Genomic DNA, 57,671 nt, shown 5'->3' with positions numbered 1-57,671 from the left:
GTAAATTCCTGTAACTTACCGTCGACTACTACCAAAAACTGCTTCCCACCCGCGTCCTACCCTTAATTCATCGTCCCATGTTCGGTTTTTTCGAAAATGAGCAGGCCAAAAAAATCAAAGGCCACCTCTGCAACCTCGCGGCCCTAGCCAAAGCCGACGGCCACATCGACGACCGCGAAATGAATTTTATCATCACGGTAGGCAAAAAGAATGGAATGGGAGCTGCTGAGGTACGCAAAATTGTGGCCGGCAACACCAACTGCCTTTCCGACTTGCCCACCACTGACTCGGATCGGTTCGACCAGATTTTTGACCTCGTCGACATGATGCTGTCCGATGGCATTGTAGATGAGAGCGAGATGGATTTCTGCATCATGATGGCTGAGAAGCTGGGCTTCCGCAAAGCCATTGTGGGCGTACTGGTTCGCAAAATCTCGCAGGGTGTGAAGGACGGCCTACCCGAAGACCGAATCAAAGAAGAGAGCTTGAGCTTTTTAAATTACAACGACCTGCCCGCCCGTTAAGTACGCGCCGCGACTAAACGAAAAGCCCGGTTTGCGCTGGCCATCAATTGGCAGGCGCAAACCGGGCTTTTTTGTGGCGTAAGATGGCCATGTCAAACGATAAATGCCCTGTCCTACCGGGGCCCCAGAAGAAGGCAAGCCGCTTGGTGAACAGCGGTTATCCCAAGCCTAGCTGAGGACCGCGACCAAGCTGCTTGGCTTGGTATGGCTCTCAAAGTATTGTATGGCTGGGGAACTGGCGGCGTATCCGCTCTTCCTGCTGGCCAACCACTAATTGTTGCGGGGAACGAGTAGACGATCATCAACTGGCCGGCCGATTTCTTGGCCGGTCCGCCGTGCTGTGCACCAACCCAAGAACTGCTAATCTAGCGGCGGGCCCCAGCGAGACGTTGTAAAAGCAACAAAAACCAAGCTTGCCCCGTGGCACTCGCTTGGTTCCTGAACTGGGGTGGCCAACGAGGACGCAACTACTCATTCCCATTTGCCAGCTAAGACATGTACCGCCTCAAGCAACATGGTTGAGGACCGCCTTAGGACTTGGGTTGAATGAAGCTCTCCACAAAAGTTCTTCCCCGAAGTGCCTCAGGGCGTTCTTTTTTCAAGCGCTCCCCAGTGCTTCACGCGTTTTTAATGTAGTGGGGCTTGTTTTGCTTCACCTTCCGTGTCCACATAAGCTATCTGGTGTTGGCATATTCCCGCAGGTTAGCTCTCACAGATTTTGATTGAGACCAGCATTTTGGCTGGCATTCAGCGGCTCACGGCCGATTGCAAAAACCTGATTGCGAAGCATGTAAAACTTTTATTTGGGTAATTTCATCAAGCAGATGGAATGCGTTTTTTAGCAGTGACCTCTGTCGCTGCCAAAAGACCAGCGCGCATCAACCGAGCCATTGCATAGGCAATAGTTCTTGGCGCAATGGCTGGTTTTCAACGTGCCGCACACCTCTCCACACCCACACCTTTCGGGATTATCAGCCGCCCATTGCGGTATTTAGTGATTTTATGAAAAGACTATTCATGCTTATGAGTTTGGGCGCCTTGTATTGCAACACAAGCTGCTCCAGCAAGCCAGAAGAAAAAGAAGAGCAAATCAAACTGTTGACTACTAGCCCGCTGGCCACGGACACGACCGTTACCAAAGAGTACGTGGCCCAGATTCACGCTTACCAGCATATTGAGCTGCGGGCCCTGGAAAAAGGCTATTTGCAAAAAATATTTGTCGACGAGGGCCAAGCCGTGACCAAGGGGCAGCCCATGTTCCAGATTACGCCGCTGGTTTACCAAGCCGACTTGCAGAAGTCGCAGGCCGAAGCCAACTACGTGAACATTGAGTATAAAAACACAAAGAGTTTGGCCGACAGCAACATCGTGTCGAAGAATGAGTTAGCGCTATCCAAGGCTAAGCTCAACAAGGCAATAGCCGACGTTTCCCTGGCCCAAACTCACCTCCAGTTTACGTCTATTAAAGCGCCTTTTAGCGGCATCATGGACCACTTCCAAGGCCGGTTGGGCAGCGTGGTGAACGAGGGTGACCTGCTGACGACGCTCTCCGACAACAGCAAGATGTGGGTTTACTTCAACGTGCCCGAGGCCGAATACCTGGCTTATAAGGAGCAGGCCAAGGCCGATAATGTGGTGAACGTGAAGCTGCTGATGGCCAACAACGAGGTGTTCAAATACCCCGGCGTAGTGAAGACCATCGAAGCCGACTTTAACAATGAAACCGGCAACATCGCCTTCCGGGCCACCTTTCCCAACCCAGGCGGGCTGCTGCGCAACGGTGAAACCGGCAGCATCCTCATGACGGTGCCACTCAAGCACGCGCTGCTCATTCCGCAGAAAGCCACGTTTGAGATTCTGGAAAAGAAATACGTGTACGTGGTCGACAAAAACAACGCGGTACACCAGCGGGAAGTGGTTATTGCGTCTGAAATGCCCGACTTGTACGTCATCAAATCCGGCATATCCAGCCAGGATAAGATCCTGCTGGAGGGCCTGCGCAAGGTGAAGGATGGCGACAAGATAAGCTACACTTACAAGGACCCGAAGACGGTTATCTCGCACCTGAAGGTGTACAGCGAGTAAGCTTCCCCCACTAAAATAGCTATTCTATGTTTAGTAAATTCATTCGCAGGCCAGTATTTGCCATTGTCATCTCGGTGGTCATCGTCCTGATGGGCGTGCTGGCCATTATGAAGCTGCCCACCTCGCAGTTCCCGGAAATTTCGCCGCCCCTGGTGATGGTGAGTGCGGCCTACCCCGGCGCCAGCGCCAAGGTGCTCACTGAATCGGTACTGATTCCGCTGGAGCAGGCCGTGAACGGCGTGCCGGGTATGAAGTACATGACCTCTGACGCCGTGAGCGCCGGCGAGGCCAACATCCAGATTGTATTCAACCTGGGTACCGACCCCGACCAGGCCGTGGTGAACGTGAACACCCGCATCGCGCAGGTGCTCAACCGCTTGCCGGTGCTGGTACAGCGCGAGGGCGTGATTGTGAACCGGGTAGTTCCCAACATGCTGATGTACGTGAATTTGTACAGCAAGGACAAGAACACGGACATGAAATACCTGTTCAACTTCGCCGGCGTGAACATGATACCGGAATTGCAACGGCTGAGCGGCATTGGCCGGGCCAGCATTCTGGGTAGCCGGCAGTATGCCATGCGCATCTGGTTGAAGCCCGACCGCATGCGGGCCTACAAGATATCGGTCGACGACGTGATGAAGTCGCTGGATGAGCAGAGCGTGATTGGCTCGCCGGGCCGTATCGGCCGTTCCGACGGCGGGCAGGCGCAGTCGCTGGAATATGTGCTCTCGTACCAGGGCCGCTTCAACGACGTTGAACAATATAAAAACGTTATCCTGCGGGCCAACGCCAACGGCGAGAACCTCCACCTGAAAGACGTGGCCAACGTGGAACTGGGCTCGGAGTTCTACGACATCTACTCCAACCTGAACCAGTACCCGTCGGCGGCCATCGTGCTGAAGCAAACCTACGGCTCGAACGCCAGCGACGTAATTAAGGAGGTGAAAGCCAAGCTGGAAGAGCTGAAAAAAAGCAGCTTTCCGCCTGGCATGGACTACAAAATCACCTACGACGTGTCGAACTTCCTCGATGCGTCGATTGAGAACGTAATCCATACCCTGCGCGACGCCTTCATTCTGGTGGCGCTGGTGGTGTTCCTGTTTCTGGGCGATTGGCGCTCGACGCTGATTCCGGCCATCGCTGTGCCGGTGTCGCTTATTGGCTCGTTCATGGCCATGCAGGCGTTTGGGCTGACCATCAACATGATTACGCTGTTTGCGCTGGTGCTCTCGATTGGCATTGTGGTCGACAACGCCATTGTGGTGATTGAGGCCGTGCACGCCAAGATGGAGGAAGAACACCTCTCGCCCTTCAACGCGGTGCGCAAGGTGGTGGGCGAAATCAGCGGGGCCATTATCGCCATTACCGTCATGATGACGGCCGTGTTTATCCCAGTATCGTTCATGAGCGGCCCGGTGGGCATTTTCTACCGCCAGTTCTCGATTACAATGGCCACGGCCATTGTGATTTCGGGCCTTGTGGCCCTCACGCTGACGCCGGTGCTCTGTGCCATGATTCTGAAAAACCACCACGGCCAGCCCAAAAAGAAAACGCCCATTCAGCGCTTTTTCGACGCCTTCAACCGCGGGTTTGAGCGGCTGACCAACGCCTACACCGGCCTGCTGGCGAAGATTGTGGCCAACCGCCTCGTCACGTTTGCCATGCTGGGGGCCTTCGGGCTGGGCATCTGGGCCATCACGGCCAAGCTGCCGGCCGGCTTTATTCCGAGCGAAGACCAGGGCCTGATTTATGCCATTGTGCAGACGCCGCCCGGCACCACGCTGGAGCAAACCAACGCCGTATCGCAGCGACTGGCCGGCTTGGCTAAGGACATTCCCGGCATTGCCAATATCTCCTCGCTGGCCGGCTACGAGGTGCTCACCGAGGGCCGCGGCTCCAACGCCGGTACTTTGTTGCTTGACTTGAAGCCGTGGTCGGAGCGTAAGGAATCCATTGCCGACATCGTGGGCAACCTGGAGAAAAAGGCCAAGCAGATTCCGGGGGCGACCATCGAATTCTTCGAGCCGCCGGCCGTGCCGGGCTACGGCGCAGCGGGCGGTTTTCAATTGCAATTGCTCGACAAAACCAACTCCGGCGACTACAAGGCGCTGGAAAAGGTGAACGAGGAGTTCATGGGCAAGCTGAAAAAACGCAAGGAGCTGGCGGGCTTGTTCACCTTCTTCTCGGCCGATTATCCGCAGTACGAGCTGAAGATTGACAACGAGCTGGCCATGCAGAAAGGCGTGAGCATCGGCAATGCCATGAACACGCTTTCCATTATGGTGGGCTCGACTTATGAGCTAGGCTTCATCAAATACCAGCGCTTTTTCAAGGTGTACGTGCAGGCTTCGCCCGAATACCGGCGGCTGCCCAAAGACATCCTGAACATGTGGGCGAAAAACGACAAGGGGGAAATGGTGCCCTTCTCGGCCTTCATGAAAATCGTGAAGTCGCAGGGTGCCAACGAAATCAACCGCTACAACATGTACACCACCGCGTCCATTCGCGGCGGGGCGGCCGAGGGCTTTAGCAGCGGCGAGGCCATCAAAGCCGTGCAGGAAGTAGCCAAGGAGTTGCCCCACGGCTACGACATCGATTGGGGTGGCCTGTCGAAAGACGAAGTGAGCCGCGGCAACGAATCGACCGTTATTTTCCTGGTGGTGCTGGTGTTCGTGTACCTGGTACTCGCTGCCCAATACGAGAGCTTCCTGCTGCCGCTGGCGGTAATATTCTCCCTGGTAGCGGGCGTATTCGGGTCGTTCCTGTTCATTAAGATGTTTGGCCTGGCCAACGATATTTATGCACAGGTGGGCCTTGTGATGCTGGTCGGCTTGCTCGGTAAGAACGCCGTGCTGATTGTCGAGTTTGCGGCCCTGAAGCACGAAGAAGGCATGTCGGTGCGCGACGCGGCCATCGAAGGGGCCCGGGTACGTTTCCGCCCGATTTTGATGACCTCGTTTGCCTTTATTGCCGGCTTGGTGCCGCTGGTAGTGGCTACGGGGGCCGGGGCCATCGGCAACCGCACCATCGGCAGCTCGGCCTTGGGCGGCATGCTGTTCGGCACCGTGTTCGGGGTAATCATTATCCCCGGCTTGTACTACTTCTTCGGCACCTTGGCCGGCGACAGCAAGCTCATTCGGGACGAGAACGAATCCCCCATGTTCGAGGGGGTTGAGCCTCGCGTATTAATTGAAGAAACAGAGCCTTATGCTTAAGCGACGCATCTACCAAGGCCTGAGCGCCGCTTGCCTGGCCTTGGCGGTGGCGGGCTGCAAAATGCCCCAGTTGGTGGGGCGCGACGTGCGCCGCAGTGTGCCGTCCACCTACAATAACAGCGCCCAGGATACCCTCAGCACGGCCAAAGTGCAGTGGCAGGAGTTCTTCACCGATCCCAACCTGAAAGCACTGATTGACAGTGCCCTGCAACGCAACCAGGAGCTGAACATCACGCAGCAGGAGCTGCAGATAGCCCGCAACGAGATTCAGGTCCGCAAGGGCGAGTACTTGCCCTCGGTGACGCTGGGGGGCCAGGCAGCCCTCGACCGCGTGAGCCGCTACACCATCCAGGGCGCCACGGAGGACCAGATCAACATCCAGCCCGACCGCCGCACGCCCGACCCGCTGGCCAATTTCCAGCTGGGGGCCTATGCGAGCTGGGAAGTGGACATCTGGCACAAGCTGCGCAACGCCCGCAAGTCGGCCGCCACCCGCTACCTGGCGTCGGTGGAAGGCCGGAACTTCATGGTGACGAACCTGATTGCCGAGATTGCCACGTCGTATTACGAGCTCCTGGCGCTGGATAATCAGCTGCTTATTTTGCAGCAAAATATTGATATTCAGGACAATGCCTTGCGCGTGGTGCGGCAGCAAAAAGAATCTGCCCGGGTAACCGAGCTGGCTGTCAAGCGCTTCGAGGCCCAGATCCAGAATACCATCAGCCTGCAATTCGCTACCCGGCAGCGCATTACCGAAACCGAGAACCGCATCAACTTCCTGCTGGGCCGATTTCCGCAGCCCATTGTGCGCGACGACGAAGAGTTCAACAGCCTGGTACCAAAGACCATCCAGGCCGGCATCCCGGCGCAATTGCTGAGCAACCGGCCCGACATCCGCCAGGCCGAGCAGCAGCTAGTGGCCGCCAAGCTCGACGTGCAGGTGGCACGCGCCAACTTCTACCCGTCGTTGGGCATTTCCGGTGGGGTGGGCTTCGGGGCGTTCAAACCCGGCTTGCTGTTCACCACGCCGGGGGCCCTGCTGTACTCGATAGCCGGCGATTTGTCGGCCCCGCTCATCAACCGCAACGGCATCAAGGCCCTGTATTCCACGGCCAATGCTTTGCAGCTGCAAGCCGTGTACAACTACGAGCGCACGGTACTGAATGCGTATATTGAGGTGGCCAACCAGCTCTCGAACATCAACAACCTGGAGCAGGGCTACGAGGCCAAGCTGAAGGAAGTGCAGGCCCTGAGCCTGTCCATCCGCATCTCCAACAGCCTGTTCAAATCGGTGCGGGCCGACTACACCGAGGTGCTCTTCACCCAGCGCGACGCCCTGAACGCCCGTTTCGACCTGACCGAAACCAAGATGAAGCAGCTCAACGCCACGGTGAACGTGTACCGGGCCCTGGGCGGCGGCTGGGAGTAAAGATTTGGCAGCCAGCTAAGACGCCGGTGTTCCGGCTCTTTGCTGGTGCTCAGGTACAACTTTTTTCAACGGCTGCGGCTGTCCGGCATTACGCTGGGCAGCCGCAGTTGCTGTTGGGGCAGCAGGTGGCAGCCCACTTTGCTGCCTGGGTAGCATGAGCCAGGCTGGGGGCATTGATTGGGACGGGAGCTGGGGACGTGGGTGCTAGGCACGGCGTTGCAACCATTGGCCGGAACCGTTGAGTACGTCTACAGCCCGCGCTATCTGGTCGAAAAAATTTCGGCCCGGCCCCGGGGCCCCGGTACTTCGCTGCGAACCAACCCAGCGACGCTATGCGGCTCCGAATCTTTACGCTCCTCTTTTTTATCCTGTGGCAAACCACTGCCGGGGCCCAGGGCGTGGACGTGCGCGGCACCGTGCTAAACGCTGCCCAGCAGCCCGTGGAATTTGCTACCGTGGTGCTGCTCAGCGCCCAGGATTCGAGCGGCGTGCAGGCTACCGTGGCCGATGCCAGCGGCGCTTTTGTGCTGCGCGGTGTGGCGCCGGGGCCCTACCGGCTGCGGGCCTCGTTTGTGGGCTGGCTGCCCAGTACGCGGCGGCTGGTGGTGGCCGCCGGGGCCCCGCCGGCGCCCGTGCAGCTGCTGCTGCGCCCGGCGCCCCAGCAGCTGGGCGAGGTGCAGGTGACGACCCTGCGGCCGCGCATCACCCAACTGCCTGACCGCCTGGTGATGGACGTGGCCAGCACGCCGCTCGCCACCGGCTACACCGCCCTGGAGGTGCTGGCCCGCGCGCCCGGCGTGTACGTGGACCCGCGCACGGAAACCGTGTCGCTCAACGGCAAGGGCACGCTGGTAATCGTGGACGGCAAGCGCACCTACCTGGCGGCCGCCGATCTGGCCGTGTTCCTCAAGGGCTTGCCCAGCCAGGAGCTGCAAAAGATTGAGCTGATTACCAGCCCGGGCGCCAAGTACGACGCCGAGGGCCCCGGCGGCATCGTCAACATCGTCACCAAAAAAAGCCTGCAAAACGGCACCAAGGGCAGCCTCACGCTGGGCGCGGGCGGCACCACCAACAGCCGCCAAACCGCCGGCCTGTCCCTCAACCACAAGGCTGGGGCCCTGGCCCTGTACGGCGGCTACAACCTGGCGGGCCGCCAAACCCGCGTGTCCGACGAGGCGCAGATTGACTACCTCGGGGGCCCCAGTGGGGACGTGACGGCCACCCATTTGCTCACCTCGGCCACGCCCACCCGCCAGCTGGCCCACAACGCCAAGGCCGGCCTCGACTGGCAGCTGGGGCCCCGCACCAGCCTCAACCTGTACCTGCGCGGCCTGCGCACCGACCGCACCAGCGTCGCCAACGCCGCCACGCAGCTGCTGCGCGGCCCCGGGGCCCCCGTCGATTCGACGCTCGACAGCCAGACCAACACCGCTTACCACTCCACCCAGTACTCGGGCAATCTGGGGCTGAAGCACGCCCTCGACTCGGCCAGCACGCTCACCGCCGACCTGGACTACTCGCGCTACTAGTCGGCGAGCGAAAACCGGATTGCCAACACCTTTTTCACCGCCCAGAGCCCCATGCCCGGCCGGGGCGTGCAGCTGCGCAACTACCTGCCCACGGGCATCTGCATCGTGGCCGGGCAGGTGGACTACGAACGGCGGCTGGGCGGCGGCACCCTCGGGCTGGGGGCCAAGCACAGCTACGTAACGTCGGAAAACGACGCCCGCTACGAGCTGCTGCAAGCCGGCGACTGGCAGAACGACGCCCTGCGTACCAACTTCTTCACGTACCGCGAAAACGTGTCGGCGGCCTACGCCACCTTCGCCGGCAAGCGCTTCGGGCTGGCCTACCGCCTCGGGCTGCGGCTCGAAAACACGAACTCGCTGGGCGAGCTGCGCACCACCGGCCAGCAAAACGCGCGGCACTACACCAGCCTCTTCCCATCGGCGCTGCTGAGCCGGGCGGTGGGCAAAAGCGACTTCGTGAGCCTGGCCTACGGCCGGCGCATTCGTCGGCCCAATTACCAGAGCCACGGTGCCATTGAATAACCGCAGCTATGTGATAAGCTGCCAGAATTCTAGTTACAATGGCTGACACAAGATCAGTGTCGCTTTCGCGCAAATTTCTTGGCTTTGTAGTTGGAGATTATGAATGAACTATTTTTCAAAATCTATTGGCACATTACTTAAACAGTCCCAATTTGTGTCCTCTGGGAATGTCAAAATTTTAGGTGGTTCTTTTATTGAAATTATACGCCCACTCTCCTTTTCGATAATTACAATTACAATTCTGAATTCAGCATCTTCTTTATAAGATTCTCTTTTTCTAAATTGACTATTTATAAACCAACTGAATGAACCAAGACTAATTTCTTCTGAATAATCCATGAGATAAGCATCTTGATATTTTATTAAACCAAAGTAGGGTCTAGTTTCAAAGAAAGGTTTACGACCCAAATTGTTTAAAAATTCCTGAGATCCTTCAGTAAAGTCTTGGTAAGTTACTTGACTTCCCATCTGATTGAAAATCATGCTTATAAACTTAGATAGGTCTTTGATATAATAGCGAGAATCTTTGTCTTCTCCGAAGCGTAATTTAGCTTCCTCTATGGGTAAGTCTTCAGTAGACATAGAGAAAATGTAGAGATTTTCACCAATATTACCTGAAATTACTGCTCCCAAACCAAAGCCATTTGCATAATTAGTCCCCAAGTAAGTTATATGGCCCTCTTGAGTATCAGCTATGGGTCGCGATGCATCCATATTTCGGTAGAATTCTGCCGTGCCGAGCTGTAAAGTTCGGCATCCATCCAATGGATTATGATCTGAATTACAGTATTTGACTAGCTTCATGAGTGTAAATTCTTGCTTTTGAAATTATTTATTAAGCTCCCCTTTACTCATTGGCAGTGACTCTATACCCTCCCAAGTGTACTTTAACTTGATGCTTGTCGAACCGTTACTTAGCAAGATATAGCAAAAGCAGCATCAGTATGTGTGAAAGATCGCCGCAATGCCAAGAGCCAGTTTAAAATGATGTTTAGGTAAATTGATATTTTTAAATATTTGCTTAATTATACGTATGAGCTTTAATTATTAAAATGTTTGATCAATAAAATGTTTGATTTTAATATTATGATGATTATATAGCTTAAGAAGCTGTTCAAGTTAATGAAAAGGTCATGCTGAGCTTGTCGAAGCATCTCTACCGCTCAGTAAACCATGATTCACTGAGCGGTAGAGATGCTTCGACAAGTTCAGCATGACCGCCTATGATATTTTTTAGCTAACTAAAATATCTTATAAGTGTTTTAGCCTTTGATCTGTTAAATAGGTTATAATGGGTTGTTTTAGTGATGGATATTAGTGCTTCCATCTCAAAAAAGATAACCTGAAGCTGGAGCTGGAATTTCTGCGGGCGCAAATCAACCCGCACTTTCTGTTTAATACCCTGAACAGCGTGTATTCGCTGATTGAGGACAAGGACAAAACCGCCGCGTTCATCGTCGTGTCGCTCTCCGACATGATGCGCTACGCGCTGTACGACGCCGCCACCACCGAAGTGGACGTAGCCAAGGAGCTGGCGTTCATCCAGAACTACATCGAAATTCAGCAGATTCGGCACCGGCGGCGGCTGGAAGTAGCACTGGAAATTGCGCCCGATTTGGGGCCCCAGCGCATCCCACCGCTGCTGCTCATCAACTTCGTGGAGAACGCCGTGAAGCACGGCGTCGATAAATTGCGCCACGACGCCTGGGTGCGCATCCGCGCCTACCGCGACGAGCTGGGCACGTTCAGCTTCGCGGTGGCCAACGCCCGGCCGGCGCAGGCGGGCGCGGAAATCCGCGAAGGCATCGGCACCCGCAACACCCGCCGCCGGCTCGACATCCTGTACCCCGGCGCCTACTCGCTGCAAACCAGCCACACCGCCACCCAATTCGACATCCTGCTCCGCCTATGGCCCCCGCACAACGGCTGACCTGCGTCCTCATCGACGACGAGCCCCTGGCCCAGGAGCTGCTCCAGAAGTACCTCGGCCGCCTCGGCTCCGTGGCGCTGCTGGCCACGTTCGACAACGCCGTGGAGGCCCTGGTCCGGGTGGAAAAGCTGCGGCCCGACCTCATTCTGCTCGACGTGAACATGCCGGAAATGAACGGCTTGGAGTTCCTGAACACGTTTACGCGCTGGCGGCCGGCCATAATTTTCACCACCGCCTACTCCGAGTACGCCGTGCAGGGCTTCGAGCACGACGCGGTGGATTTCCTGCTCAAGCCCATCACCTTCGAGCGGTTCGCCCGGGCCATCGGCAAGGCGCGCCAGCAGCTGGCGCCCGCCGGGGCCCCCGAGCCGCCGCTGGGGCCCCCCGAGCGCCAGCGCCTGCTGCTCATCAAGGAAAACAAGAAGTTCCGGCGCGTGTCCGTCGACGACGTGCTGTTCGTGGAGGGGATGAAGGACTACCTTAAAATCTACACGAAAGCGGAGGTCGTCGTCGCGCACATGACGATGACCAAAATGGCCACCCTGCTCGACCCCGCTGATTTCCTGCGCGTCAACCGCTCCTACCTCGTGCAGAAAACCGCCATCAAGGCCATCCACGGCAACACCATCGAAATCGTAAACGGCATGGAAGTCCCCGTCGGCATCAATTACCGCGAAACTATTAGGCAGATGACGGAAAAGGGCGTGCTGTAATTAATTTGTACGCTGTTACCATTAACAATTAGGCCGTCATGCAGAGCGCAGCGAAGCAACTTTCCCGCAGCAGTAATTAATTAGTTACGCGGAAAAGATGCTTCGCTGCGCTCTGCATGACGGCCTTTTTCTGCGCGTTGGCCCAGTAATTAATTACCTGCCCGCCACAAAATCAATGGCCCGCAGTAAGCCCGCGCAGGCAGCGTCAATTTCCTCATCGGTGATGATTAGGGGCGGGGCCAGGCGCAGCGAGTTGTCGCAGAACAGGAACCAGTCGGTGAGGATACTTTCGTGTTCCAGGGCCCTATCGATGATGGGCTTGAGGACCTCGAACGAGTCGAATTCCACCGCCATTAGCAGGCCGCTGCCGCGCACCGCCCGGATGGCCGGGTGCCGCAGCTGCGCCCGGAACCGCGCCGCTTTTTCGGCCACGCCGGCGGCCAGGTTTTCGTCCTGCATAACGTGCAGCGTGGCCAGGGCCGCCGCGCAGCTCACCGGGTGGCCGCCGAAGGTGGTGCAGTGCCCCAGGATGGGGTTGGTCTTGAAGCCGCTCATGATTTCCGTGGTGGAAATGAAGGCCCCGATGGGCATGCCACCGCCCATGCCCTTGGCGCAGACCAGGATGTCGGGCTCGATGCCGTACTGCTCGAAGGCCCACATGGTGCCCGTGCGCCCGTAGCCGCACTGGATTTCGTCGAGGATGAGCAGGGCCCCCACCTCGCGGCAGCGGCGGCGCAGGGCCGGCAGGTAGTAAGGCGTGGGCAGGCGCACGCCGGCCTCGCCCTGCACCGTTTCGATGACGACGGCCGCCGTGCGCTCGGTGATCAGGGCCAAATCGGCGAAATCGTTGTGGCGGATGTGGCGCACGTCGGGCAGCAGCGGCCGGTAGCTGTTCTTGAAACTTTCGGAGCCGGTGATGGACAGGGCCCCGTGCGTGGAGCCGTGGTAGGCGTTCAGGCAGGAAATCAATTCCGTGCGGCCGGTGTGGCGCTTGGCCAGCTTCAGTGCCCCCTCGATGGCCTCGGTGCCGGAGTTGGTGAAATAGACCGAATCGAGGTGCGGGGGCAGGGTGTGGTGCAGGGCCTCGGCCAGTTGGGCGGGCACGGCCTGCACCAGCTCGCCGTACACCATCAGGTGCAGGTACTTGCCGAGCTGGGCGTGGATGGCGGCCAGCACCCGCGGGTGGCGGTGGCCCACGTTGCTCACCCCGATGCCCGAAATCAGGTCGAGGATGGGGCGGCCCTCCGGCGTGTACATGTACACGCTCTCGGCCCGCTCAATTTCCAGCAGCAACGGAAAATCGGAGGTTTGGGCCTGGTGTTTAAGAAAAAGCTGGCGGTGACTGACCACAGATTTAACGGATTTTAACGGATGGGGACGAATTTTTTGGGGTTCCGCGCCGGGTAGCCGTGGGGCGGCGGCGCGGCCACGGCTGTTGTGGCGGAAACGTTGCAACCACTGCCGGCCCGTTTAGATTCTTCCGCACCCGCTCCGCAAAAATAAAGAGGCCGCTGCGGGGGGCAGCGGCCTCAATAAAAGGCGAAGCGGGGAGGATGTTACTCCGGGCCCACGGGTGCGGGGCTCGGGGCGGCCGCTACGCGCCGGATAACTTCTTTAGTGAAGTCGCGCTCGGCGGCCAGCAGCTGGGCCACCTGCCGCAGCGAGAGCACCTTCTGGAACTTGTCGAAGTAGTCCTTTTCCAGGTTCAGCTCCTGCTGGCGGGTGTTATAGGTTTGGGTAATGTTGTCGCGGATTTGCTGGTCGGTGAGCACGTCAATCTGCTCGCGCTTCAGCGGCCGGCCGGTGCGGTTCAACTCACGGCGGCGCACGATGAACTCGTTATAGATCGGCCAGAAGCGCTGGGCCTGGTCCTGGCTGAGGGCGAGGCGGCTGGTGAAAAAAGCAATGCGGGCGTTGTCGAGCTGGGAGAGGCGCTCGGCCTTGGCCGCCTGCATCCGCTGGCGCAACGGCCCCTGGGCCTGGGCGGTGGTGGCGGCCAGCAGCAGGGCCCCGGCCAGGACCAGCCGGCGCGGCACGGGGGCAAAAAAGCAAGCAAACATGGTCATTGGGCAGGGCAAAAAACTACAAATACTGCGTTTCTTCGGCAGCCTGGGAGTCCAGGGCCTCGTTTAGTTCGGTGGGCGAGGGGCGGAGGAAGGTTTCGGCCATGCCGGGCCGGGCGTCCACCAGGCGGGCCAGGTCGCTGGCGTCGAGGTGGGCACTGGGGCGCAACAGGTAGGCCACCAGCTCGGTCTGGGGCACCGCGTCGAGGGCCGCCGTGGCGGCTCTGGCGCTCACCGTGGGGGCCGCCGGGCCGCCCAGGCCAAGCCAGAACGAAGCTATGAAGGTCCCCAGCACGGCCACCGAAGCCAGGCTGGTGCGCAGGGCCCCGGGCAGCAGGGCCCACCAGGCCGCGCCGCCGGCTAACGCGCGGGGCGCGGGGCGGCGGGCCATGACGCGCGCCGGCAGTTGGTCAAAATACGTAGTCGGCGGATCGCTGAGCGGCGGGTAAGGCCGCCGGGGGTACGCGTCCAGCTTAAAGGCAGTTTTCATGGCGGTTGGATGAACGGAACGCGGCAACGTTTAACCCGGTCCCAAAAAAATCTCACCCGCTGGCGCGGGTCACGTAGTCCTCTACTTTTTTTACGGCGTGGTGGTAGCTCGCCTTTAGGGCCCCCACGCTGGTACCGGTCACCTCGGCCATCTGCTCGTAGGGCATTTCGTCGTAGTAGCGAAGGTTGAACACCAGGCGCTGCTTGTCAGGAAGTTGCAGAATGGCTTTTTGCAGCGTTAGTTCTATTTCGTCGCCGGCCAGGGTGGGGTCAGCCTCCAGCTTTTCGGCCAGCTCGGCGCCCACGTCGTTCAGCGGCAGCAGGAACTTGCGGCGTTTGCTGCCCAAAAACCCCAGGCACTCGTTGGTGGCGATGCGGTAAATCCAGGTGAAAAGCTGGGCGTCCTGGCGGAAGTTTTCCAGGTGCTTCCACACCTTCACGAACACGTCCTGGGTGAGGTCGTCGGCGTCGTCGTGGTCCACCACCATCTTGCGCACGTGCCAATACACCTTCCGCTGGTACTTGCGCACCAGCTGGTTGAACGCCAGGTTGCGACTGGCGGGGTTCTGGAACAGGCGGAGGATTTCGTGGTCTTCCAAACGGGGAGGCCGGGGGCTGAGCGGGAAAGTGACGGTTGGACGCCGGACGGGCCCAGAAGTTTAATGGCCCCCTGAACTCCTTACCGGGGGCCCGGTTTCTGCCGCAAATACTGTTGCACGGCTTCCGCGGCGGCGCGGTCGCGGGGATGGTGCAGCTGATACACCAGCCGTTCCACCAGCCCCGGGTCGTCGCGGTGAAACGTCTGGATCATGGTTTCGGAAGGCACGTACAGTGCCAGGGCCCCCAGTGCCGCCAGGGCTACGGCAAGCCACGACCAGCGCCCGGAAAGGGCGGACCCCACCACTACCAGCGCCATCGTGGCCACGCCCACCACCAGCAGGGTGTTGCCGCTGCCCCAGTTCATCAGCTTGAATAAGGTGCCCACCAGCGTAACCGCCGCGCTGATGCCCGTGACCTTGCGCAGGTAGTCGCCTAGAAACGAGGCGGGCGCCGCAGCACTGGGCCCCCCGCCGCCCGCCATGGCAGCCGCCGGCCAGTACGACCTCAGAAAATATACCGCGGCCAGGGCCCCCAGCGCCAAAATCAGCAGGTAGCTGCCGGCGGGCACCAGGGCCCACTTGGCCGCCAGGCCCAGAACGGCCACGGGCCAGGCAATTTTCTCAACGGTGTTCAGGTGCTTTTCCAAGGGCGGTGATTCAGTAAGTTATTTCCCAAAAATGCCTACCGAAGTCGTCTGGCCCGAGCGGATGGTGAAGTTGCGCACGTCGGTGAACTTGCTGCCAAGAGCGGTTTTGGTGCGGAAGACGAGGCGATAGGCCCCCGGCTGCATCGGCAGGTTGAGCTTGGTGCTGCCGGCGTCGGGCAGGTTATAAATCCAGGTCTGCGACTCGTCGTTGTTGAGTTGGTAAACGGAGCCGTAGCCCTTCAAATCGGCGGTGATGTTGAGCGTGCCGGGCGCCGGGTACGTCACGGCCACCTCCTGGCCCTGGCGGATGCTGACGCGGCGCACGAGGCGTGGCAGCGTCAGCACTTCCACGTCGTAGTTGCCGGCCAGCAGCTTTTGGCGGGTGCCGAAGGGCAGGGCCGCCACCGTGCCGGGGGCCCCGGCGGCCCGCACCACGGCCGCCACCGTACCGTAGGGGTTGGGCGTGAGCGGCGGCGGTTGCAGAAACAGCGTGCCCTGGGGTGTTTTGAAGGCCAGTACGTTAGCCTTGCCGGCCTTGATGGGCACGTTGGCCTGGCGCACGGCCGGCACGGTGTTAATCACCAAGTCGTAGCTCTGCAGCGCGTCGATGGCCAGCACGTCGGCCCTGCCCTGGGCGTCGCGGTAGTGCACGTAGTTGTACTCGGGCTGGCCGGTCACGTTGTTGACGAACGTGAGGTTGACGTTGCTTTCCACGGGGCGGCCGTCGGCATCGGTCAGGTTCACGGCCACGGTGGTTTTGGCCAGCGTTTGCGCAATCACGTCGTTCATCACTGTGCGGAAGGTTTTCACCTCGGCCGCGTTGTAGTACTGGCCCAGGCATTCGAGCTGCTTGCCAAACTCCTTTTCGGCCCCGATGCCAATGACAAACGGCTTCAGAAATACGCGCTTGCGCTGCAAATCGAGCGAGGCGGCGCACGGGTCGGCGTTGCACGATTCCAGCCCGTCGGTAATGAGCAGCAGCACATTGCGCGCCGTTTTGTCGGTCGGGAAGTCGCCCGCCGACTGCCGCAGCGCATACGTGATGGGCGTATTGCCCTGGGCTTTAAGGGTGGTGAGCTTGGCCTTGATGGCCGCGGCGTTGCGCGGCGCAAACGGCACTTCGAGGCGCGAATCCTCGCAGTTTTTGGCGCTGTTTGGAAATTGGTGGCCGTACACGCGCAGGCCCAGCTCCAGGTTGGGGTAGGCGTTGAGCGAGTCGACCATTTTGCCCAGCATGCGCTTGGCCACGTCCCAGCGCGACTGCCCTTCCCAGGGTGCTAACATCGAGCCCGAGGCGTCGAGCAGAAAGAGGATGCGGGTGGTTTTGGGTTTCTCTGGCGGGGCGTTTTGGGCCCCGGCCCCCGGGCTGGCCAGTAGCAACATTCCCAGCCCCAGAGGCCCTAAACCGCTGATTCTGCGAAGGAAAAGAAACAGGTTCTTAAACAACATCGAGACAAGCCGCGGGGAAACTGAAGCCATGGGCCCCGTGAATGTAGCGCGGACGTTGTAGTCCGCGGCTCTCGCTTCGTCCTGCCGATTATCGGGCAGCGACCAAGCAGCGCCGCGGGCTACAAAATCCACGCTACAGTATTTTACGCCAGTAGTTGCGCGGCGTGGTCCTGGGTATCTACTTTTTTGATGACTTTCTCGATAATGCCTTCGGCATCAATTAGAAACGTGGTGCGGACAGTGCCCATGTAGGTTTTGCCGTAGTTCTTTTTTTCCTGCCACACGCCGTAGGCTTCCACGATTTTCTTGTCGGCATCCACCAGCAGCGGGAAGGGCAGGTCGTACTTCACGGCAAACTTCTTGTGGGCCATTTCGCCGTCGATGCTCACGCCGATGACCTTGATGTTGTGCGTGTTCAGCTCTTCCTGGTGGTCGCGCAGGTTGCAGGCCTGGGCGGTGCAGCCGGGCGTATCGTCTTTGGGGTAGAAGTACAGCGCCACGCGCTGGCCGCGCAAAGCAGCGAGCGAAACGGTGTTGCCGTCTTGGTCGAGGGCGGAGAAATCGGGAGCAGCTTGGCCGGGGGCGAGGGACATGGGAGGAAGGGTTGAATGAAAGAATGGAGGAATGAGAAAATGGGTAAATGGAGGAATAAATGGAGGAATAAATGGAGGAATAAATGGAGTATCAAATGGATGATTACCAGGTCGTCATGCCTCGGCTGCGCGGACGCCAGATGGGCATGATGGCCTGGGGCCCCCATTCCGTCATTCTCCCATTCCTCCATTCAACCGTTTCAGAGCTTCAGCGGAATCACCCGCTCGTTGCCGGCTTGGTCGGTGAGGTGCAGCTCGGCGGGGCCGCGCAGCCGGGGCCCCAGGGTATCGGTGGACACGCTGAACAGGGTGGCGTTTTTGTATTCGTAGCGCAGTAGCCGGAACCGCCCACCCACCAGCAGCTTGTAGCTGGCCAGGCCCGAAAGGTCGTCGCCGACGCGGAACAGCACCTGGCCGCCCGGCCGGCCCACTAGGCTGCCGGTGGGGGCCTTTTCGTCGGTGAGGATGCGGTAGAAGGCGAACTGCTTCACGACGGCCGAAATCTGGCCCTGCTCGTCCCACTGCCCGCCCACGTAGGCGCGGCCGCCCTTCAGCGTGGCCGAGTAGATGGCTGAGCGGCGCAAATCGGCGGGCGGGGCGGTAGGTTTCAGGGTGAGGCGCAGCGGGTAGTAGAGCGGCGCGATGGGGTTGCCCACCGTCCAGAAGCCGCTGCCGGTGGCCTCGGCCCGGAAGCTGGTGCCGAGGTACAGGTTCGTGAACAGCGTCTGGGGCCCAAATAGCAGGTTGACGTGGGCCGTTGAGTAGCTCATTTCCTTGCCCGCGGGAATCATCGCCTGGCGGTCGAACACCTTCGTCACGCCGCCGAATTGCAGCGAGTCGGGCAAGCCGGCGCGCAGGTCGTAGAGGTACACGTTTTCGCTGGCCACGGTGTAGCTGGGCTTCACTTCGAGCTGGCGGTTGCCTTTAAAAAGCAAGAGGTTGCCACCCACGGCGGCCGTATCGGGGTCGGCGGCCACGGCCTTCAGCAGGTTGCGGTCGATTTCGTAGCGCAGGGCGGGGCGCCGCACGACTGCGGCGCGGGTTTTGAAGTAGGCCGGGGCCTGGCCGCGCAGCACGAAGTGCAAGGGCGTCTGGTTGTTATACGAGTCGGCCAGCACCACGTCCACGGAGTACAGCTGGCCGGCTTCCACGTTCAGGCGGCCGCGCTGGGGCCCCGGGGCGGTGTACAGGGCCAGGTCGTTGCCCTCGTCCACCCACAGCTTTTGTAGCAGGCGGCCCTGGGTGTGCTGGTACTGGAAGTCGATGAAATTGGCCACCTGCCGGGTACCCGTGGGGAAGGGCACGGCGTCGATGTTGTGCTCGTAATAGGGCTGGCCGTTCACGCGCACGGCCACCCGCTGGATGCCATTTTTGTTCCACGCGCCGTCGAATCGGTCGAAGCCCTGCACCAGCAACCCAATGGTGCCGAAGCAGTTGATGGTGTCGGGCCAGGTGGTGGCCACGCCCGGGCCGGGCTGCACGCGGGGCACAAACACCTTCTTATCGTAGCGGTTGGCCACGCGCGCCTCAATGCCCAGCGGCTCCACGGCAAACGCCTGAAGGGTGGGAGCCACGTGGTCTTGCAGCTCCGGGAAGCCGCCCCACTGCAAGGGGTTGTACTGGCGGTCCTGGGCGTCGCGCACTTCCCAGTGCAGGTGGGGCCCCGCCGAGCCGCCGGTGTTGCCCGAAAGGGCCACCACCTCGCCGCGCCGCACGGGGTACTGGTCCTTGGCAAAAAACAGCTCCGTTTCGTAGGACTGCCGCTCGTACTGGCGGCGCAGCAGCTCGGCCGCCACGGGGCCCCGGAACTCGTTGAGGTGGCCGTACACCGTCGTCAGCCCGTTGGGATGGGTGATGTAGAGCACGTTGCCGTAGCCGAACGACGACTGCTTAAGCCGCGACACGTAGCCGTCGGCCGCCGCGTACACGGGCCGATTCACCCCGCCGGCCGTCTTGATGTCGACGCCGCCGTGGAAGTGGTTGGGCCGTAGCTCGCCCATGCTGCCCGCCAAAAAGCTCTGCGTGCCCGGCGCGATGGGAAACAAAAAGTAGCCCGGCGCCACGTCGGGCCGGGGGCCCCCCGGCAGTGGCCGGGGGGCCTTGCGCTCCTCGGCTGTGTCGGCTTCCTGGCCGCCGGCCGGCCCGGGCCGCAGGCCCAAGGCCAGGGCCCCCATCATCACCAAGCTCCAGGCCCGCCACCGCCGGAAAGCTATTTTCTTAATCTTCAATGCCCTCAAAACCAACTTGTTTATGACGCTTATTTTTCTTGAATACTCAGCTAGCGCGCTATAGCGCGGACTTTGGCTACGCTGACCTTCGGTTGTAGTCCGCGTCACTCGCTTCATCCCGCCGATTACCGTGCAGCGACGCGGACTCGCAGCGTCCACGCCGCAGCGCGCTACGGCCTTATTTCACCGCTACTTCCAGCAGCTTTTCGCCTTCCAAATACCCCATCAGCTGGTCGCCAACCTGTACGGGCCCCACGCCGGCGGGCGTGCCGGTGAAGAGCAAATCGCCCTGCTTGAGGGTGATGTAGCGCGATACGAAGCTGATGATCTGAGCGAACGGGTGCAGCATCAGGCTGGAATTGCCGGTCTGGCGGGTCTCGCCGTTCACTTCGAGGTGGAAGTTGATGTTGGCCAAGTTCGCGAACTCGGCCACCGGCCGAAAGGTGGGGGAGACGGGCGCCGACCCGTCGAAGGCCTTGGCCAGTTCCCAGGGCAAGCCTTTCTTTTTTAGGTCATTTTGCAGGTCGCGGGCCGTGAAGTCGAGGCCCAGGCCGATGGCGTCGAAGTAAGTGTGGGCGAAGGCCGCGTCGATGTGCCGGCCGTTTTTGCTGATGCGCAGCACCAGCTCCAGCTCGTAGTGGATGTCGGTAGAGAAGTCGGGGTAGAAGAACGGCTGGCCGCGCTGCACCAGCGCGGTTTCGGGCTTGAGGAAGATGACGGGCGCGGCCGGCGTTTCGTTGTGCAGCTCGGCGATGTGGTCGGCGTAGTTGCGGCCAATGCAGATAATTTTCATAGACGCGGACGGGGATGGCGAAAACCCAAAACTACGGCCCCCGGCGGCACCCAGTGAACACTTGGCCGGCCGGTTTGCGTATGTTGGGGGCCCCGGGCCCGCCCCTGTCCTAAAAAATGCCCCGGCCTATGGGCCCGTTCTACTTTTTCCAACCATTCTTTCCGTATGATCCGCAAAACCATTCTCCTCGCCAGCCTCGTTCTGCTAGCCTCGTGCGCTACAGTGCCCATCACCGGCCGCCGCCAGCTTAGCCTGGTGAGCGGCAGCGAGATGAACTCGCTGGCCACCACGCAGTACCGCACGTTCATCACCGAAAATAAGCTCTCCACCGACGCCGCCAACGCGGCCATGGTAAAGCGCGTGGGCCAGCGCATCCAGCACGCCGTGGAGCAGTACGTGGCCCAAAATAACATGCAGGGACAGCTCGACGGCTACCAGTGGGAGTTCAACTTGGTGGACAACAAGGAGGTGAACGCCTGGTGCATGCCCGGTGGCAAAGTGGTGGTGTACACCGGCATCCTGCCCCTCACACGCGACGAAAATGGGCTGGCCGTGGTCCTGGGCCACGAAATTTCGCACGCCGTAGCCCGCCACGGCGCCGAGCGCATGAGCGACCAGCTCGTGACCCAAGGCTTGAGCACGGCCCTGAGCACGGCCCTCTCACAAAACCCAACCCAAACCAAAAGCCTGTTCATGCAGGCCGTGGGCGTGGGCAGCCAGGTGGGTATGCTCAAATTCAGCCGCACCCAGGAAAGCGAGGCCGACCACCTGGGCTTGATTTTTATGGCAATGGCGGGATACGACCCGCGCGGGGCCTTACCTTTCTGGCAGCGCATGGCCGCTCAGAGCCAGAATAATACCCCCGAATTCCTTTCCGATCACCCCGCCGATGCTACCCGAATTGCCGACATCGAACGCCTGCTGCCCGAGGCCCAGAAATACTACAAACCCCGCTAGACTACCGCTCTGGCCCCCTTCCGTACTTCGCGTTATGGCATTTCTTCCCCGTTCGGTAAGCCTAGGCCTGCTGACACTTTTGGTGAGCCTGCTACTGGGGGCTTGTGAAACCTCGCGCCGTGGCACCAACGAGCTGACCATGCCCGAATACAACACCAAGCCTACAATCCCCAACAAGCAAATCGCGCAAACGTCGGGCGAGAAAGTGGACTTCAAGGTGTCGCAGTCGGAGCTGGCCACGGCATTCATCCGCGAGTTCGGCGACGGCACCGTGATTGACCGCGTGTTGGTGCACAAGGCGCCCCCCGAGCCCAACGAGCCCGTTGTTTACTACTTAGTGGCCATGGGCTTGCGCAACGGGATGTTCCGGGCCATGGCCCTGCCGCTGCTCGGCGGCGGCGACAACACGGTGTTCCTCAGCCCCACGGCCAACCGCTACATCATCACCGGCGTAGGCTGCTCGTCGTGTTTCTTTAACTTCGAGGGCGACCGCATCGTGGGCACGCTCTGCGAAGGCAACCCCGGCGGCGGCCGCTGCGACCTGCGCCGCGAGCCGGGCAACACGCTCTTCCCCAAATAACCACGGCCATGAAACCGGCTCAAAAATGGCTGCTCCGCGCCGCCCTCACGGCCCTGGCCGTGCTGCTGACCACCGACCGCCGCCGGGGCCCTATTTCAGCTATCAATGCAAAAAAGCCCGCCGAATAAGCGGGCTTTTTTTGGACTGCACGTTAACCCAGTGCCCAGCTTTTACCAGCACTACCTGCTTGTACTGGAGAGGCGGGCTACGTGTTTTATGTTGCCGATCTATGCTTTAACTTATTATGCAGCCATTGGTAAAGGAATTGCCAGTCAATGAAAAGAAAGCAGATCAACTGGTACTCCGTGAATGGCAACCTCATTAATTGGCCAATCACTTTATGCATACCAATGGCACCTATCAAATATAATATTCTGGGCCAGCCGCTGATTAAAATCATAAATCCGCACAGCTCAAATAGCAGGGTAGCTGTTGATATAGCCGTCATCACTACACTATTCGACGCGATTCTTTTGCCCACTGCGCGCCAACGCTCACTGCTCTGCCAATTGCCATACGTGTAGCTGTAGATGCCGTAACCATCCTTCCATTTATCCACTTCCGGCACCACTCTTGGGCCAATAAACATCGGCCTGTTTTCCCCTTCATTGTACTGGGCCCGACCGCCCAAATAATGCGTAAGCGTTTGGCCATCAACCCATTTTATGCCGCTGTAGCGTAGCTTAGAAAGACCGGCGGTGCAGTACGTGCAGGCTAATAAAATAAGAATGGTCTTCATTCCCCATACGGGTGCCGGCGAACCAATCATTGCCTGATAAAAGGATCTTATGTCTTTACCTGGCCCTTTTAGTGCCCAGCGCAGTACCCGGTCCAATGAAAACCGGGTGCTGCCCGGGGCGAAAGCTAAAATTATAAACACCTGGGTAACCAAGCTGCCCCCGTGGTCAAAAAGTCCTCTCGATTCGGTAATGTCAAAAATATAAATATTTAAAAAAGCAAATAATAATAAAGCTGGCCGGGTTAATAAACCAATAAACGCACAAAAGGCAGTTGCATAATAAACACCGGCAAACGCACCAGCGTATGCCTTGGCAAGTGGAAACGGAACGGAAAGTAATTTTATTAATAAGCTAGGCTTTTGTATGTAAGCGGCCTCAGTACTTGCAAATGTAAAACTATCCATCAAGTAATAGTAGCGATGGATATTAACAAATAGCAATACCAAAGTCACTCGCAAAATACCTAATACAGGTGATTGGTTTTCGGCGAAGAAAAAATTATTTAACGATGTCAAACTTTTTTGCATCAAGGATTTCTCTTCCACGTGTGCTTGAATTTTTTGAGTGGAACATCGTAATATCCAATCGTATGCGAAGACAGTAAGTGCCACTCGTTGTTGTACTGACTAACTTCACATCTCACTTTTAGGTTGGCTGATTTTCCTGTAAACAAGTGTTTAAAATAGGCTTGGAAAAAAGCATCCATTCGTAATTCAAATGCTTCACTTGTATTAGGTTCGGAGTATCCAAAAGGCGATTTTTTCTCTGCTGAACCGTATATGTTATTGAAAAAGAAACGCTGGCCTATATAGTCAATGCTTTGCTTTTCGCCATCGTAGTAAGGAAAAATCCTTTTCGTTGTGCTGCCACTATCAATAAGAAATTTTATGTCATAAAAATAAGTGGACGCGCCGATGTAATGCCCAAACATAGGCGCATTTGTGTACGGAAAGGATTCGCGGCCCAAATAGATTGAATATAGATTGGGTAATAAAATTATTAGCATAATCAGCGTTGCTAAAATCTTATTGTATACAGTCATGGTAAAGAAAATGAAATAATATTTGCGGCAACGTACGCAGAGGTGGAAGAAAAGAAGGTAATGGTCTAAACCAAGGTGCTAAAATCGACGTTATATATAAAATTATTATATATATATTATTAATCAATATTTTTTGCATGAAATAAAAATAATTCTTCAATTTAATTAATGATCTCGCAAAGCACTATGAATTATACGACTACCGAAAAAAGGAGTATTTGCGCATTGCTTGCCAGCCCTGGGAGGCAACCCTGGCAGTAGCTACTGCGACCTGCGCCGCGAGCTCGGCAATACGCTTTCCTCCAAATAGCTACGGCCATGAAACCGGTCCAAAAATGGCCGCGCCGCGCCGCCCTCACGGCCCTGGCCGTGCTGCTAACCACCGACCGCCGCCGGGGCCCTAAACCGGGGCTTCCGCCCACCAAAAAGCCCGCCGAATAGGCAGGCTTTTTTGCATTGGTGAATGTGCCGGGGCAGTATGCCGCCGCGGCGCTACGGAATCTTGGTAACGGGTACCTTGCTGGTCATCACGCCGTCGGGCAGGGTTTGGGCCGCGGCGACGTGGTCGAACCGGGCGGGTTTGTCAGCCTCGCTGCGGCCGGCGGCTAGCAGCAGTTGGCCGTGGCGGGCATACTCGTTCCAGTGCCGGCGAAAGGCTGGCTGGGCGTCGGTGGCCTTGGGAAAATACGCCCACTCGTCCACAAGGCCGGTGGCGCGGTTCACCAGCACTTCGTAGCGGTTTTCGGGCGTTGCGCCCACTTTAGTAAAGGTCATGCCTAGCACGTCGGCCGGGGCCCCGTCCATCGTTTTGCCCTCGCCCTTATACGTAAGGTTCACGCCTGGGTCTTTCAGTTTAAAAGGCATCACCAGCCAGTATGAATTGTTAATCCACGTGGGCGTGAGCGTTTCGAGCACCTTTTGGCCGGCCGGCGAAGCCGAAATGTCCTGCCCGCGGCTGTACACGTGGCCCTGCTTGGTGTTCAGGTGTAGTTGGCCACTAGGGTATCCTGCTCCCAGTGAAAGTCGCCGGTCTGCTTGTCCCAAATCTGGTACTGGCCGCGGAAAAAATCCCAGGCCAGGTAGCGGGTGTTGTTCCAAGCGTCGGTGCCGCCCATAGCGGTCATCACGCGGTCGGCCACGGCCGTGGCCTTGGGGTCGGCACTGTTGGCAGAGCAGGCCAGCAGCAGCGCGCTGCTAGCTGTGGCCGCGGACAGGCGCAAAAGCGGAGGAACGAAGCGCATAGAAAAAAAGAGAAGAAATGGTTAATCCACGGCCCACCGCCGCGGCTACCTTTAGTGGGCACCCAAAGTATTGGGTGCCCACTAAAGGTAGCCGTTTTTTCACCTTGTACCAGTGGGGCCTCCGGGCCCCAGCTACCGTGCTTCCAGCCCCACCACCTTGGCCGCCAGCACAGCCAAATCCAGTCCGTCGAACGTGCCCGACGACATCAACAATAAGTTAGTATCGTCCCAGAGCTGGGCGTGGAGGAACTCGGCCAGCTCGTGGCTGTCGGTGATGACGCGCAGGTCGGGGCGCTGGAAGGCGGCGGCCACGGCCGCGGGCGGCAGCAGAGGCAAGCGCTTGTGTTCCAGCACGTGGGGGTTGAAGTACACCACTGCCACGTCGGGCGCATCGAAGCAGTGCGCGTACTGCGGCAGGAAATCGGGGTTGAGCGAGCTGAAGGTGTGCAGCTCCAGGCAGGCCACCAGCCGCCGCTGCGGAAACTGCTGCTTCAGGGCCCCCGCCGTGGCGCGCAGCTTGCTGGGCGCGTGGGCAAAATCCTTGTACACCACCGACGTGGCCCCGCGGGCCAACAGCTCCAGCCGCCGCGCCGCGCCGGGGAACGAGGCCACCGCCCGGTAAAAGTCTTTGCCCTTAATACCTAGCTGCTTGCACACCTCGCGCGCCGCCGAAATGTTGCGCAAGTTGTGCTCGCCAAATACCTGGATCGGCACCTCCTCGTCCTTTTTGGTCAGCAAAAACGTCTGGCCGTCGCGCACCACGTTCTCGTGGGGCCCGTAGCCGATGTAGGTCACGCTGGGGTTGGTGGGCACGGCGATGAGCTGGGTTTGCTCGTCGTCCTGATCGTAAATCAGCACGCCCGACTTGGGCGTCATGTCGGCGAAAATGCGGAACTGCTCGCGGTAGATTTCCTCGGTCGGAAACACGTTGATGTGGTCCCAACTGATGCCCGAAATCACCCCGATGTGGTGCTGGTAGAGGTGGAACTTGGGCCGCCTATCGACCGGCGACGACAGGTACTCGTCGCCTTCGATGATGATGACCGGCGCGTCGTCCGTCAGCTGCACCATCAGGTCGAAGCCCGCCAGCTGGGCCCCCACCGCGTAGTCGAACTTGCGGCCGTAAAACCGCAGCACGTGCAGGATGCAGGCCGTGATGCTGGTTTTGCCGTGCGAGCCCCCGATGACCACGCGCTGCTTGTCGCGGCTGGCCTCGTAGATGTACTCGGGGAAGGAGTAGATTTTCAGGCCCAGCTCCTGGGCCCGGCGCAGCTCGGGGTTGTCGGGGCGGGCGTGCATGCCCACAATCACAGCGTCAAGGTCAGGGGTGATGCGGGCCGGGTCCCAGCCTTCCTGCGAGGGCAGCAGACCGGCGGCGGCCAGGCGGCCCCGGGCGGGCTCAAAAATCTCGTCGTCGGTGCCCGTCACGTGGGCCCCCTGGCGGTGCAGGGCCAGCGCCAGGTTGTGCATGATGCTGCCGCCCACGGCGATGAGGTGCACGCGCTGCGGCGCGGAATCGGAAGAAGTTAAATCGGTCATGCGAAGAAAATAAGCGAGCGGGGCCAGCGGCCGGGTTCGGGGCCGCGAAAGTACAAAAACTGCTCGCCAAACTGAGCCCGGGGCCCCGGTCGGCCACGATTTTATAAGCCGGTTTACCCCCGTCCGGGGTTAGCTTTGTTATTCGGGCCCGCCGTAGTTTTTGCCAATTTCCTGGCGTTTATTTACAATTGCTTCATTATCACATGCCAGACGAAATGGACGACCGCGTCAAGCAATCCGCTGCCCGCGCCAAAGCCGCTTGGGCGGGGCGCGGCACCAGCGGACAGCCGTTCCAGGCCAGCGCCGCCGGCAAGCTGCCGCCCCAGGCCCTGGAGCTGGAAGTGGCCGTGCTCGGGGCCCTAATGCTGGAAAAAGACGCCCTCACGTCGGTTATCGACATCCTGCGCCCCGAAAGCTTCTACAAGGATTCGCACCAGCGCATTTTCAAGGCCATCATTAGCCTCTTCGACAAGTCGGAGCCCATTGACCAGCTCACCGTGGTGCACGAGCTGCGCGAGCTGGGCGAGCTAGAAGCCTGCGGCGGGGCGTTTTACGTGGCCGGCCTCACAATGAAGGTGAACTCGGCGGCCAACGTCGAGTTTCACGCCCGCATCATCACGGAGGCCGCCATCAAGCGCGAGCTGATTCGCATTGCCAGCGAAATCCAGCGCGACGCCTTCGAGGACACGACCGACGTGTTCGCCCTGCTTGACCAAACCGAGCAGTCGCTGTTTGAAGTATCGGAGTCGAACATCCGCAAGAATTTCGACGACATGCGCAGCCTGATGGGCAAGGCCATCAAGGAGCTGGAGGAGAAAAAAAACCAGAAGGACGGCCTCACCGGCGTGCCCTCCGGTTTCACCGCCCTCGACCGCGTAACCAGCGGCTGGCAACCTTCTGATCTGGTGATTATTGCAGCTAGGCCGGGTATGGGCAAGTGCCTTGGAAAAGGCACGAAGGTGCTGATGTTCGACGGCACGCTGCGCAATGTGGAAGACGTGCAAATCGGTGAGCTGCTGATGGGCGACGACTCGACCCCGCGCCGGGTGAAGAGCATTGCCCGGGGCCGCGAAAACATGTACTGGGTGCGCCAGAACAAGGGCGACGACTACCGCGTGAACGAAAGCCACATCCTCTCGCTCAAGCGCAGCCGCACCGAGGGCCCCCACCGCCACGGCGACGTGCTCAACATCGAAGTTCGCGACTACCTGGCCCGGGGCCCCAAGTTCCGCTCCAACTACAAGGGCTACAAAGTAGCCGTGGAGTTTGCCGAAAAGACACTGCCCATTGACCCCTATTTCCTGGGCGTGTGGCTGGGCGATGGCTCGTCGAACGACTGCCGCATTACGGGGCAGGACGCGGAAATAATTGACTACCTGCACGAATACGCCGCCGACCTTGACTTGCAAGTGACGGTGGGCACGGCCGCTAATCGCTGCAATAGCTACGGCATCACGCGCGGGCAGCAGGACGGCAGCCTGGCCCAGTTCTCGGTGCAGGACGAACTGCGCCAGCTGGATGTGCTGGGCCGCAAGCACATCCCGCAGCGGTACCTCATCAATTCGGCCGCCAACCGCCTGCGCCTGCTGGCCGGCTTAATCGACAGCGACGGCCACCTCGACCCGGTGAGCAACGGCTACGAAATCACGCAGAAAAACGAGGCACTGGCCCGCCAAATCAAGTTTTTGTGCGACTCGCTGGGCTTCCGCACTTCGCTCACGAAAAAGCAGGCCGTCATCACCCGCATCGGCTACGCCTGCGACGTGTGGCGCGTGCGGGTTTATGGCGACATCAACAAAGTGCCGGTGCGCGTGGCCCGCAAAAAAGCCAACCCCTGGGCCTCAGCTGTGGACTGGCGCATGACGGGCATCACGGTCGAGTTCGATAAAGTCGATGATTACTACGGCTTTGAGATTGACGGCAACCGCCTATTTCTACTCCAGGACCTGACGGTGACGCACAACACGGCGTTCGTGGTGTCGGCCATGCGCAACGCAGCGGTGGAGTTCAAGCGGCCGGTGGCCATTTTCTCGCTGGAAATGTCGTCGCTCCAGCTCGTCAACCGTCTAATTTCGGCTGAAGCAGAGTTGGATTCGGACAAGATCAAGAAGGGCACGCTGGCCGACCACGAGTGGCAGCAGCTCAACCACAAGATTACCGACCTCTCGGCGGCCCCGATTTACATCGACGACACGCCGGCCCTGAGCATTCGCGAGTTGCGCACCAAGTGCCGCCGCTTGCGCTCGCAGAAGGACGTGCAGCTTATCATCGTCGACTACTTGCAGTTGATGAGCGGCAACACCGACGGCCGCGGCGGCAACCGTGAGCAGGAAATTGCCAGCATCTCGCGGGCCCTCAAGGGCATTGCCAAGGAGCTGAACGTGCCCGTGCTGGCCCTCTCGCAGCTCTCGCGCTCGGTGGAAACGCGCGGTGGCGACAAGAAGCCGCAGCTGAGCGACTTGCGCGAATCGGGCTCGATTGAGCAGGACGCCGACATGGTAATTTTCCTCTACCGCCCCGAATACTATGGCCTCGACCAGGATGCCGAGGGCAACCCCACGCAGGGGATGGGCGAGGTCATCATCGCCAAGCACCGCAACGGCTCGCTCGAAACCGTGCAGCTCAAGTTCATCGGCCGCTTCACCAAATTTGCCGACCTCGACAGTGAAACCGGGGGCTTCGGCGACGCGGGCGGCTACCAGCCCCAGGGCCTGCCCGCCAGCAACTTCGACGACGAGCCCAGCGGCAACAGCTTCGCGCCCAACACCATCCGGCTAGGCTCGAAAATCAACGAGTCGCCGGTGCCGTTTCCGAAGGGCAACCTGAATAAGTACGAAGAGCCGCCCTTCTAAACCCCAGCAGCTAACCAAGCACTTGGCGAAAGCGGCTAAGTTTAGAATTCGTGGAGACAATTTCGGTGGCGACCATCGCCCTGCTGTGCTTTTTTACGTTCCTGGCTGGCTTCATCGATGCCATTGTGGGCGGCGGGGGCCTCATTCAGCTGCCGGCGCTGCTGCTTTTGCTGCCCGGCGTGCCGGTGCCCACGCTGCTGGGCACCGGCAAAGTGGCCAGCTTGGCGGGCACCGCCGCGGCCCTACGGCGCTACCTGAGCGGCCCCACCGCGGTGCCGCTGCGCTGGCGCACGGTGGCTATCACGGCGCTGGTGGCGGGCGGCTTCGCACTGCTGGGGGCCCGGGCGGTGAGTGGGCTGCACAAAGAAGCCGTGCGGCCGCTGGTGCTGGTGCTGCTGGTATTGATGGCCGGGTATACGCTGTGGCGCAATGACTTCGGGAGCACGTACGCGCCGCGCCTGCACGGCCGCCGCGAGGTGCTGGTGGGCGTGGTGCTGGGCGCCGCCATTGGGTTTTACGACGGGTTTTTCGGGCCCGGTACGGGCAGCTTGCTGCTGTTTGCCTTCGTGGGCTTGTTCGGCTACGACTTCCTGACGGCCTCGGCCTCGGCCAAGTTTGTGAACATGGCCACCAACGTGGCCGGGCTGGCCTACTTCGTGTACACGAAGCAGGTCATTTACCAAGTGGCGCTGCCGATGGCCGTGTGCAACGTACTGGGCGCCACGCTGGGCATTCAGGTGGCGTTGCGGCGCGGCACGGGCTTCGTGCGGGTGCTGTTTCTGGGCATCGTTAGCACGTTTATCCTCAAGCTGGGCTGGGAGACATTTCAACCGCTACCAACGATGGGGCAGCCGGCGGTGCAAACGCCTCCACCAGCAACTCATACAAGCGCAGCCGGTCCTGGAAGTCAGCCTTGACGGTGCCGGCGAGGATTTTGCCGATGCCACGTTGGCCAAGCGCTCAAACTCCGCTCTTTACCTGCGCGGGCGCGCCGCCCACTATGCGGCCACGACTATTATGCTAGTTGCAGCTCTTCGTCGGCTGTGAAGCGGTGAGTGCACACGTTGGCGGCGGTAGGGTAGGGAAGGTACTCACCCCGGTTGAAGTGCCGCCGCCGCAAGTGCACGGCGGTGCGTAGCGCTTGCGCTTTTTCCTCAGTGCCGGGGCAGCGCGTGAACGCAGCCAGGTTGGCCGCTGGGGCCCCCAGCGCGGCCGAGGGGCCCCAGCGGCTCACTATACTCCAGCTTCGTTTAATTAAGTAGACGAAGCAGTAGAAAGGCTTCGGTAAGCGGACGCCAAGTGGGCTGGGTACCTCGGTTATAAGTTTTTGATAATCAGCAAACTATGCTTTTAATAAACTTGGGAGTAACCCTGGGTTTTTTAAAGCAAGGGCTTTTCACTAGGGAGGCAGCGCGGGCCCGCGCCAACCGGCTGGTACGGTCCGTGAAACGTCCTACTGGGACTTGATGTAGAAGGGAACGTTGCCGGTTGCTACGTTGCCGTGGCCATCAGTGGCGTAAACGAACAGGCGGTAGGCCCCGGCCTGCGCGGGGGCCTGCACCTGCGCCTGGCCTGGGCCCGGGGTGGCGAGCAAGCCGGGCAGGGGTACGGGACGGCTTTCGCGGTCGCCGCCGTTCTTGAGGTCGGTGGCTTCGGGCAGCAGCTCCCAGCGGTACGTCAGGGCGTCGCGGTCGGGGTCGGAAACATCGGCGGCGGCTGGGTAGCGCTGGCCTGCGCGCAGGTACACGGTATCGGCGGCGGCGTGGCCGTCCAGGCGCAAGCTGGCAATGTGCGGGGCGCGGTTGCTGGGCCAGTGCCCGCTCCACAGGTACTGCATCACGTCCACCACCTCCGATTCCTGCCCGTCCTCGGTGAAAAGGCCGTACCAGGTGGGCGTGCGCTCTTGTTTCTGGCCCCACAAAAACACGTACGCGCCCAAGCAGTGGGCCCGGTCTTGCAGCACCGAGGCTTCGTAGCGGTGCTGGTACACGGCGGCTTTCTGGCTGCTGGTTTCCTCGACGGCCGCTTTCCAGGGCAGCTGCTGGCTTTCCCAGTGGCCGGTGGGGCCCCATTCGGTTACCAGGTAGGGCCCCGTCCACCCGGCGTTGCGCACTTGCTCGGGCAAGGTGGCCAGGCCGGCGTAGGTGTTGATGACCAGCACGTCCACGGCCGGGCACCGGGCCTTGACGAACGCCACCTCGCGCGGGGCCGCCCCGGCCAAAACAGTCGAGGTCGGGTGGTTGGGGTCCACTTCGTGGATCATCTTGGCGATGTCGTTCACCGCGTCCCACACCTGGGGATTTTTGTACTCCAGGTTCAGCTCGTTGCCGATGCCCCAGAGCAGCACCGCGGGGTCGTCTTTGTACTTGAGCACTTCGGCCTTTATTTTCTGAAGTTGCGCCGCCACGGCCTGCGGGTCGGCGTAGTTGAAGCCGTGCCGTTCGCGGGCCACGTCCAGCCCCAGCATCACGGTCAGGCCGTTGGCCTGGGCGGCGCGCAACACCCGGGGCGCGTCGTTCGTGCCCCAGGTGCGGATGGAGTTGCCCCCGTACGCCGCGATGCGCTCCGGGAACTGCCCGCCCCCGGCCCCCTGCACGAAGTAGGGCTTGCCCGCGCGCAGCAGCTGGTAGCGGCCACCGGCCTGGCGGATCTCGACCTTCACGACTCCGGGCTTTCTGGCCCCGGGTGCAACCCGCGGCCCCGCGGCGAGGGTGGTAAAGGCCAGCGCCAAGCCGGCCCCCATGATGCGTTTTTTCATAAGTGAGTGGTGAAGTTTTGCAATAAAAAGAACGTCATGCTCATCTGGCGTCCGCGCAGTCGAAGCATCTTTTCCGCTGACTAAATTATTGATTACTGCTGCGGGAGAGATGCTTTGACTGCGCGGACGCCAGATGAGCATGACCTTTGGGAATACTTTTTAGCTGACTCAAACAACTTGGTAGGGGGCCCTCAGTCCACCACGAACGTCATGATGGAGTGGGGCAGGCTGGTAGTGGGGGCGGCCTGGCCGTTGAGCCAGAGCTGGAAGTCCTGCTTCTTGTCGCTGCTGTTCATGACCACCACGGCCAGCTTGCCGTCGGGGTTGCGGAAGGCCGTGGTTTGCAGCCAGTCGCGGTTCGAGGCGCTGGTGACGCGCTGGGCGCCGGGCCGCACGAACTTCGAGAAGTGGCCGATGTAGTAATAGGCGTTGGTGTAGAGGAGCTGGCCGGTGCGAGTGTCGGCGATGATGGGGGCGAAGCAGAAGTTGCCCACGTGGTTGGGGCCCCCGGTTTCGTCGAGCAGCACGTTCCAGTCCGTCCAGCCCACGGTGCCGGCGTTGAAGTCGCCGATCATCGAGGTGCCGTAGCGCTCGCCCAGGGCCCAGTCGTTCACGTGGTCGAACCGGAAGTTCTCCACGCAGCCCTCGGTGAACAGCAGGTTGGTGTTGGGGAATGCCTCCTTTACGCGGCGCTCGTTGTCGAAGAGCATGGCGCTGGTGGTCCAGGTTTCGTACCAGTGGTAGCCGATGCCCCACACGTACCGGGCGGCGGCGGGGTCGTCGAGCACAGTGCTGGCGCGCTGGAACAGCAGGTCGCGGTTGTGGTCCCAGGCAATGAGCTTCTTATCGCCCAGGCCGCCCTGGGCCAGCGTGGGCCCCAAAAAATTCTTAATGAAGTCGCGCTCCTCCTCGGCCGTGTACAGGCACGATTCCCACTTCTGGGTGGCCATTTCCTCGTTCTGCACCGACAGGCCCCAAATTGGAATTCCCTGGCGCTCGTATTCCTTGATGAACTTGACGTAGTGGGTGGCCCAGGCCTGGCGGAACTGGGGCAGTAGCTTGCCGCCGTGCAGTAGGTCGTGGTTGGTTTTCATGAAGGCCGGCGGCGTCCAGGGGCTCACGAACATCGTGAGCTTGCCGCCCGCCGCGGCCTGGGCCTGCTTGATGAACGGGATGCGGAACTGCTCGTCGTGCTGCACGCTGAAGGTTTTCAGCGCCGCGTCGTTGTCGGCCACGTAGGTGTAGGGGGCGCTCGAAAAGTCGCAGCTGCCGATGTGGGTGCGCGCCAGCGTGTAGCCAATGCCGTCGGTGGGGCTGTAGTAGGCCCGCATGAACTCCTGCTGCTGCGCCTTGGGCAGCTTGAAGAAGGTTTCGGCCGCGGCGTCCGTCAGGGCCCCGCCAATGCCGAGCAGCGTTTGGAAGCGGTGGTTGGGGTCGACGAACACGCACACCTGGGTTTCGAGCGGCTGCCCGGCGGGCTGGAAGGCCAGCGGCGCCGCGGCGGCCGCCAGGCGCAACTCGGTGCCCTGGGCGGTGGTGAAGGCCCGGGCCTTACGGCCGGCGGCCGAATACGGCGCGGCCGGGGCCCCGGCTTTCGGCGCCGATTGGGCCGCTGCGAGGCCCGCGCTGCACGCTAGCAGCAGGGTAAGAAGTTTTGGGGATATCAGCGTGGGCATGGGCAAGCGGGTGGAGAGAAGGGCTATTGTTTGGTGATTTTAAAGCTGGTGTCGAAGGCGGGCCCGGATAGATGGACCACGTAAAATCCGCTCTTCAGCCCCGACAAGTCGACGGTGTTTTGGCCCCCCGTGTTGTCAAAGGCGCGGCTGAAGACCTGGCGGCCCGCGGTGTCCAGCACGGTGAGGCGGTGTGCTCGCCCGCCGGCGGGCAGTTGGTAGGTGAGGCGGCTGGCCACCGGGTTCGGGTAGAAGCTGGTGGTGGCCTCGCCGGCAGACCGGCTGGCCAGCACCGTGCCGGCCGGCACCAAGCCAAAGTTGAAGGTTTCCGTGTTCCCAATGGCGGCACTGGCGCAGGTCATGGGCTGGGTGCCGTCCCCGCTCGACACGTACTGCCTGTTGGTGCCGCGCAGCGAAACGGTGCCGTCCGCGTTGCCCAGCCAGTCAAACTGCTCGTTGGCTGAGGCGTACGTCCGGCCGCAGGTCATGGGGGCCGTGCCGTTTTCCGACGACACGTACTGGCCTTGGCTTTGCAGGGCCACCCTGGAGCCGCTAGCCACCACCAAAAAAACCTCCCAGAGCCCGTAATTCGCCCGGTTGCAGGTCATGGTCCGGGTGCCGTTTTCGCCGGATACGTACTTGCCGTTGGCCCCGCGCAGCCACACGGTGCGGCCTATGGGCACGGCGGCCCCGCCGTTGTAGGTGCCGCCGCCGGGGTAGTTTACCAGGCCGTTTTGGCTGGGCGCAATGGCATTCACCACGTCGGGGTTGGGCACGCAGTTGGCAAACTTGATGTTTTCCAGCACCTGCGGCAGGCCGCCGGGGCCGTCCACGATGAAGGGCGGGTTGATGCGCAGCAGGGCCGCGTTGGGGCCCCCATCGAAGCGCTTGTACGTCCAGTTGCACCAGCCAATGCCCACCGAGTTAAGGCTGGTTGCTGCATCGTGCATCCAGCTAGTGGTGTTTTCGCCGGTTTCGCCTACCCAGATGGGCACGCTGTACTTGGCGCGGAAGTTCTGGAGGTTGCCGATGAAGCGCAAGCTGTTGGGCCCCGGCTCCGTCGAATTCACGTTGTTATCCATCAAGTAGCCCGTGCCGCTGTAGCGGTGCGAGTTGTACACCAGGTTGGGCGCGTTGGCAAAGGTGAAGGGCTCCAGGTAGTTGAAGTCGTTGCCGAAGCCGTTTCCCTCAATCAGTAGCAAGTGGTTGTCGCCCTGGGCCCGCACGGCGGTGATGAGGCGCTGCAACAGGTCGTGAATCGGCGGGTTGCTGGGCACGTTGTTGGGCTCGTTGATCAGGTCGTACATGGCCACGCGGGCGTCGTTTTTGTAGCGCGCCGCCACGGCCTCCCACAGCCGCACGGTAATGTCGCGGTACACGGCCCGGTTCCACAAATCCAGGGGCTGGAGGGCATCGGCAATGTTCACATCGGTGCCCTGCGAGCCGGGTGCGGCGTGCAAATCGAGGATGACGTACATGTTGTTGGCCGCGCACCAGGCCAGCGTGTTGTCAATCATCCGGAAAGCTTCCATATTGGCCGGGTCCGCGAAGAGCTGGTTGCCGTTGTACCAGTCGGCCAGGGAGTTGACGTAAGCATCGTAGGTGGTGGTGCCGCGCAGCACGCTGTTGCGCACCGCCCGCTGGGCCGGCGTCAAAAACAGGTCGTAGTGCAGCGGCAAGCGCACGCAGTTGAAGCCCCGAGCGGCCAGGTAATCAATGTCAGGCTTGGTGATGAAGTTGTCGCGGTAGCTTTGGTAGAACGCCTCCACGGCGGCGTCCGTCATCCCGGCGTTATATAGCGTCTGCTTCACCGCGCCCTGGGTTCGCTTGCCGTTGATGCCCGGCCAGTCGGGCTTGATGATGTAGCCCTCCTGCAAAGCCCAGCCGCCCAGGTTCACGCCGTTCAGCAGCACCTCCTGGTTGCTGGCGTTCACGATTTTGGGCCCCGCGGCGTGCAAAAAGCTCTGGGCAATGGCCAGCGTCGGGCAGCCAACCAGGGCCAGGCACAGCACCAAAAGGCGCAGCGCGCCGCGCAAAGCAGCCAGCGGCGAGGTCGAATGAAAATGGGTAATAGGGCGGCGCATGGTGGTAAGGGTTTAAATAGGTAAAATGACGGGGCAACACGTTTTCCTACGTAGTCCCGTTTTGCAGGGCCCCCGCGCGTTGGCGCCGGGCAGCCAAGCAAGGCGTGGTTGCGGCGTGGGCTGCCCGGCGGCGAGAACGGACCGCGCGGGTGGCTAAAAGGATATCAGGGTTTTAGGAAGTGTTGGGTGAGCTGCCCGCCGGCCGTTGCCACGCGCACCACGTACAGGCCCGCGGGCAGCGCCGCAATGTTCAGGGTGGCCCGGGGCCCCAGATCCCGGCCCGCGAGCACCGTTCTTCCCAAGGCGTCCACCACTGCCAGGCTCCGAGCCAGGGCCCCGGCGGGCAGGGCCAGGTGCAGCTCCGTGGCCGCTGGGTTGGGGTAGAGGCGCAGGCCGGCGGCCGGGCCCGGCAGGCCGGCGGCCGGTGCCGTGGCCAGCGCCGCATCGGCGGTGCCGTACGCATCTACTTCTTAAATGGAGTAGCCGAAAGCCGTGGCCCGCCGGGTGCCGTACACCCGCAGGTAGCGGCCGCGGCCGGCGAGGCCCGTCAGGTCGTCCACCCCGCCGTCGCCGTCCAGCACCGTCAGCAGGGGCCCCCAGGCGGTGCCGTCGAGCGAAGTTTGCACTTGGTAATCCTTGGCGTAGGCCGCTTCCCGGGCGATTTTCACCCGCGTAAACCGCTTCACCTCGCCAAAATCCAGCTGTAAGTACTGCGGGTCGGCAAAGGCGCTCGACCACCGGGAGTTGATGTTGCAGTCGGTCGCGCTGGGGGCCCCCGTGGCCCCGCTTTCGCTCGACGAGGCGGTGGTGGCCACCGGCGTGAGGCGGTTCAAGTCGTTGGCCGGCCCGTTGAACGGCAGGCCCACGTACTGCTGGCCCAACGCGGTGAGCTGGCCATCGGCCCCGAGCAGGTTGATGTTGGGAATCTCGTTGTTGCGCCCCGAAAACCACGCATACCGAAAGATGGCTGGCTCGTTTTCCAGGTAGTTCACGGCATCCAGCATGTACTTTTTCTGCGTTGCCAAGGTAATCTGGGCCGCGGGCGCATCGCCGCAGGCAAACTCGGTGAGCCAGATGGGCTTGTTATATTTCTTGACTTCCGCTACTTTCTGGCGCAGGTACTGCTCTTCGCACACATAAGTATGGAGGGCGATATAATCAACTTGACAGTTCGGGCAGGCCGCAAAAAAGGCGTCCAGGTACTGTGTGGGAGAGTAGTAAGTCACGCCGTTCTCCTGCACGCAGTTGCCGCAGTAGTTCAGGGCGGGCGATACCAGCTTGAGGTTTTTGCGGCGGGCCACTTCCTGGAGCACCGGCCAGATGGCCGCGGCCTGCGTTGGGGTTAAGTTGCTCTGGGAAAGAAAATTGGGTTCGTTAAAACCCAGCAAATACTGCGTGCCGGCCGGAATGTTGGCGGCCAGCTGGTCGGCCGTCACCGGGCCATTGTTCAGGCGGGAACCCCACTGAATGGGCACGTAGTCGACGGCCAGGCCCCCGTACACCCCCGCCACGCTGGCATCGGGCACGGAGGTGTAGTTGTACCACCAGCTCGTGCCGGGGGCCAGCGCCTGCAAATCGGCGGCAGATTTGTAATCGTACGCCAGGCCGCGCTTGGGGCTTTTGGTTTGGGCCTGCGCCACTCCGCCACCGGCCAGCAACAGGCTCAGTAAGCCAAACTGGAGCGCCCGAAAAGGCCAGCACGTTGCGGTGGTTATCATGGAAAACGAGCTAAAGCAGTTGCAATAAAATGGGGGAAGGGCCCCGGAACACGACGCACCAAGGCCCACCGCCCGGCTGCCCCGGCAGGGCAAATAACCGGGCGGTGGGCCCCCAACCAAAGCCTGCTTATTTATACTGGTAGTACCGAACGTAATCCACCGTCATCTGCTGGGGAAACGGCGTGGTGCCGATGGTAGCGGCGTCGGGGTTGCCCAGAAAATCGCCGCCCACGGCCAAGTTCAGCACCAGAAAAAACGGGTTGTTAAAGGGGTAAATCGTGGCGTCGCTGGCCGAGAACGAATAGTACTGCTGGCCGTCGATGAAAAACCGCATCTGGTTCTGGCTGCGCACCACGCTGAACACGTGGAAGTCATCGGCGAAGCTGGCGTTGCCGGGCAGCGCCACTTTATCGATGCCCTTGTAGAGGTGGGCCCCCGCGTTGTCGGGGAAGTGCATGGTCGAGAGGATCTTGGTGGGGTCCTGGCCGCGCAGCTCCATGATGTCTATTTCGCCGCACTTCGGCCAGTTGTTCTGGTCGATGTCGGAGCCCAGCATCCAGATGGCGGGCCAGATGCCCTGGCCCTTGGGCAGCTTGGCCCGCACGTCGAGGCGCCCGAACTTAAAGTCCTGCTTGCCCTTGGTCAGCAACCGGGCCGACGTGTAGTTGAAGCCCCCCTGGGCCTCCTTTTTAGCCTGGATGGAAAGGTTGCCCCCGCTTACGTAGGCGTTGTCGGGGCTGTTGGTGTAGTATTCCAGCTCCCGGTTGCCCCAGCCGTTGTTGTTGCCTAGGTCGTAGCCCCACTTGGTCTGGTCCAGGGCCCCGCCGTCGAACTCGTCGCCCCACTTCAGTTCCGTGTACTGGTTGTAATCCTTGGCGTCGGCGTTGGTAGCAGCGGGCGGCACCACTACCACGGGCGGGGGCGTCGGCGCGGGGGCCGACTTGTTTTCGGTGCAGGCCGTTAGGCCCAGGGCCAGCAACAAGCTGGCCCTGGGCCGGGAACGGTGGTGCAAACAGGAAAGGAAGAAGTTCATAAAAAGCAGGGTTGCTAACGGATTGTTAATGGTCAATGAACGCAACCGCGAAGCGTTATTTCGCCACCAGTTTCATGGTGAACACAAGCGAACCCGTGGAACTGCCTGCCCGCAGCACCATGTGCTTCGCATCGATGGACAGGATGCGGTAAGTCAGGTCGGGCGCATCGGTGACGCCGATGAACCGGCCCGCCGTGCCCAGCGTGAACTGCGCTATGCCGGCCCCGGTGGCGGCCCCGAACGTGAACGGCGAAGTGCCCGAACGCGGGGCCTGGCACCCGCCCGTGGCACCAGCCACGAAGGTTTCGGCCTTGGCGTCGTAAGTGTACACGTTGGCGTTTGAGAACGTAAACTCGTCATCGGCCTGGCAACCGGGTAGGCTGCCCGCCGGGCCCCCGGCGTAGTAGCTGGTGGGATCGGCGTCGCTGGGGCCCACGGCAATGGGCTTGTCCACCGTGTTGTCCAGCATCCACGTTTTCGACGAGCCGTTGGTGAGCAGCTGCTTCACCTTGTCAACGGCTGAAAGCTGCGGTATGTACGTCACCACCGTGAAGGTGCCGTCGGGATTGGTGCCGCGCAGGCGCAGGCGCGCGGCGGTCGCCTCTACCAGGTCGTAGGTTTTGTTGACCACCGAGTCGGTGAGGCCGATGAACGACTTGGCCTTCGGGTTCTGGAGGATGATTTGCCCCAGGCTACCGGCAACGGGCTTGTACACAAAGTTGGAATTGGGTTCGCGGGCCGGGCCGCAGGCCCCGTTGCTGTACGTTTGGCCCCCGGCGTCGTAGGCATAGGCGAAATTGGTGGCAAACGTGAACTGGTCGTCGAGTTGGCAGTCGGGCAGCGTCCCGCCCGCAACGGGCAGCGACGAAAGCACCGTGGTGCCGTTGGCTGCCAGCCGCACAATAGCCTCTGGCTGCTTGGAAATAATCCACGAGGCGGCGCCACTGCCGCTACAAGCGGTGAGGGCCGAGAAGCCGGCGTTGTCGCAGGCCGACGGGATGACCACCGTTTGCTGGGGCGAGGTGGCGGAGCCGGCGCGGCCGGCGGCTATCAGTTGTACTTGGTAGCTGCCGGGCCGAATGTAGGTATGCGTCACTGTCTTGCCCTGGCCGCGGGTGTTGTCGCCGAAGTCCCACGTGTTGGTGAAACTGTCCTGGCTGTTGTCAGTGAAGGTAACCGTGACGGGAAACTGGGTGGCGTTGATGGCGGAGGTGAAGCTGACTGTCGGCAGTGGGCCGTTCAGCTCGCCCTTGTCGTTCTTTTTGCAAGCCGTAAAAAGCAGCGGACCGGCCAGTAGGGCCCAGGCCGCTTTGTTCCAGGTATATTTCATATGAGTTCAGGCTGAATAGTCGGTGAAAAAGGGCTAGTAGCCAGGGTTTTGTACCAAGCCGGGGTTGGTATCGATTTCCGACTGCGGGATGGGCAGCACCAGGTTGTTTTGGGTCGGGACGCCGTGCACGTTGGAGGTAACGCCTTTGAGCGTGGCCGCTTGCTGCGTCATGCGCGGAATAAAGGCGTGGTCCGTCAGCGTCGGGTACAGGGTGCCAGCGCGCTTCATGTCAAACCAGCGGTCAAACTCAAACGCCAGCTCGTACTTGCGCTCCCGCAGCACCGCATTGGTGAAGTTGGGAGTAGCAGCCGTGAGGTCGTGGGCCGTCGAGGGCGCATTGTAGTCGAGGCCGAACGAGCGGCGGCGCACCTTGTTAATGGCCTCCAGGCCCTCGGTGGTGGGCCCCACCGCCTCCGCCAAAATCAGATACATTTCGGCTAGGCGCAGCACGGGCACGTTCAGGCCCGAATCCCAGATGTTGGTGTTCACCTTGCCGATGAACCACTTCTTGCAGTTGTAGCCAAACGGTGAGCCGGTGGCCTTGGCGCCAGCTTTGCTGCCGTCGGGGTAAGTGTCGCCGGGCGACCACACGCTGGCGGCTCTGCGGGTGTCGCCGGCCTCGTAGCCCGCCACGAAATCGGGGTCCGGAATGTTGAAGCCGTAGCCGCTACCAGGCGTCTGGTTGGCGCCCCGGGGCCCAAAATACTCGTTCATCGCCGAGCCCACGTTGTTGCGGTCGTACTGGTTGCGGCCACTCACGTACTGCACTTCAAACAGCGACTCCTTGGCGTTATTGTTCTCGTTCTCAATCTTGAAGTTGTCGGCGTAGTTGGCCCACATGGTCTTGCCCGAGTTGTTGATGACCTCGCGGGCCCGCTGGGCAGCCTCCGTTTTTTTGCCTTCGGTGATGTACACCTTGGCCAAAAGCCCCGTGGCGGCCCATTTGGTGGCCCGGCCCAGGTCTGCGCCGCTGTACGAAGGCGGCAGGTTGCCGATGGCATCGGTCAGGTCCTGCTCAATTTGCTTGTACACATCGGCCGCGGGCGTCCGGGGGATGTTGACGGCCGCCGGGCCGGTGGGCGGGGCCGTGAACAGGGGCACGTCGCCGTAGGCCCGCACCAGGTCGAAGTACATCTTGGCGCGCAGGAACTGTCCTTCGCCAATGCAGCGCTTCTGGATGGCGGGGTCCATGTTGGCGATGCCCGGCACTTTCTGGATGACGATGTTCGCCCGCTGAAGCGCGATGAACGAGCCGCCCCACAGCCGGGTAGCTATGAAGTTGGTGGTCGGAACGCTGAAGGCTTCGAGCTGCTTGTACTCGATGCCGTCGTTGCCGTCGTCGCCGCCCGTGCTCGATACGTCGGACCAGATGTCGAAGGCCCACATAGCAGCGTTGTATTGGCCTTCCTTGGTCAGCTCGCTGTAGGCGGCCGTCACGGCCTGGATGGCGTCTTGCTGGCTTTGGTAAAAGTTGACGTCGGTTATCTGGTCGGCCGGGGCCTCGTCCAGAAACTTGGCCGTGCAGCCGCCCAGCAGCCCGAGCGTTAGCAGAAAGGCCCCGCCCGTAAATTTTGAGATAGTCATGACTAGATAAGTGGAAATTAGAAGGAATTAAAACCCGATGTTCACGCCGGCCAGGAACACGCGCGTTTGCGGGTAGATGCCCAGATCAACGCCGCTGGCGCTCACCTCCGGGTCGAAGCCGGTGTACTTGGTCAGCGTCACCAAGTTCTGGGCCGTGACGTACACGCGCAGCTGTGAAGCCGAGATGCGGCTCATGAGGGTGCGCGGCAGCGTGTAGCCGAGCGTCAGGTTTTTGAGGCGCACGTAGGAGCCGTCCTCGATGTAGTGGGTCGATACCCGCAGGTTGTTGTTGGGGTCGCCCACGATGGCCCGCGGCACGTCGTTGCTGGTGCCGGTCCCGGTCCAGCGGTTCAGCACGTTAGTGGTGCCGTTGGTGGTTCCGTACAGGGCCCCTTCCGTGATGTAGCGGTTGAGGTTGTATACGTCGTTGCCCTGCACGCCCTGAATAAAGAAGCTCAGGTCAAAACCCTTATATCCCAAGGTGTTGGTGAGGCCAAACGTGTAGTTTGGGTTGGGGTTGCCGATGAAGGTGCGGTCCGCGTCGGTGATGACGCCGTCGCCGTTTAGGTCCTTGAATTTGATGTCACCCGGGGCAGTGCCCGCATTCTGGTAGTTGGCGGATTTAGCTTTGCCAGCCAGGGCCCCGGCGTTCAGGGCGTTCAACTCCTCTTGAGTCTGAATCAGGCCGTCGGCTACATAGCCGTAGAAAGCGCCGAACGCTTGGTTGGCATCGTAGCGCACGATGGTGCCGCTCAACGAGCCCAGGCCGTTGTAGGGAACGCCGGCGCCCAGCGAGACTAGGCGGGTTTTATAGCCCGATATATTGAAGGTGGTTGTCCAGGTTAGGGCCCCGCCCGAACCAACGAAGTTGTGCGACGTTAGCGAGAAGTCGATGCCCCGGTTGTACGCATTGGCGGCGTTGGCAGGTACCGACTCGTACGTGCCTGACACGAGGGAGGGCGGCACGGGCGCAATCAGGTTGGGCGAGCTGCGGTTGTAGAGGTCGATGGTTGCCTCGATGCGGTTGCCTAGGAAGCCCATTTCCAAGCCAATGTTTGTCTGTTCGTTATTCTCCCAACGTAGGATAGGGTTGGGTAGGCGGGTAGGGGCCCCACCCGTGTTGATAGTGCCGTCCGGCCCGAAAGGGTAAACGGCGCCGAAGTTGATGGAGTATAAGTAAGCGAAGCGGCCGGCGTTCAGCTCGTTGCCCACGCGGCCGTAGCCGGCGCGCAGCTTGAGGTTGCTGATGGTGCTGTTGCCCTTCAAGAACTCCTCCTCGGAGATGCGCCAGCCCACCGACGCGCCGGGAAAGAAGCCAAACTTCTGGCCCGGTTGAAACCGCGAGGAGCCATCGTAGCGAGCCGTGGCCTGGAAGATGTACTTACCGGCGTACTCGTAGTTGAGGCGGCCGAAGTAGCTGGCCAGGTGCCGGGCGGGGTCGATGGTGCCGGCGTTGGCCAGCAGCGTGTTGATGGGCCCCACGTTGATGGTTTGCAGGTCGTTGCGCAGGTAGCCCGTGCGGTACGCCTCTACGTTGCTGTAGTTAAACTCCTGCGCCGACTGCCCCACCAGCAGCGTGGCGTGGTGCTTTTCGGCAAACGTGCGGTCGTAAGTGGCCGTGTTCTCGATCAGGTAGCTTGGCGCATAGCCCGCGGTAGCGCCCGCCCCGGCGGTGATGTAGCGCTGAGTATAGCCGGCCAAGTCCGGGCCTTTGGGAGAAAACTGGTTGAAGTTCTCAAAAACGAGGTCGGCCCCGACGTTGGTCCGGAAGCGCAGGCCTTTCAGCGGCTCCAGCTCGGCGTAGAACGTGGTGGTGGCCCGGTTGCGGGTGAACTTCTGGTTGGCCCGCAGAGAAGTAGCCAGCGGGTTCTCCTCTGTAAAGTTGTCCATGGCACTGTTGGGCTGGTACCAATAGCCATCGGGCCGGTAGGCCCGCACGGTGGGCGGAATGCGCAGCAGCTGCTGCACCGCGCCGTACTCGCCGTTGTTGCTCGTAATCTGACGGTCTTCCGAGTGGGTCAGCGAGATGCTGTTGCCAATTTTAAAAATAGAGCTTAGCTGCACGTCACCGTTGGCGCGGAGCGTAAAGCGCTCAAAATTAGAGCCCAGGATGACGCCGTCCTGCTGGAAGTACGTGCCCGACAAGGCGTAGCGGGCCTTCTCGCTGCCGCCGGTGGCCGAAAGCGAGTAATTCTGAATTTTGGCGCGACGGAAAAGCAGGTCCTGCCAGTCGGTGCTGCTATCCCTCAGGGCCGCCGGGTTGCGCAGCTTGTTCAGCGCAATGGGCTGGCCGGCCGCAATGCGTGCCTCGTTGTTGATAACGGCGTATTGTTCAGCGTTGAGCAGGTCTAGCCGCCGGGCCACGGACTGCACGCCGCGGTAACCGTCGAAGTTAACGGTGGCTTTGCCGGCTCTGCCACGTTTGGTGGTAATAAGTACCACACCGTTAGCTGCCCGCACCCCATAAATAGCCGTGGCCGACGCATCCTTTAGAATGTCAATCGTCTCGATGTCATTCGGGCTTATGCTAGTCAGTTCGGTGCTCGTCGCGTTACCATTGCCGTCCACAGTAGTTGGTAGCGGAAATCCATCGACTACATAAAGAGGACTGTTAACACCAGCCGACGTTATGCCGCGGATGCGCACCGAGGTACCGGCCGCGCCGCCGGGGGCCCCGCCGTTGGAGGTAATGGTTACGCCTGAAACTTTACCCTGGATGGCCTGGGTAGCATCGGCCACCGGCTGGCGCACTAGCTCGGCCCCGTTGACGGACGAGATGGCGCCCGTTACACTGCCGCGCTCCTGGGTGCCGTAGCCCACGACCACCACTTCGTTCAGCGCAGCTACATCGGCCACCAGGGTGATGTTGAGTGGGTTGCGAGCGCTGGAAACCGCTACTTCCTGCCGTACGAACCCCACGTAGCTGATGATAAGGGTGCTACCTTCTGGGGCGGCAATAGAATAAGTGCCGCTGGCATCGGTGCTGGTGCCTTGGCTGGTGCCTTTGATCAAAATGGTAACGCCCGGCAAGGCATCCCCGTTGGCCTGTACCACCCGACCGGTGACGGTGATGGGCGGGCGCTTGATTGCCAAGTGCTGGGTGTGGCCCGGAGCTGGGGCCCCCAGGGCGGCCGGGGCGGCTAGGGCGGGCAGCCCGCAAACCGCTAAGAGGGCCGCTGTGCGAATGGTAGGAAAGTAAGGGTGTGTATCCATAAAAGCAAAAGGGATGGGATGGGAAATGGGCGAAGAAGAGAACTAACTACACAAACGTTTGGCTGAGTGGGGATAACAACTGTAAAATTAGCTTTTATAGTTAGTTAATGAGAATAAACAATCGGTTGTTTATAGAACTTTTCAATGCTGAGCTTTTGGATGATACACTCAATTCACTTGGAACCGACCGCCGGCAGTAACCTATTTTATCTTGCCAAGAAGTAACAACCGGTTAGCTGGTAGCTATGCAAATCGAAACCGATAGCTCCCTTAATTAAGCAACCCTGGCAGTAACCGCCAGGTGCCGGTTGTGCAGCAGAAATCACCAATCCCTGTTCAAAGGTATTCAGGGTTGTTTTAAGTGTGCAACCCAAAAAGTGCCTTTAGATGCGATTCAAAGCTGTTTATTGCTTTGATCACACGTGCATCATACACTTACTGCACACGTTATTTGCTGCATTATGTCGTTTGTACGTCCCGCGCCGCCCATAGTGTATTAGTGAATAAACGCTAAAAAACAATTCTTAAAAATCAATTTTTTTGAGAAAAAGGCAGTACCCACTGTTACCGCTGGATTAATTATTCGGCTACTTGTGGTCCGGGGCCCCTCAAGCTTCGTTCTCCACAAATTCCTCGCTAAAGCTCAGCAGCACTTGGGTCCAGTCTTCGTGCTCGTCGTAGTCCGGCGCGGCGTGTCGGCGGCGAATGGCTTCCACTACTTTCTGGCTGAAATTCCAGCAGGTAGCTTGCCGCAAATCCAGGAGCTGGCTCATGTCAGAGATGGAATATTGCCCCTGGTGGGTGTGCAAAAGGAACACCGCATACATGGCTTTCACGGCTGAAAACTTGCACTTTTGCAGCAAAGTGTAGGCCGTGGCCGACTCCACATACCGGCAGCGCGTACACCGCCGCGCATGTGGTTCGCGGCCGTCGCAGTACCGGCCGTGGCCGCATCTGCGGCACTGGTAGCCGCTGGCCCACTTTAGGCCCGACAGGTACACCAGGCAGGCGTCCTTGTCGGGGTAGATTTGACTGAACTCGCCGAAGTTCATTTCTTGAGCGGTGACCCGCGCCGCCTGCGCGTTATGCAAGTCCACTCGCAGATCGGTGTTGAGCTTGGTAATAGCGGCGGACTGTAGCGAGAGTAACCCGTTGGCTTCGAGTAACTCTCGGTTCTGAGCGGCAATGGTTTCGCTTTTACGCTTAATTTCTTGCGTGCGCTGGACCACCAGGGCCTCCAGTTCAGAGTTGAGCTGGTCCTTGAGTACTTCGTTCTGGTGAAGCTGTTCGACGAGCAGGCCTTGGGCCACCTGCTTGCTGCGCAGCTGTTCTACCAGCCGCTCCTGCGCCTCGATGGTGTCGTCCTTAATGGCTTTAATCTTCTCACCCAATGCGTAGGACAGCACCACGAATTCGGCCACAAACGCCATGTTGAGGCTATACACGGTGAACGTAGTGGTCAAAGCATCGATGCCCAACTTGCGCAGGATCAGGAACAACAGGCTGGCGGATACCAGGGCCTGTGCCAGCAGAAACAAGCGGGCCGGCCGAAACCCAAGCTGGTAGGCGCGCACGGCTTCGTAATAAATCAGGCCATAAGGCAGCAAATACAGCCAAAAGCCCAGGCCCGACCGCACCCACACCGCATCGACCAACAGTAAGATGGCGCTGCCCATCACCACGGCCCGCACCACGGGGTCGAAGCGCGGCAGGCGCTGGGGCGCGTCGAGGAAGTAGCGGGCGTAGTAACTGAAGGTGAGCAGCAGCAGGATGGGGGCCCCGGCAATAACGGCCTGGTTGAGCCAGGGCAGCTCGGGCCATATGTATTGGAAGCCCAGGCCGTCTTCGGAAAGGAACAGCAGGCCGCAGCTTAGCACGTACAGCACGTAGCGCAGGTGGTTTTGGTCCTGGGCTAGCAGGTAGATGAACAGGTTGTACACCACCATGATGAGCAGCACCCCGTAGAAACTGCCCAGCAGGCCGTACACGGTTTGGAAGTAGCTGGCCAGCAGCTCTTCGGTGCGCAATTGGCTCAGGAAGCTGGTTTTGGAGTTGGATTGCAGCCGCAGGTAAAATACCTCGGTGCGGCCCGGCACCAGCGGCAGCCGAAACAGGTAATTCTTGTAGCGAAAGCGGCGGTTGTTGAACGGCGCGTCGGCCCCCGTGTGCCACTGGCCGTCGGGGCCGTAAAAGGTGATGTCGTTGATGTGCGAGTCGAACAGCTCCAAGTACCAGTGCCGGCCGGTCGAATCCTGGTTGCTCACCGGCAGCCGCACCCAATACACCGCCCCCACGTGTTGCATGCTGCTGGCCGTGCGGGCCCCCAGCACGAAGCGGCGGGCGTTGGCGGGGCGTTGCACGTCGGCCAGCGTCAGGGTGCCAGTGGGGTCTTCCAGCACGCTGTAGAAGCTGGGCGTCACCATTATATCTTCGACGGCGGCGCGGGTGCACAGCGTGTCGCTGGCGGGGGCCCCATAGCTGGCGCGGGCCAACCCGAGTAGCAGCCAGCAGACCCAGGCCACGCAAAGCCGGGAACCCGAGGGTAAACGCAGTGGTAAAGGGAAAATCAAAATTCTGGATGCTATGAATGGCAATCGATTGCAATATACCCTCTGAAGGGCTTAAACGCAGGTTTTGTACACTGTCATCCTTCGGCCGGTTGGTTACGGCGCCCGTAACGGTTCCGCTAATGAAAAAGCGTCGAGCCAGTTGGCTAGACGCTTTTCAAACAAAATTTGCGTGTGAGGCCCGGCGCTACTCGTTGCTACCCAGGCCGGGGGCCGCATTGCCCTGCACGCCGGGGGCGCTGGGCACACCCATTTTCTCCTCGCGCTTGCGCTGGTACTTGTCAAATTGGGCAGGCGTGAGCACGTCCTTCAACGCTTCAAGGCGCGACTGGCCCACGCCGTCGATTATGCCCTTGAGCTTACGCGGATCAGTTCGGTAGCGGGTGCGGGCGCTCTCCACCGCCGCCACGCCGCGCTGGTTAATGGCGCGCACCTTTTCGGTTTGCTGGGGCGAGAGGCCCAGGTTTTGCTGCATATTGGTGGTGAGGGCGTTGGCACGGGCCTCAGTACTGGCCGGGGTAGGGGAAACCGCAGGGGCTCCTTGGGCGGTGGGCGTCGGCGACCTGGTGTTGGCAGTAGGATGACCGTCGGCCTTGGTTTTGGATACGGCCTGGGCCCGGGCGGCCGGCGCGGCAAGGGCCGCCAGCAAGGCCAATACTAAGAAACGTTTCATAACAATAAAATAAGACTGGTCAGTGGGGCCCATGGAAATTCGGACCCTGGTCCGGAAGTGTAAATATCGGGTCAAAAACCCGCCACTGGCCGCTAGTTACTGGCCCCCGGGGCCCCGCGGTCAGCCGTAGGGCCCCCAATTGGCTCACTAAGTAGGCCCTCAACGTAACCTTTGGGCCCCGCTTCCCATACTAGCCTGCATGAACCACACGCCCGCTACGCCCGCCCCCGATTCGCCTAAATCTTCCACGAGCAACTGGCTGCTGGCCGCTGGCCTGGGGGCTGCCGCCGTGGCCGCCACGCTGTGGGCCAACCGCCGCGGCAGCTATGAGCTAACCGGCCGGGTGGTCCTCATCACCGGCGGCTCGCGCGGGCTGGGCCTGGTGCTGGCCCGCCAGGCGGTGGTAGAAGGGGCCCGGGTGGCCATTTGCGCCCGCGACGAGGCCGAGCTGGAACGCGCCCGCCAGGACCTGATTTCCTACGGCGCGGCCGCGGCTGATGTGCTGACCTTGGCCCGCGACCTTACCGATGTCAACGAGGTGCGCACAATGGTGGCCGAAGTAGAACGCCGCCTGGGGCCCGTGGATGTGCTGGTGAACAACGCCGGCATCATCACCGCCGGCCCGCTCGACAACATGGAGCTGCGCGACTTTGAAGACTCTATGGACACGCACTTCTGGGCCCCGCTGCACGCCATGCAGGCCGTGCTGCCCAGTATGCGCCGGCGCGGCGAGGGCCGCATCGTCAACATTTCGAGCTTGGGCGGCAAGGTGGCCATTCCGCACATGGCCCCGTACAGCGCCAGCAAGTTTGCCCTGGTGGGCCTGTCGGAAGGCTTCCGGGCCGAGCTGCGGCAGGAAGGGATTCGCGTGACCACGGTGTGCCCCGGCCTGCTACGCACCGGTAGTCAGGGCCAGGCCATGGTGAAGGGCCAGCACAAAAAGGAGTTCGCCTGGTTTAGCATCGCCGACGCGCTGCCCGGCTTCTCGATGGACGCCGAGCAGGCCGCGCGCCAAATTTGGAATGCCACCCGGCGCGGCGACGGCGAAATTATCCTTTCGCTGCCGGCCAAGTTCCTGGCAGGTTTCCACGGCCTTCTGCCCGGCGTCACCACCGACGTGCTCAGTTGGATGAACCGTGCCCTGCCCGCCACCGGCGAAAGCGCCGCTGCCAACGAGCGCCGCCGCGGCTACGATAGCGAGTCGGCCCTCACCCGCTCGCCGCTCACCGCTTCCACCCGCAAAGCCGCGCGCGACAACAACGAGTTGGGCTAGAGCGTGAGGACATTTAGCGCAACCAATCCAAAGCTGCGGCTATATACCAGAACCCTAGGAAAGACCCGGCTGTTTTTTCGTAGCGGGTGGCCAGGCGGCGGTAGCGTTTCATTCGATTGAAGAACCGTTCGATTTTATTGCGGTCCTCATGCTGTTCTTCGTCAAAGGGGGCAGGGTCGGTGCGATTCGGTCGGTTCGGAATGACGACCTCAATATTGTTTTTGGCGCAATAGGCCCGGTTTTCGTCGCTATCGTAGCTCGTGTCGGCGATAACCTGGCCCGGCGAGAGGCCGTCGAGCAAGCCAATGGCCTGCGGGCAGCCGCCGGCTTGCCCACCCGTCGCCACGCGCCGTATGGCGTTGCCCAACGCATCGGTGCAGGCGTGGATTTTGGTGCTCATGCCGCCCCGGCTGCGGCCCAGGCACTCGGTTTCAGGGTCGCTTTTTTTTGGCCCGCCGCGTGTTGGTGGGCCCGCAGGATGGTCGAATCGAGCATGACCCAGTCCAGGTCCGGTTCTTTCAGCGCCTCAAACACGGCCTCCCACACGCCTTTTTGGGCCAGACGTCGGAAACGCCGGCAGACAGAATTGAACTTGCCGAAGCGTTCGGGCAAATCGGCCCACGGTGCGCCAGTACGCAAAATCCACAGCACTGCGTTGAAAAACCCCCGATTGTCCTGTGCTGTCACGCCCCGGTCTGTTTCCTTGCCCGACAGTAGGGGCGCAATGACCGCCCACTGCCGGTCCGTGACAGCATAGCGATGGGCAAATTTTTTCATCCTTTTCAGCAAAGATAAATGTCCTCACGCTCTAGGGCTCCGGCGTGGACTGTGGGCTTTTCGCCGCTAATCGTTGCGGCAGTGCAAGGCTTTTCAGGGCCCCAGGCGACAGCAATCAGCCGGTTTTACGATTCCCAGGTAGCCAGCGAAAAGCTGGTAGCCCGGGTCAACATCCAGCGCTGGCCGGTGGCCACGATTTCGTGCCACCTTTGCCCCATGCAATTGCCCGGCGAATTGGCTTGGGGCCCTGCGCGGTTGCCCGTGCACCTGCTTTACGGCAAGCTTACGCTCTGGCCTAATCCTCTTACGCTCGCTTGCGTGCTCGCACCGCCGACTGCATTGGCGACGATGGCCGGCAGTGGGTTTCCGTGGGTGCCGCCGGCGCCCTGCACAGCTCGCGCCTACTGTGCCTGCTCGCTCCCCGCTTTGCTATTGCACCCGTCCGGCGGCTGGCTTTACTACTTCACTAGCAAAGCCATCGTAGGCGGTTTCCTGGGTGGCTTGGTGGGGTGGAGCTGGTGGAAAAGCGCCTGGGCATCACCGCCATGTTGGGCCACCTCATGCCGTTCCTGCTGCTGGGCCTGGACATCGGGCGCGTTGGCTGCTTTCTCAGCGGCCTCGAAGACGGCACTTGCGCACCGCCACCGCCCTGTCCTCGGGCATCAAATTCGGCGATGGCGTTGCCCGCCAACCCACCAACCCCTACTAAATCCTGTTGCTGGGTGCTTTGGAGCGCTGCTGCTGGCTGCCCGATGGTCGGCGCTTCGAGCCGTTTCCAGCCGGGTATTTATTGTTCTGCCTGCTGGTGGAATTCATCAAGCCAACAGCCTCTGCTGGGGCTGGGCCTCATAGCCATTCACTGGGCCTGGGTAACGGGGCTGGGGTCTCATAGTGTGAGTGCCGTTGCTAGCGCCATCGTGCTGTTCGGGGCCCTGGTCTACTCTGTGGCCGTACGTGATGCCGTGACTGGGGCCCCGCACCCGCGCGACGTGGCCGATGGGCTATTCCTCTAGCTGCTCGGATTGGCTGGGTGCGACGTGCTGGCGCTTTTTGTCGCCGCGCTTTTGGACTGGCCGCATTGGGTGAAATACTTTGCCTTGGCGGGCTTGCTCGTGTTTTTAATTGGGCTGGGGTCGTGCGGCTACACGTTCCTAAATCTCTAGCTAACATCTAGTTAACCTCTAGCTGGGGCTGGGCGCGGGCTGGCACTTGGGGCAAGTGTAGGTGGCGCGGCCGCCCACGTAGGTTTTCTCAATCTTGGTTTTGGGGTGGCGCGGGCAAAAGGTGTGCGCGTCGGAGCCCGGCGTGGCCGATTCGTCCCACTCGCGGGCGTGGATGAGGAACGACTTGGGGAAATTCCGGTAGTTGGCCTCGTGCTGAATGGCAGTGGTGAGCACCAGCTGGATGGCGGCGTGCAGGGCCCCCACTTCCTTTTCGCTCACCGAATTACCGATGCGTTCGGGGTGGATCTTGGCCTGGAATAGCACCTCGTCCACAATCCAGTTGCCGAGGCCGGCGGCGAGGCCCTGGTCGAGCAGCAGCGGCTTGACAAACACCCGGCGGCGGCTGAGCTTCTCGTGCAGCTCGGCGGCGCTGATTTGCAGCGCGTCGGGGCCCAGTTTTTTGGCTTTTTGATAGGCGGCGGCGCTGTCGGCCAGGCGGATGCGGCCGAACTTGCGCGGGTCGATGAAGGCCAGGTTCAGGCCCGAGTCGCTCAAGTGCCAGGCCACGCGGGTGAAGCGCGGGGCGTCGGGCGCGTCGCGGTAGGCCCCGATGTCGCCGGTCATGCCGAAGTGCAGCACCAGCAAGCGGCCGTTGTCGAGTTCCACGAAGCAGTTTTTGCCCAGGCGGCTGGTGCCGGTGATGGTGCGGCCCAGCAGGGCGGCGCGCAACTCGGCTTCGGGCACGGCCAGCACGTGGGCATCGTTCACGTCGAGGCCGGTAATTGTCTGGCCCACGGCCACTTCGTCAATGAAACGGCGGTAGGTTTCGACTTCGGGTAATTCGGGCATTGGGGAGAATAAAAGAGCAGCGGCGGGTGATTAAGAAAAAGGTGAACGGCTTTGTTCACGCTTCTTGCTCAACCATCCGCCGCTGCTGCTTTCTTACGAACGGGCCCAAGGGTTATTGCCCCAGGGGCCCAGAGTGATTTCCGAGTGGTGTACAGGCCGCCGTCACGTACACCGCCCCGGGGCCCTAGCGGCCGCCGGGGGGGCAGTTTTCCTTCAGGAATTTGGTATAGGTGCTCGACAAGTGGCGGCTGGTGCCTTCGCCTTCCGAGATGCTGTGGGTGCGGTTGGGGTAGCTCATCAGCTGGAAGGTTTTATTGTTCTTCACCAACTCGTTAATCATCTGCTCGGCGTTGTTGTAGTGCACGTTGTCGTCGCCGGTGCCGTGGATGAGCAGCAGGTGGCCGCGCAAGTCCTTGGCGTGGGCCAGCGGCGAGTTGTCCACGAAGAAGTGCTTGTCCTCGGGCAATAGGCCCATGTAGCGCTCCTGGTAAATATTGTCGTAGTTGAGTTGGTTATCGACAGCGGCGATGGAGATGCCCGTCTTGTAAATCTTCGGGTACTGCATCAGCAGGCTGAGCGTGGACGAGCCGCCGCCGCTCCAGCCCCACACCGCCACGCGGCTGGTGTCCACAAAACTGTTTTTCAGCACTTCCTGGGCCCCCAGGGCCTGGTCGCGGATGTTGAGGCTGCCGATGTTGTGGTAAATGGCCTTGCGAAATTCGCGGCCGCGCGGCGCCGGGGCCCCCCGGTTGTCGAGCGAGGCGTAGATGTAGCCGTCGTCGGCCATGCTGCCCTGATAGAGGCGGTTGGCGCCCGTGCCGAAGCGGTCCGTCACGGTTTGGCTGGCGGGCTCGCCGTACACGTAAAACACGATGGGGTATTTCTTGGCGGGGTCGAAGTTAGTAGGCTTCACCATCCAGCCGTCGAGGGTCACGCCGTCGGCGGTTTTCACCTGAAAAAACTCCGTTTTGGGGGCCTTGATGTTCTTGGCTTGCGCGGGCACTTCGCCGCCGCTCAGACGCTGGTGGGCGGGCAGGCTCACCACGTCGGCAGTGGGGAAGGCGCTGGTGCTGGAGTAGTTGTGCAGGGCCAGCTTGCCGTTGGGCGAAACGTCGTAGCCGTGCGAGCCGGCCAGGCCCGCGGGCGTTACGCGGGTGGCGGCGCCGCCCTTCAGCGGCACGCGGTAGAGGTAGGTTTGGGTGGCGTTGGCGGGCGAGGCCATGAAGTACACGGTGCCGGCGCGCTCGTCGATGGCTTCGAGGCTAATCACGTCGTAGTTGCCCTTGGTGAGCAGCTGCTCGTGGCCGGCGCGGTCCACGGCGTAGAGGTGGCGCCAGCCGTCCTTTTCGCTGGCCCACACGAACTTCTTGCCGCCCTCGATCCAGTTCCAGCCCACGGCGCCGTTCTTGGCATCCACCCAGGCCTTGTCGGTTTCGCTGTAAATGGCCCGCGCGGCCCCGGTGGCCGTGTTGCAGAGCATGATTTTGCTCTCGTTCTGGCGGCGGTTCAACTGCTGCACAATCAGCTCGGCGGGACCGGCCCACTCCATGCGCGGCAGGTAGTGCTGCACGGCATCGCCAGGGATGTCCATCCACCGGGTGGGGCCCCCTGCCACGGGCACCACGCCCACGCGGCAGCGGCTGGGGTCTTCGCCCACCACGGGGTACTCCACGGGCACGGTGTAGGGGTAGAGCGCCGACGTGGTATTCAGCATCAGGTAGTTGCGCGTCTTAGTGGCATCGAGCTGCCAGTAAGCCAGGCTCTGGCCGTTGGGGGCCCAGCGGAAGCCGTCGCGGCAGTCCAGCTCCTCCTCGTACACCCAATCGAAGGTGCCGTTGATGAGGCGGTCAGTGCCGTCGGTGGTGAGGGCCGTGATGGCGTGGTCGGCCAGGTTCTCCACGTACAGGTTGTGCTCGCTCACGTAGGCCACCTTGCTGCCGTCGGGCGAGAACTTGGCGAACATCAGCGACGACTCGGGCCGGCCTTTGCCGAGCTGCACGAGCTGCTTGGTTTTCAGGTCGTACAGCCAGTAGTCGCCGCGGGTGTCGTAGCGCCAGACCTTCTTGGTGTTGGTGTTCAGCAGCACCCGCTGGCCGTCGTCGGAGAGCGAAAAGCGGCGCACTTTCAATGGGGCGGCCTGGCCGGTGGGCGTTAGCTGCTGCTTGCTGAGGAGCGTAGTGCCCGCGCCCGGCTTGCGGGCGTCGAGTTGCACAACTTCGTCTTGCTGCACCTGGAAGTAGCCGTAGCCGTCTTTGGTCCACTGGGTGCCGGGGCCCACTTGGGCCTGCGTGGCGGCGGCGGCCAGCAGCAGGGCCCCGGCCATGCCCGCACGGCGGGCAATGTTTTGTATCATGCGTTGGGGGAGGGTAGGGAATGAGGGCCTGAAATTAGGGCCCCGCGCGATACCGCCCGCCCCGGGGCCCTACTCGTGCAGGGTGGCTACGCACTGGCCCTGCGGATCGTACACGTCGCCGCGGGCCGAAATGAACAAGCGGCGCTGCCGGCCGTCCACCAGCACGTAGGGAAAATCGGTGCTGTTGGTGCGGGTGAGGTGGCCCACCACCACGGGGGTGTCATCGTCGGCCACGCGCACCACGTTCAGGCCGCTGGTGAGGTAGTAGGGCTGGTCGGGGTGGTTGCGGAAGGTGAGCTGGCCCACCAAGCGCACCGGCGTAGTGGAACTACTTGCGCTAGCATCGTCTTCGTCGTCAGCCTCATCTGCCTGGGTAACGCGGGCCGGGGCACCCACGGCGCGGCGTGCGGCCGGGGCCAGCGCCACGGGCGCGGCCGACGGCGCGGGGCCCTGGCGGCTGGCGGCAATCTGGGTTTCGGCGCGCCGCCAGCCCGTGCCGATGGCGGCCAGGCGCGGCGTGCGGCCGGGGTGGCTGGCCGAGCCCTCGTCGTCGGCCACGGCGGCCAGGGCGGCTTGGGCCTGGGCCAAGCTGGCCCCCAACTTGCGCAGCACGAAGCCCGAAAATTCGTCGGCCTCCAGCTCGTCCTGCGGGTTGGAGCCGCCAGCGCGCAGCGTGTGGCCGTTGAGGTGGTGGCCCATTTCGTGGGCTAAAATGCTGATGCCGCCCCAGTCGGTGCGGCCGGCGCGGTTCACGGCGGCCAGGAAATCGGGGTTGTAGAGCAGGTAGCGCTTGCCGCCGTACACCACGGCTGCGGCGTTATCAACCTCGCGGGTGGCGCGCAGCTCGAAGCGGGGCTGCAAGCCCACCACGTTGGTAATTTCCTGGATAATGCCGGTGGCGGCCGGGGCCGCGGTTTGGGCCCCGGCAGTGCCGGCAAGCGAAAGCGCTACCAGCAGCCCGAGGGCCACGTGGCGAAGAAAACGGGTTACAAGCGTCGGCATAGCGAACGGTGAAAAAAGCGAGTGAAAGCAACGAAGCAAAGTGGCAAGCAGCCGGCCAGAAAAAATCGGCCGGAGCCCCCGCGGCGGCCAAGCGGGCCACCAGTATGCTAACGCAAAATGGGATGCTTTTCGTTTATTTTTTGGGCCCCGGCCCTGCGCCACCGGCGGTCAGGATAATATTTCCGTAAAACGTGCCATGAAATACCCCGAAACCCCCGCCGTGCTCGTCAAAGACAAGCACTTTAAGCTGGCCGACGTGGCTACCGACGCCAAGGGCCCCTTTGATGAAAAGTACGCCCACAAGGAATCGGCCCTGCCGCGCCTGGCCGCCCTGCGCCAGCGCCTGGCCGAGCTTCAGGAAAACCTCTACGCCGAGCACCAGCGCAGCCTGCTGCTGGTGTTCCAGGCCATGGACACGGGGGGCAAGGACGGAGCCATCGGCAACCTGCTCACGGGCGTAAACCCGGCCGGCGTCCAGGTGGCGGCGTTCAAGGCCCCCTCGCCGGCCGAGCTGGCGCACGATTTCCTGTGGCGCGTCCACCTTAAGGCGCCGTCGCGGGGCCACATCGGGGTGTTCAACCGCTCGCACTACGAAGACGTGCTCGTGACCCGCGTGCACGGCCTGATAGACAAGAAAACGGCCCACCAGCGCTTCGACGACATCAACAACTTCGAGCAGCTGCTGACCCGCAACGGCACGCAGATCCTCAAGTTCTTCCTGCACATCTCCAAAAAAGAGCAGGCTGAACGCCTCCAGGCCCGCCTTGACGACCCGGCCAAGCGCTGGAAATACGCGCCTGGCGACTTAAAAGAGCGCGCCCGCTGGGACGACTACCAGGATGTGTACAGCGATGCCCTGGCCCACTGCTCCACCGATGACGCGCCCTGGTTTGTGGTGCCCGCCGACCACAAGTGGACGCGCGACCTGGCCATTACCGAAATCGTAGTCGCCACCCTGGAAAACATGGACCCCCAGCCCCCCACGGCTGATTTCGACCTGAAAGCACAGGTAATTAAATAGGTGAGGGAATTAATTATTAGGGCCCCCATTAATTAATTTCCCGTCCTGTTCACTGATGTTACGCGCTAAATTAAGGTTTGCCCCTTTCACTGCTTGCCGCCATGACCTGCACGCTGGACTTATACACGGATTATCTGATTAGCTCGACGGGTCAAACCTCGGCCACGGGTTTGTCGCGGTTGCTGGGCGGGGCGGTGAGCCACGACCAGGTGACGCGCTGGCTCAGTGGCTCGTACCTGGATTCCGAGCAGGTCTGGCGGCAAGCCAAGCCGCTGATTCGCCGGGCCGAGCAGCAGCGGCCGGCCGACGAGTTTGCGGTGCTTATCGTCGACGATTCTGTCCTGGAGAAGGCGCACACCGACCCCAGCGCCCTGATTTGTACGCACTGGGACCACGGCCAGGGCCGCTTTGTCAAGGGGCTTAACTTCGTGAGCCTGCTCTACCAGGCCGGCGCGTTGGCCGTGCCCATCGCCGTGGAACTCATCGAAAAAACCGAGGCCGTCTGGGACGCCAAAACCCAGCAAACCAAAGCCAAAAGCAAGTACACCAAGAACGAGCACCTGCGGGCCATGCTGCGCGTGGCCCAGCAGCAAGTGGCCTATCGGTACCTGCTGGCCGACAGTTGGTACGCCTCGGCCGAAAACCTGAATGCCGTGCGGGCCCTGGGCCACCACTTCGTCGTGGCGCTCGAATCCTCGCGCACGGTGGCCTTGAGCGAGGCCGCGCGGGCGCAAGGCCGGTTTCAGGCCGTCGATACCCTTGTTTTTCCCGAGGAGCAGCCCCTGCGCGTCTTTTTGCGGTCCGTCCAACCGGCGGTGCTCGTGACCAGGCAAGTCTT

General features: G+C 61.0%; 46 protein-coding genes and 1 pseudogene (1 of these 47 cut by a window edge). 16 read left to right on the top strand and 31 right to left on the bottom strand.

All coding sequences use genetic code 11. The features are described 5' to 3' along the window. Window positions 1-77 precede the first annotated feature (77 nt). The 6 genes from AXW84_RS13220 to AXW84_RS13195 all read left to right on the top strand — a co-directional run bounded on the left by AXW84_RS13220 (window position 78) and on the right by AXW84_RS13195 (window position 9,307). Window positions 78-524 carry a tellurite resistance TerB family protein gene (locus tag AXW84_RS13220; protein ID WP_068233971.1) on the top strand — a complete coding sequence of 149 codons (447 nt, stop codon included), beginning with the start codon at window positions 78-80 and terminating at the stop codon, window positions 522-524. Between the two features lie 1,002 nt (window positions 525-1,526). After that, on the top strand, window positions 1,527-2,609 hold the full coding sequence (locus AXW84_RS13215) for an efflux RND transporter periplasmic adaptor subunit (RefSeq protein ID WP_068233969.1): 1,083 nt from the start codon (window positions 1,527-1,529) through the stop codon (window positions 2,607-2,609). 26 nt (window positions 2,610-2,635) lie between these two features. Next, on the top strand, window positions 2,636-5,827 hold the full coding sequence (locus AXW84_RS13210) for an efflux RND transporter permease subunit (protein ID WP_068233966.1): 3,192 nt from the start codon (window positions 2,636-2,638) through the stop codon (window positions 5,825-5,827). Further along, the gene (locus AXW84_RS13205; protein WP_068233963.1) at window positions 5,820-7,256 is read left to right on the top strand and encodes a TolC family protein; all 1,437 of its coding nucleotides are present in this window, start codon (window positions 5,820-5,822) and stop codon (window positions 7,254-7,256) included. The genes AXW84_RS13210 and AXW84_RS13205 overlap by 8 nt, the downstream gene beginning before the upstream one ends. A 332-nt stretch (window positions 7,257-7,588) precedes the next feature. After that, window positions 7,589-8,785 carry a TonB-dependent receptor gene (locus AXW84_RS13200; RefSeq protein ID WP_068233960.1) on the top strand — a complete coding sequence of 399 codons (1,197 nt, stop codon included), beginning with the start codon at window positions 7,589-7,591 and terminating at the stop codon, window positions 8,783-8,785. 51 nt (window positions 8,786-8,836) lie between these two features. Continuing rightward, window positions 8,837-9,307: an outer membrane beta-barrel protein gene (locus AXW84_RS13195; protein ID WP_068233957.1), complete on the top strand. Its 471-nt coding sequence runs from the start codon at window positions 8,837-8,839 to the stop codon at window positions 9,305-9,307. 108 nt (window positions 9,308-9,415) lie between these two features. On the opposite strand, the gene AXW84_RS24960 is transcribed toward AXW84_RS13195, so the two are convergent. Continuing rightward, window positions 9,416-10,021: a hypothetical protein gene (locus tag AXW84_RS24960; protein ID WP_162268264.1), complete on the bottom strand. Its 606-nt coding sequence runs from the start codon at window positions 10,019-10,021 to the stop codon at window positions 9,416-9,418. Window positions 10,022-10,718: 697 nt separating this feature from the next. Here AXW84_RS24960 and AXW84_RS13190 point away from each other — a divergent pair. Then, window positions 10,719-11,237: a sensor histidine kinase gene (locus tag AXW84_RS13190; RefSeq protein ID WP_068233954.1), complete on the top strand. Its 519-nt coding sequence runs from the start codon at window positions 10,719-10,721 to the stop codon at window positions 11,235-11,237. Continuing rightward, complete coding sequence (locus AXW84_RS13185) at window positions 11,216-11,950, top strand: LytR/AlgR family response regulator transcription factor (protein ID WP_068233951.1); 735 nt, start codon at window positions 11,216-11,218, stop codon at window positions 11,948-11,950. The genes AXW84_RS13190 and AXW84_RS13185 overlap by 22 nt, the downstream gene beginning before the upstream one ends. A 153-nt stretch (window positions 11,951-12,103) precedes the next feature. Here AXW84_RS13185 and AXW84_RS13180 read toward each other — a convergent pair whose 3' ends face one another. The 9 genes from AXW84_RS13180 to AXW84_RS13140 form a co-directional block, all read right to left on the bottom strand. Further along, window positions 12,104-13,300 carry an aspartate aminotransferase family protein gene (locus AXW84_RS13180; protein ID WP_068233947.1) on the bottom strand — a complete coding sequence of 399 codons (1,197 nt, stop codon included), beginning with the start codon at window positions 13,298-13,300 and terminating at the stop codon, window positions 12,104-12,106. Window positions 13,301-13,506: 206 nt separating this feature from the next. Next, complete coding sequence (locus tag AXW84_RS13175) at window positions 13,507-14,016, bottom strand: hypothetical protein (RefSeq protein ID WP_068233944.1); 510 nt, start codon at window positions 14,014-14,016, stop codon at window positions 13,507-13,509. Between the two features lie 16 nt (window positions 14,017-14,032). Then, window positions 14,033-14,503 (bottom strand): hypothetical protein, encoded by a 471-nt coding sequence (locus tag AXW84_RS13170; RefSeq protein WP_157887006.1) that lies wholly within the window; start codon window positions 14,501-14,503, stop codon window positions 14,033-14,035. A 52-nt stretch (window positions 14,504-14,555) separates the two neighbouring features. After that, window positions 14,556-15,101 carry an RNA polymerase sigma factor gene (locus AXW84_RS13165; RefSeq protein ID WP_068233938.1) on the bottom strand — a complete coding sequence of 182 codons (546 nt, stop codon included), beginning with the start codon at window positions 15,099-15,101 and terminating at the stop codon, window positions 14,556-14,558. An 80-nt stretch (window positions 15,102-15,181) separates the two neighbouring features. Continuing rightward, the gene (locus AXW84_RS13160) at window positions 15,182-15,748 is read right to left on the bottom strand and encodes a GldL-related protein (protein ID WP_068233935.1); all 567 of its coding nucleotides are present in this window, start codon (window positions 15,746-15,748) and stop codon (window positions 15,182-15,184) included. A gap of 18 nt (window positions 15,749-15,766) precedes the next feature. Then, window positions 15,767-17,131: a vWA domain-containing protein gene (locus AXW84_RS13155; RefSeq protein WP_068233931.1), complete on the bottom strand. Its 1,365-nt coding sequence runs from the start codon at window positions 17,129-17,131 to the stop codon at window positions 15,767-15,769. Between the two features lie 209 nt (window positions 17,132-17,340). Then, a complete protein-coding gene (gene bcp / locus AXW84_RS13150; protein ID WP_068233928.1) occupies window positions 17,341-17,790 on the bottom strand; it encodes a thioredoxin-dependent thiol peroxidase in 450 nt (149 codons plus the stop codon). Window positions 17,791-17,990: 200 nt separating this feature from the next. Then, window positions 17,991-20,027 (bottom strand): M23 family metallopeptidase, encoded by a 2,037-nt coding sequence (locus AXW84_RS13145; RefSeq protein WP_157887005.1) that lies wholly within the window; start codon window positions 20,025-20,027, stop codon window positions 17,991-17,993. A 169-nt stretch (window positions 20,028-20,196) separates the two neighbouring features. Next, window positions 20,197-20,811: a fumarylacetoacetate hydrolase family protein gene (locus AXW84_RS13140; RefSeq protein WP_068233922.1), complete on the bottom strand. Its 615-nt coding sequence runs from the start codon at window positions 20,809-20,811 to the stop codon at window positions 20,197-20,199. A 165-nt stretch (window positions 20,812-20,976) separates the two neighbouring features. Between AXW84_RS13140 and AXW84_RS13135 the strand changes: the two genes are divergently transcribed. Further along, complete coding sequence (locus tag AXW84_RS13135; RefSeq protein ID WP_068233919.1) at window positions 20,977-21,768, top strand: M48 family metallopeptidase; 792 nt, start codon at window positions 20,977-20,979, stop codon at window positions 21,766-21,768. Window positions 21,769-21,802: 34 nt separating this feature from the next. Next, a complete protein-coding gene (locus AXW84_RS13130; RefSeq protein ID WP_157887004.1) occupies window positions 21,803-22,348 on the top strand; it encodes a hypothetical protein in 546 nt (181 codons plus the stop codon). A 214-nt stretch (window positions 22,349-22,562) separates the two neighbouring features. Here the strand turns inward: AXW84_RS13130 and AXW84_RS24955 are convergent, their stop codons facing one another. Together AXW84_RS24955 and AXW84_RS24950 are read right to left on the bottom strand one after the other, a co-directional pair. Beyond that, window positions 22,563-23,633: a hypothetical protein gene (locus AXW84_RS24955; protein ID WP_157887003.1), complete on the bottom strand. Its 1,071-nt coding sequence runs from the start codon at window positions 23,631-23,633 to the stop codon at window positions 22,563-22,565. Then, window positions 23,615-24,130 carry a hypothetical protein gene (locus tag AXW84_RS24950; RefSeq protein ID WP_157887002.1) on the bottom strand — a complete coding sequence of 172 codons (516 nt, stop codon included), beginning with the start codon at window positions 24,128-24,130 and terminating at the stop codon, window positions 23,615-23,617. Before AXW84_RS24950 ends, AXW84_RS24955 begins: the two co-directional genes overlap by 19 nt. A gap of 318 nt (window positions 24,131-24,448) precedes the next feature. On the opposite strand from AXW84_RS24950, the gene AXW84_RS26240 reads away from it, so the two are divergent. Next, window positions 24,449-24,571, top strand: coding sequence for a hypothetical protein (locus AXW84_RS26240; protein ID WP_257722062.1), 123 nt, complete (start codon window positions 24,449-24,451; stop codon window positions 24,569-24,571). Window positions 24,572-24,622: 51 nt separating this feature from the next. Here the strand turns inward: AXW84_RS26240 and AXW84_RS13120 are convergent, their stop codons facing one another. The 3 genes from AXW84_RS13120 to AXW84_RS13110 all read right to left on the bottom strand — a co-directional run bounded on the left by AXW84_RS13120 (window position 24,623) and on the right by AXW84_RS13110 (window position 26,910). Continuing rightward, entirely contained in the window at window positions 24,623-25,093 is a 471-nt protein-coding gene (locus tag AXW84_RS13120) for a hypothetical protein (RefSeq protein WP_068233910.1), read from the bottom strand. A gap of 17 nt (window positions 25,094-25,110) precedes the next feature. Continuing rightward, complete coding sequence (locus AXW84_RS13115) at window positions 25,111-25,371, bottom strand: hypothetical protein (protein WP_157887001.1); 261 nt, start codon at window positions 25,369-25,371, stop codon at window positions 25,111-25,113. A 132-nt stretch (window positions 25,372-25,503) separates the two neighbouring features. Next, window positions 25,504-26,910, bottom strand: a complete 1,407-nt coding sequence (locus AXW84_RS13110) for a UDP-N-acetylmuramate--L-alanine ligase (RefSeq protein WP_068233904.1) — start codon at window positions 26,908-26,910, stop codon at window positions 25,504-25,506. A gap of 203 nt (window positions 26,911-27,113) precedes the next feature. On the opposite strand from AXW84_RS13110, the gene dnaB reads away from it, so the two are divergent. Together dnaB and AXW84_RS13100 are read left to right on the top strand one after the other, a co-directional pair. Beyond that, complete coding sequence (gene dnaB, locus AXW84_RS13105; protein ID WP_068233901.1) at window positions 27,114-29,762, top strand: replicative DNA helicase; 2,649 nt, start codon at window positions 27,114-27,116, stop codon at window positions 29,760-29,762. Between the two features lie 50 nt (window positions 29,763-29,812). After that, window positions 29,813-30,679, top strand: a complete 867-nt coding sequence (locus AXW84_RS13100; protein ID WP_071891312.1) for a sulfite exporter TauE/SafE family protein — start codon at window positions 29,813-29,815, stop codon at window positions 30,677-30,679. Window positions 30,680-30,777: 98 nt separating this feature from the next. On the opposite strand, the gene AXW84_RS13095 is transcribed toward AXW84_RS13100, so the two are convergent. The 12 genes from AXW84_RS13095 to AXW84_RS13045 form a co-directional block, all read right to left on the bottom strand. After that, entirely contained in the window at window positions 30,778-30,996 is a 219-nt protein-coding gene (locus AXW84_RS13095; RefSeq protein ID WP_068233898.1) for a hypothetical protein, read from the bottom strand. Window positions 30,997-31,215: 219 nt separating this feature from the next. Beyond that, the gene (locus AXW84_RS13090) at window positions 31,216-32,520 is read right to left on the bottom strand and encodes a glycoside hydrolase family 2 TIM barrel-domain containing protein (protein ID WP_068233893.1); all 1,305 of its coding nucleotides are present in this window, start codon (window positions 32,518-32,520) and stop codon (window positions 31,216-31,218) included. Between the two features lie 191 nt (window positions 32,521-32,711). Then, a complete protein-coding gene (locus tag AXW84_RS13085) occupies window positions 32,712-34,196 on the bottom strand; it encodes a glycoside hydrolase family 30 protein (RefSeq protein WP_068233889.1) in 1,485 nt (494 codons plus the stop codon). Between the two features lie 23 nt (window positions 34,197-34,219). Then, complete coding sequence (locus tag AXW84_RS13080) at window positions 34,220-36,277, bottom strand: cellulase family glycosylhydrolase (protein WP_068233885.1); 2,058 nt, start codon at window positions 36,275-36,277, stop codon at window positions 34,220-34,222. 164 nt (window positions 36,278-36,441) lie between these two features. Then, complete coding sequence (locus tag AXW84_RS25905) at window positions 36,442-36,669, bottom strand: T9SS type A sorting domain-containing protein (RefSeq protein WP_257722085.1); 228 nt, start codon at window positions 36,667-36,669, stop codon at window positions 36,442-36,444. A 78-nt stretch (window positions 36,670-36,747) separates the two neighbouring features. Then, complete coding sequence (locus tag AXW84_RS13075; RefSeq protein ID WP_071891309.1) at window positions 36,748-37,995, bottom strand: glycosyl hydrolase; 1,248 nt, start codon at window positions 37,993-37,995, stop codon at window positions 36,748-36,750. Between the two features lie 127 nt (window positions 37,996-38,122). Beyond that, window positions 38,123-39,007, bottom strand: a complete 885-nt coding sequence (locus AXW84_RS13070) for a glycoside hydrolase family 16 protein (RefSeq protein ID WP_157887000.1) — start codon at window positions 39,005-39,007, stop codon at window positions 38,123-38,125. Between the two features lie 76 nt (window positions 39,008-39,083). After that, on the bottom strand, window positions 39,084-40,358 hold the full coding sequence (locus tag AXW84_RS13065; RefSeq protein WP_068233879.1) for a PKD domain-containing protein: 1,275 nt from the start codon (window positions 40,356-40,358) through the stop codon (window positions 39,084-39,086). Between the two features lie 33 nt (window positions 40,359-40,391). After that, window positions 40,392-41,942 carry a RagB/SusD family nutrient uptake outer membrane protein gene (locus AXW84_RS13060; protein WP_068233876.1) on the bottom strand — a complete coding sequence of 517 codons (1,551 nt, stop codon included), beginning with the start codon at window positions 41,940-41,942 and terminating at the stop codon, window positions 40,392-40,394. A gap of 27 nt (window positions 41,943-41,969) precedes the next feature. Next, a complete protein-coding gene (locus AXW84_RS13055) occupies window positions 41,970-45,155 on the bottom strand; it encodes a SusC/RagA family TonB-linked outer membrane protein (protein WP_068233873.1) in 3,186 nt (1,061 codons plus the stop codon). 608 nt (window positions 45,156-45,763) lie between these two features. Further along, complete coding sequence (locus AXW84_RS13050) at window positions 45,764-47,677, bottom strand: 7TM diverse intracellular signaling domain-containing protein (protein ID WP_157886999.1); 1,914 nt, start codon at window positions 47,675-47,677, stop codon at window positions 45,764-45,766. A 232-nt stretch (window positions 47,678-47,909) separates the two neighbouring features. Further along, on the bottom strand, window positions 47,910-48,395 hold the full coding sequence (locus AXW84_RS13045) for a hypothetical protein (protein ID WP_071891305.1): 486 nt from the start codon (window positions 48,393-48,395) through the stop codon (window positions 47,910-47,912). Window positions 48,396-48,594: 199 nt separating this feature from the next. Here AXW84_RS13045 and AXW84_RS13040 point away from each other — a divergent pair, with 199 nt between their 5' ends. After that, complete coding sequence (locus tag AXW84_RS13040) at window positions 48,595-49,668, top strand: SDR family NAD(P)-dependent oxidoreductase (protein WP_082773876.1); 1,074 nt, start codon at window positions 48,595-48,597, stop codon at window positions 49,666-49,668. A 76-nt stretch (window positions 49,669-49,744) separates the two neighbouring features. Here AXW84_RS13040 and AXW84_RS25900 read toward each other — a convergent pair. The 4 genes and pseudogenes from AXW84_RS25900 to AXW84_RS13010 form a co-directional block, all read right to left on the bottom strand. Beyond that, window positions 49,745-50,445 (bottom strand): annotated as a pseudogene (locus AXW84_RS25900) (IS5 family transposase); the annotation flags it as partial. Window positions 50,446-51,626: 1,181 nt separating this feature from the next. Then, window positions 51,627-52,457: a DNA-formamidopyrimidine glycosylase gene (mutM, locus tag AXW84_RS13020; RefSeq protein ID WP_068233860.1), complete on the bottom strand. Its 831-nt coding sequence runs from the start codon at window positions 52,455-52,457 to the stop codon at window positions 51,627-51,629. Window positions 52,458-52,641: 184 nt separating this feature from the next. Further along, window positions 52,642-54,810, bottom strand: coding sequence for a S9 family peptidase (locus AXW84_RS13015; protein WP_068233857.1), 2,169 nt, complete (start codon window positions 54,808-54,810; stop codon window positions 52,642-52,644). Between the two features lie 69 nt (window positions 54,811-54,879). Next, complete coding sequence (locus AXW84_RS13010; protein ID WP_071891302.1) at window positions 54,880-55,812, bottom strand: hypothetical protein; 933 nt, start codon at window positions 55,810-55,812, stop codon at window positions 54,880-54,882. Between the two features lie 196 nt (window positions 55,813-56,008). Between AXW84_RS13010 and AXW84_RS13005 the strand changes: the two genes are divergently transcribed. Together AXW84_RS13005 and AXW84_RS13000 are read left to right on the top strand one after the other, a co-directional pair. Next, window positions 56,009-56,833: a polyphosphate kinase 2 family protein gene (locus AXW84_RS13005; RefSeq protein WP_068233851.1), complete on the top strand. Its 825-nt coding sequence runs from the start codon at window positions 56,009-56,011 to the stop codon at window positions 56,831-56,833. Window positions 56,834-56,934: 101 nt separating this feature from the next. Continuing rightward, window positions 56,935-57,671, top strand: partial view of an IS701 family transposase gene (locus AXW84_RS13000; RefSeq protein ID WP_068227993.1) — the 5' portion only. 325 nt of this gene lie beyond the right edge of the window; only the first 737 of its 1,062 coding nucleotides appear in the window; its start codon is at window positions 56,935-56,937; its stop codon lies beyond the right edge, outside the window.

It is taken from the genome of Hymenobacter sp. PAMC 26628 (genome assembly GCF_001562275.1).
GTDB lineage: Bacteria > Bacteroidota > Bacteroidia > Cytophagales > Hymenobacteraceae > Hymenobacter.
The sequence above is the reverse complement of the archived record's forward strand: the minus strand, read 5'-3'. Positions and strand labels throughout refer to the sequence as shown.

Excerpts from the sequence above, each read along its gene's own strand:
- AXW84_RS13205 (WP_068233963.1), top strand. The coding sequence starts at position 5,820 with ATGCTTAAGCGACGCATCTACCAAGGCCTGAGCGCCGCTTGCCTGGCC.
- AXW84_RS13055 (WP_068233873.1), bottom strand. The coding sequence starts at position 45,155 with ATGGATACACACCCTTACTTTCCTACCATTCGCACAGCGGCCCTCTTA.
- AXW84_RS13135 (WP_068233919.1), top strand. The coding sequence starts at position 20,977 with ATGATCCGCAAAACCATTCTCCTCGCCAGCCTCGTTCTGCTAGCCTCG.
- AXW84_RS26240 (WP_257722062.1), top strand. The coding sequence starts at position 24,449 with ATGAAACCGGTCCAAAAATGGCCGCGCCGCGCCGCCCTCACGGCCCTG.
- AXW84_RS13175 (WP_068233944.1), bottom strand. The coding sequence starts at position 14,016 with ATGACCATGTTTGCTTGCTTTTTTGCCCCCGTGCCGCGCCGGCTGGTC.
- bcp (WP_068233928.1), bottom strand. The coding sequence starts at position 17,790 with ATGTCCCTCGCCCCCGGCCAAGCTGCTCCCGATTTCTCCGCCCTCGAC.
- AXW84_RS13110 (WP_068233904.1), bottom strand. The coding sequence starts at position 26,910 with ATGACCGATTTAACTTCTTCCGATTCCGCGCCGCAGCGCGTGCACCTC.
- AXW84_RS13040 (WP_082773876.1), top strand. The coding sequence starts at position 48,595 with ATGAACCACACGCCCGCTACGCCCGCCCCCGATTCGCCTAAATCTTCC.
- dnaB (WP_068233901.1), top strand. The coding sequence starts at position 27,114 with ATGCCAGACGAAATGGACGACCGCGTCAAGCAATCCGCTGCCCGCGCC.
- AXW84_RS13075 (WP_071891309.1), bottom strand. The coding sequence starts at position 37,995 with ATGATAACCACCGCAACGTGCTGGCCTTTTCGGGCGCTCCAGTTTGGC.
- AXW84_RS13065 (WP_068233879.1), bottom strand. The coding sequence starts at position 40,358 with ATGAAATATACCTGGAACAAAGCGGCCTGGGCCCTACTGGCCGGTCCG.
- AXW84_RS13005 (WP_068233851.1), top strand. The coding sequence starts at position 56,009 with ATGAAATACCCCGAAACCCCCGCCGTGCTCGTCAAAGACAAGCACTTT.
- AXW84_RS13015 (WP_068233857.1), bottom strand. The coding sequence starts at position 54,810 with ATGATACAAAACATTGCCCGCCGTGCGGGCATGGCCGGGGCCCTGCTG.
- AXW84_RS13115 (WP_157887001.1), bottom strand. The coding sequence starts at position 25,371 with ATGCGCTTCGTTCCTCCGCTTTTGCGCCTGTCCGCGGCCACAGCTAGC.
- AXW84_RS13210 (WP_068233966.1), top strand. The coding sequence starts at position 2,636 with ATGTTTAGTAAATTCATTCGCAGGCCAGTATTTGCCATTGTCATCTCG.
- AXW84_RS13130 (WP_157887004.1), top strand. The coding sequence starts at position 21,803 with ATGGCATTTCTTCCCCGTTCGGTAAGCCTAGGCCTGCTGACACTTTTG.
- AXW84_RS13085 (WP_068233889.1), bottom strand. The coding sequence starts at position 34,196 with ATGCCCACGCTGATATCCCCAAAACTTCTTACCCTGCTGCTAGCGTGC.
- AXW84_RS13215 (WP_068233969.1), top strand. The coding sequence starts at position 1,527 with ATGAAAAGACTATTCATGCTTATGAGTTTGGGCGCCTTGTATTGCAAC.
- AXW84_RS13140 (WP_068233922.1), bottom strand. The coding sequence starts at position 20,811 with ATGAAAATTATCTGCATTGGCCGCAACTACGCCGACCACATCGCCGAG.
- AXW84_RS13200 (WP_068233960.1), top strand. The coding sequence starts at position 7,589 with ATGCGGCTCCGAATCTTTACGCTCCTCTTTTTTATCCTGTGGCAAACC.
- AXW84_RS13045 (WP_071891305.1), bottom strand. The coding sequence starts at position 48,395 with ATGAAACGTTTCTTAGTATTGGCCTTGCTGGCGGCCCTTGCCGCGCCG.
- AXW84_RS13155 (WP_068233931.1), bottom strand. The coding sequence starts at position 17,131 with ATGTTGCTACTGGCCAGCCCGGGGGCCGGGGCCCAAAACGCCCCGCCA.
- AXW84_RS13090 (WP_068233893.1), bottom strand. The coding sequence starts at position 32,520 with ATGAAAAAACGCATCATGGGGGCCGGCTTGGCGCTGGCCTTTACCACC.
- AXW84_RS24950 (WP_157887002.1), bottom strand. The coding sequence starts at position 24,130 with ATGACTGTATACAATAAGATTTTAGCAACGCTGATTATGCTAATAATT.
- AXW84_RS13170 (WP_157887006.1), bottom strand. The coding sequence starts at position 14,503 with ATGAAAACTGCCTTTAAGCTGGACGCGTACCCCCGGCGGCCTTACCCG.
- AXW84_RS13010 (WP_071891302.1), bottom strand. The coding sequence starts at position 55,812 with ATGCCGACGCTTGTAACCCGTTTTCTTCGCCACGTGGCCCTCGGGCTG.
- AXW84_RS13080 (WP_068233885.1), bottom strand. The coding sequence starts at position 36,277 with ATGCGCCGCCCTATTACCCATTTTCATTCGACCTCGCCGCTGGCTGCT.
- AXW84_RS13060 (WP_068233876.1), bottom strand. The coding sequence starts at position 41,942 with ATGACTATCTCAAAATTTACGGGCGGGGCCTTTCTGCTAACGCTCGGG.
- mutM (WP_068233860.1), bottom strand. The coding sequence starts at position 52,457 with ATGCCCGAATTACCCGAAGTCGAAACCTACCGCCGTTTCATTGACGAA.
- AXW84_RS13220 (WP_068233971.1), top strand. The coding sequence starts at position 78 with ATGTTCGGTTTTTTCGAAAATGAGCAGGCCAAAAAAATCAAAGGCCAC.
- AXW84_RS24960 (WP_162268264.1), bottom strand. The coding sequence starts at position 10,021 with ATGGATGCATCGCGACCCATAGCTGATACTCAAGAGGGCCATATAACT.
- AXW84_RS13195 (WP_068233957.1), top strand. The coding sequence starts at position 8,837 with ATGCCCGGCCGGGGCGTGCAGCTGCGCAACTACCTGCCCACGGGCATC.
- AXW84_RS13185 (WP_068233951.1), top strand. The coding sequence starts at position 11,216 with ATGGCCCCCGCACAACGGCTGACCTGCGTCCTCATCGACGACGAGCCC.